This window comes from Ensifer aridi (assembly GCF_002078505.1).
GTDB classification, from domain to species: Bacteria; Pseudomonadota; Alphaproteobacteria; order Rhizobiales; family Rhizobiaceae; genus Sinorhizobium; species Sinorhizobium aridi.
Genome location: NZ_LUAV01000002.1, coordinates 447447 through 504573, shown reverse-complemented (window position 1 = coordinate 504573; position 57127 = coordinate 447447). Strand labels below are relative to the sequence as shown.

Annotated in this window: 49 protein-coding genes, 2 tRNA genes, 2 pseudogenes and 1 riboswitch (1 of these 54 running past the window's edge); of the genes and pseudogenes, 18 read left to right on the top strand and 35 right to left on the bottom strand. The window is 62.6% G+C overall.

Translation table 11 applies throughout. The features are described 5' to 3' along the window. A protein-coding gene (pdeM, locus tag AYK65_RS02715) for a ligase-associated DNA damage response endonuclease PdeM (protein ID WP_046119914.1) crosses the window boundary here: on the top strand, window positions 1-327 show its 3' portion. It extends 399 nt beyond the left edge of the window; the window shows 327 of its 726 coding nt (coding positions 400-726); the start codon falls outside the window, past its left edge; it ends in the stop codon at window positions 325-327. Window positions 328-391: 64 nt separating this feature from the next. Here the strand turns inward: pdeM and AYK65_RS02710 are convergent, their stop codons facing one another. The 4 genes from AYK65_RS02710 to AYK65_RS02695 all read right to left on the bottom strand — a co-directional run bounded on the left by AYK65_RS02710 (window position 392) and on the right by AYK65_RS02695 (window position 6538). After that, window positions 392-628 carry an Lrp/AsnC ligand binding domain-containing protein gene (locus AYK65_RS02710; protein WP_026613318.1) on the bottom strand — a complete coding sequence of 79 codons (237 nt, stop codon included), beginning with the start codon at window positions 626-628 and terminating at the stop codon, window positions 392-394. A gap of 174 nt (window positions 629-802) precedes the next feature. Then, window positions 803-1603 carry a TIGR02186 family protein gene (locus AYK65_RS02705; RefSeq protein WP_046119915.1) on the bottom strand — a complete coding sequence of 267 codons (801 nt, stop codon included), beginning with the start codon at window positions 1601-1603 and terminating at the stop codon, window positions 803-805. After that, window positions 1603-2529, bottom strand: coding sequence for a sulfite exporter TauE/SafE family protein (locus AYK65_RS02700; RefSeq protein WP_026613320.1), 927 nt, complete (start codon window positions 2527-2529; stop codon window positions 1603-1605). The genes AYK65_RS02705 and AYK65_RS02700 overlap by 1 nt, the downstream gene beginning before the upstream one ends. 313 nt (window positions 2530-2842) lie before the next feature. Continuing rightward, entirely contained in the window at window positions 2843-6538 is a 3696-nt protein-coding gene (locus tag AYK65_RS02695) for a peptidoglycan-binding protein (protein WP_046119916.1), read from the bottom strand. Between the two features lie 438 nt (window positions 6539-6976). Here AYK65_RS02695 and AYK65_RS02690 point away from each other — a divergent pair, with 438 nt between their 5' ends. The 4 genes and pseudogenes from AYK65_RS02690 to AYK65_RS02675 all read left to right on the top strand — a co-directional run bounded on the left by AYK65_RS02690 (window position 6977) and on the right by AYK65_RS02675 (window position 12742). Beyond that, a complete protein-coding gene (locus AYK65_RS02690) occupies window positions 6977-8773 on the top strand; it encodes an acyl-CoA dehydrogenase C-terminal domain-containing protein (RefSeq protein WP_046120091.1) in 1797 nt (598 codons plus the stop codon). A 107-nt stretch (window positions 8774-8880) separates the two neighbouring features. Continuing rightward, window positions 8881-10089, top strand: coding sequence for an acetyl-CoA C-acetyltransferase (locus AYK65_RS02685; protein ID WP_046119917.1), 1209 nt, complete (start codon window positions 8881-8883; stop codon window positions 10087-10089). A gap of 21 nt (window positions 10090-10110) precedes the next feature. Beyond that, window positions 10111-12324: an FAD-dependent oxidoreductase gene (locus AYK65_RS02680; RefSeq protein ID WP_046119918.1), complete on the top strand. Its 2214-nt coding sequence runs from the start codon at window positions 10111-10113 to the stop codon at window positions 12322-12324. Between the two features lie 121 nt (window positions 12325-12445). After that, a pseudogene (locus AYK65_RS02675) lies at window positions 12446-12742 on the top strand (DUF6958 family protein). Window positions 12743-12775: 33 nt separating this feature from the next. On the opposite strand, the gene AYK65_RS02670 reads toward AYK65_RS02675, so the two are convergent. Next, window positions 12776-13222 (bottom strand): SRPBCC family protein, encoded by a 447-nt coding sequence (locus tag AYK65_RS02670; protein WP_081157882.1) that lies wholly within the window; start codon window positions 13220-13222, stop codon window positions 12776-12778. A 205-nt stretch (window positions 13223-13427) separates the two neighbouring features. Between AYK65_RS02670 and AYK65_RS02665 the strand changes: the two genes are divergently transcribed. The 5 genes from AYK65_RS02665 (at window position 13428) to AYK65_RS02645 (ending at window position 17052) form a co-directional block, all read left to right on the top strand. Further along, window positions 13428-13943, top strand: a complete 516-nt coding sequence (locus AYK65_RS02665; RefSeq protein WP_046119919.1) for a winged helix-turn-helix transcriptional regulator — start codon at window positions 13428-13430, stop codon at window positions 13941-13943. 173 nt (window positions 13944-14116) lie between these two features. Next, complete coding sequence (locus tag AYK65_RS02660) at window positions 14117-14782, top strand: S24 family peptidase (RefSeq protein WP_046119920.1); 666 nt, start codon at window positions 14117-14119, stop codon at window positions 14780-14782. 12 nt (window positions 14783-14794) lie between these two features. Continuing rightward, entirely contained in the window at window positions 14795-15637 is an 843-nt protein-coding gene (locus AYK65_RS02655) for a thermonuclease family protein (protein ID WP_046119921.1), read from the top strand. Window positions 15638-15685: 48 nt separating this feature from the next. Continuing rightward, window positions 15686-16096 (top strand): tellurite resistance TerB family protein, encoded by a 411-nt coding sequence (locus AYK65_RS02650; RefSeq protein WP_081157881.1) that lies wholly within the window; start codon window positions 15686-15688, stop codon window positions 16094-16096. A 143-nt stretch (window positions 16097-16239) separates the two neighbouring features. Then, window positions 16240-17052, top strand: a complete 813-nt coding sequence (locus AYK65_RS02645) for a sterol desaturase family protein (RefSeq protein WP_046119922.1) — start codon at window positions 16240-16242, stop codon at window positions 17050-17052. A gap of 80 nt (window positions 17053-17132) precedes the next feature. Here the strand turns inward: AYK65_RS02645 and AYK65_RS02640 are convergent, their stop codons facing one another. The 3 genes from AYK65_RS02640 to AYK65_RS02630 form a co-directional block, all read right to left on the bottom strand. Further along, window positions 17133-17984, bottom strand: a complete 852-nt coding sequence (locus AYK65_RS02640) for a transporter substrate-binding domain-containing protein (protein ID WP_046119923.1) — start codon at window positions 17982-17984, stop codon at window positions 17133-17135. Between the two features lie 143 nt (window positions 17985-18127). Further along, a tRNA-Gly gene (locus tag AYK65_RS02635) sits at window positions 18128-18202 on the bottom strand. Between the two features lie 153 nt (window positions 18203-18355). Beyond that, window positions 18356-19453, bottom strand: coding sequence for a 2'-deoxycytidine 5'-triphosphate deaminase (locus AYK65_RS02630; RefSeq protein WP_046119924.1), 1098 nt, complete (start codon window positions 19451-19453; stop codon window positions 18356-18358). Window positions 19454-19528: 75 nt separating this feature from the next. Further along, a riboswitch (SAM riboswitch) is annotated at window positions 19529-19607 on the top strand. Window positions 19608-19649: 42 nt separating this feature from the next. Between AYK65_RS02630 and AYK65_RS02625 the strand changes: the two genes are divergently transcribed. Further along, on the top strand, window positions 19650-20834 hold the full coding sequence (locus AYK65_RS02625) for an O-succinylhomoserine sulfhydrylase (protein WP_046119925.1): 1185 nt from the start codon (window positions 19650-19652) through the stop codon (window positions 20832-20834). Window positions 20835-20888: 54 nt separating this feature from the next. On the opposite strand, the gene AYK65_RS02620 is transcribed toward AYK65_RS02625, so the two are convergent. Then, the gene (locus tag AYK65_RS02620; RefSeq protein WP_046119926.1) at window positions 20889-21503 is read right to left on the bottom strand and encodes a CDP-alcohol phosphatidyltransferase family protein; all 615 of its coding nucleotides are present in this window, start codon (window positions 21501-21503) and stop codon (window positions 20889-20891) included. Between the two features lie 111 nt (window positions 21504-21614). Between AYK65_RS02620 and apaG the strand changes: the two genes are divergently transcribed. Further along, window positions 21615-22007 (top strand): Co2+/Mg2+ efflux protein ApaG, encoded by a 393-nt coding sequence (gene apaG / locus AYK65_RS02615; protein WP_026613335.1) that lies wholly within the window; start codon window positions 21615-21617, stop codon window positions 22005-22007. A gap of 89 nt (window positions 22008-22096) precedes the next feature. Here apaG and AYK65_RS02610 read toward each other — a convergent pair whose 3' ends face one another. The 3 genes from AYK65_RS02610 to AYK65_RS02600 form a co-directional block, all read right to left on the bottom strand. Continuing rightward, window positions 22097-23092: an Hsp33 family molecular chaperone gene (locus AYK65_RS02610; RefSeq protein ID WP_081157880.1), complete on the bottom strand. Its 996-nt coding sequence runs from the start codon at window positions 23090-23092 to the stop codon at window positions 22097-22099. Window positions 23093-23530: 438 nt separating this feature from the next. Continuing rightward, window positions 23531-24442, bottom strand: coding sequence for an ornithine carbamoyltransferase (gene argF, locus AYK65_RS02605; protein ID WP_026613337.1), 912 nt, complete (start codon window positions 24440-24442; stop codon window positions 23531-23533). 72 nt (window positions 24443-24514) lie between these two features. After that, window positions 24515-25714 carry an aspartate aminotransferase family protein gene (locus AYK65_RS02600; RefSeq protein ID WP_026613338.1) on the bottom strand — a complete coding sequence of 400 codons (1200 nt, stop codon included), beginning with the start codon at window positions 25712-25714 and terminating at the stop codon, window positions 24515-24517. A gap of 410 nt (window positions 25715-26124) precedes the next feature. Here AYK65_RS02600 and AYK65_RS02595 point away from each other — a divergent pair, with 410 nt between their 5' ends. Continuing rightward, on the top strand, window positions 26125-26643 hold the full coding sequence (locus tag AYK65_RS02595; RefSeq protein ID WP_026613339.1) for a GcrA family cell cycle regulator: 519 nt from the start codon (window positions 26125-26127) through the stop codon (window positions 26641-26643). 97 nt (window positions 26644-26740) lie between these two features. Here AYK65_RS02595 and phoB read toward each other — a convergent pair whose 3' ends face one another. From phoB to phoR, 7 genes are all read right to left on the bottom strand, one after another. After that, window positions 26741-27424 carry a phosphate regulon transcriptional regulator PhoB gene (gene phoB / locus AYK65_RS02590; protein ID WP_026613340.1) on the bottom strand — a complete coding sequence of 228 codons (684 nt, stop codon included), beginning with the start codon at window positions 27422-27424 and terminating at the stop codon, window positions 26741-26743. 215 nt (window positions 27425-27639) lie between these two features. Next, the gene (gene phoU, locus AYK65_RS02585; RefSeq protein ID WP_026613341.1) at window positions 27640-28353 is read right to left on the bottom strand and encodes a phosphate signaling complex protein PhoU; all 714 of its coding nucleotides are present in this window, start codon (window positions 28351-28353) and stop codon (window positions 27640-27642) included. A gap of 48 nt (window positions 28354-28401) precedes the next feature. Next, window positions 28402-29217, bottom strand: coding sequence for a phosphate ABC transporter ATP-binding protein PstB (pstB, locus tag AYK65_RS02580; protein ID WP_026613342.1), 816 nt, complete (start codon window positions 29215-29217; stop codon window positions 28402-28404). Window positions 29218-29230: 13 nt separating this feature from the next. After that, on the bottom strand, window positions 29231-30553 hold the full coding sequence (gene pstA, locus AYK65_RS02575) for a phosphate ABC transporter permease PstA (protein ID WP_081157879.1): 1323 nt from the start codon (window positions 30551-30553) through the stop codon (window positions 29231-29233). Continuing rightward, a complete protein-coding gene (gene pstC / locus AYK65_RS02570; protein ID WP_046119928.1) occupies window positions 30550-32034 on the bottom strand; it encodes a phosphate ABC transporter permease subunit PstC in 1485 nt (494 codons plus the stop codon). The genes pstA and pstC overlap by 4 nt, the downstream gene beginning before the upstream one ends. 97 nt (window positions 32035-32131) lie before the next feature. Continuing rightward, window positions 32132-33166, bottom strand: a complete 1035-nt coding sequence (locus AYK65_RS02565) for a substrate-binding domain-containing protein (protein WP_026613345.1) — start codon at window positions 33164-33166, stop codon at window positions 32132-32134. Between the two features lie 189 nt (window positions 33167-33355). Next, on the bottom strand, window positions 33356-34618 hold the full coding sequence (gene phoR, locus AYK65_RS02560) for a phosphate regulon sensor histidine kinase PhoR (RefSeq protein ID WP_046119929.1): 1263 nt from the start codon (window positions 34616-34618) through the stop codon (window positions 33356-33358). A 221-nt stretch (window positions 34619-34839) separates the two neighbouring features. On the opposite strand from phoR, the gene ppk2 reads away from it, so the two are divergent. Further along, window positions 34840-35742, top strand: a complete 903-nt coding sequence (gene ppk2 / locus AYK65_RS02555; RefSeq protein ID WP_026613347.1) for a polyphosphate kinase 2 — start codon at window positions 34840-34842, stop codon at window positions 35740-35742. Between the two features lie 15 nt (window positions 35743-35757). On the opposite strand, the gene AYK65_RS02550 is transcribed toward ppk2, so the two are convergent. Beyond that, on the bottom strand, window positions 35758-36918 hold the full coding sequence (locus tag AYK65_RS02550) for a hypothetical protein (protein WP_046120092.1): 1161 nt from the start codon (window positions 36916-36918) through the stop codon (window positions 35758-35760). Between the two features lie 275 nt (window positions 36919-37193). Here AYK65_RS02550 and AYK65_RS02545 point away from each other — a divergent pair, with 275 nt between their 5' ends. From AYK65_RS02545 to AYK65_RS02535, 3 genes are all read left to right on the top strand, one after another. Continuing rightward, on the top strand, window positions 37194-38204 hold the full coding sequence (locus tag AYK65_RS02545) for an NAD(P)H-dependent flavin oxidoreductase (RefSeq protein WP_046119930.1): 1011 nt from the start codon (window positions 37194-37196) through the stop codon (window positions 38202-38204). 76 nt (window positions 38205-38280) lie between these two features. Next, window positions 38281-38356 (top strand) — tRNA-Thr (locus AYK65_RS02540). Between the two features lie 253 nt (window positions 38357-38609). Beyond that, on the top strand, window positions 38610-39143 hold the full coding sequence (locus AYK65_RS02535) for a hypothetical protein (RefSeq protein ID WP_139793111.1): 534 nt from the start codon (window positions 38610-38612) through the stop codon (window positions 39141-39143). A gap of 178 nt (window positions 39144-39321) precedes the next feature. Here AYK65_RS02535 and AYK65_RS02530 read toward each other — a convergent pair whose 3' ends face one another. Genes AYK65_RS02530 through AYK65_RS02525 form a run of 3 tightly spaced genes read right to left on the bottom strand, consistent with a single transcriptional unit; the run spans window position 39322 to window position 41791 of the window. Beyond that, on the bottom strand, window positions 39322-41154 hold the full coding sequence (locus AYK65_RS02530; RefSeq protein WP_046119931.1) for a carbamoyltransferase family protein: 1833 nt from the start codon (window positions 41152-41154) through the stop codon (window positions 39322-39324). A gap of 12 nt (window positions 41155-41166) precedes the next feature. Next, entirely contained in the window at window positions 41167-41316 is a 150-nt protein-coding gene (locus AYK65_RS31425; RefSeq protein WP_080578803.1) for a DUF5989 family protein, read from the bottom strand. Window positions 41317-41359: 43 nt separating this feature from the next. Continuing rightward, window positions 41360-41791, bottom strand: a complete 432-nt coding sequence (locus AYK65_RS02525) for a hypothetical protein (protein ID WP_026613351.1) — start codon at window positions 41789-41791, stop codon at window positions 41360-41362. Window positions 41792-42190: 399 nt separating this feature from the next. Between AYK65_RS02525 and AYK65_RS02520 the strand changes: the two genes are divergently transcribed. Next, window positions 42191-43522 (top strand): SGNH/GDSL hydrolase family protein, encoded by a 1332-nt coding sequence (locus AYK65_RS02520; protein WP_046119932.1) that lies wholly within the window; start codon window positions 42191-42193, stop codon window positions 43520-43522. 189 nt (window positions 43523-43711) lie between these two features. Here AYK65_RS02520 and AYK65_RS02515 read toward each other — a convergent pair whose 3' ends face one another. The 12 genes and pseudogenes from AYK65_RS02515 to AYK65_RS02460 all read right to left on the bottom strand — a co-directional run. Beyond that, window positions 43712-44392, bottom strand: coding sequence for a response regulator (locus AYK65_RS02515; RefSeq protein WP_046119933.1), 681 nt, complete (start codon window positions 44390-44392; stop codon window positions 43712-43714). After that, on the bottom strand, window positions 44353-46176 hold the full coding sequence (locus AYK65_RS02510) for a sensor histidine kinase (RefSeq protein WP_244559945.1): 1824 nt from the start codon (window positions 46174-46176) through the stop codon (window positions 44353-44355). Before AYK65_RS02510 ends, AYK65_RS02515 begins: the two co-directional genes overlap by 40 nt. Window positions 46177-46415: 239 nt before the next feature. Continuing rightward, complete coding sequence (locus AYK65_RS02505; RefSeq protein WP_026613355.1) at window positions 46416-47357, bottom strand: phosphatidate cytidylyltransferase; 942 nt, start codon at window positions 47355-47357, stop codon at window positions 46416-46418. 7 nt (window positions 47358-47364) lie between these two features. Then, window positions 47365-47976: a lysophospholipid acyltransferase family protein gene (locus AYK65_RS02500; protein WP_046119935.1), complete on the bottom strand. Its 612-nt coding sequence runs from the start codon at window positions 47974-47976 to the stop codon at window positions 47365-47367. After that, complete coding sequence (locus tag AYK65_RS02495) at window positions 47973-48638, bottom strand: CDP-alcohol phosphatidyltransferase family protein (protein WP_026613357.1); 666 nt, start codon at window positions 48636-48638, stop codon at window positions 47973-47975. Before AYK65_RS02495 ends, AYK65_RS02500 begins: the two co-directional genes overlap by 4 nt. Before the next feature lie 86 nt (window positions 48639-48724). After that, window positions 48725-49417 (bottom strand): response regulator, encoded by a 693-nt coding sequence (locus tag AYK65_RS02490; protein WP_046119937.1) that lies wholly within the window; start codon window positions 49415-49417, stop codon window positions 48725-48727. After that, complete coding sequence (locus tag AYK65_RS02485) at window positions 49414-52110, bottom strand: sensor histidine kinase (protein WP_046119938.1); 2697 nt, start codon at window positions 52108-52110, stop codon at window positions 49414-49416. Before AYK65_RS02485 ends, AYK65_RS02490 begins: the two co-directional genes overlap by 4 nt. Beyond that, entirely contained in the window at window positions 52111-52698 is a 588-nt protein-coding gene (gene kdpC, locus AYK65_RS02480; RefSeq protein ID WP_046119939.1) for a potassium-transporting ATPase subunit KdpC, read from the bottom strand. A 2-nt stretch (window positions 52699-52700) separates the two neighbouring features. After that, window positions 52701-54743, bottom strand: coding sequence for a potassium-transporting ATPase subunit KdpB (gene kdpB / locus AYK65_RS02475; RefSeq protein WP_081157877.1), 2043 nt, complete (start codon window positions 54741-54743; stop codon window positions 52701-52703). Between the two features lie 11 nt (window positions 54744-54754). After that, window positions 54755-56464 (bottom strand): potassium-transporting ATPase subunit KdpA, encoded by a 1710-nt coding sequence (gene kdpA, locus AYK65_RS02470; protein WP_046119941.1) that lies wholly within the window; start codon window positions 56462-56464, stop codon window positions 54755-54757. Window positions 56465-56550: 86 nt separating this feature from the next. Further along, on the bottom strand, window positions 56551-56637 hold the full coding sequence (kdpF, locus tag AYK65_RS33805; RefSeq protein WP_063769970.1) for a K(+)-transporting ATPase subunit F: 87 nt from the start codon (window positions 56635-56637) through the stop codon (window positions 56551-56553). A gap of 296 nt (window positions 56638-56933) precedes the next feature. Continuing rightward, window positions 56934-57127, bottom strand: a pseudogene (locus AYK65_RS02460) (AI-2E family transporter); the annotation flags it as partial.

The following is a 57127-nucleotide window of genomic DNA, read 5'->3' as shown; positions in this document are numbered from 1 at the left end:
TGTGGACTGCCCGGCGCGTCGATGGACGAGCTTTGCCATGCCGGCCTCATCTTTCGGCATCAGCCCTCCAGCGTCGACGGCGTCGGCGAAATCGCCGGCCATCTGCATCCCTCCGCGACGGTGAGGCGGCGGGAAAGGTCCATCCGGCGCGCCTGCTTTGCGACGGACGGCAAACGTCTGCTGATGCCCGCCTTCGGCGTGACCACCGGCGGGCTCGATCTCAGGCATCGCGCGATGAGCGGCCTCTTCGAGCGCGAGCGGCTCGTCGCTCACATGCTCGGCCGCGACCGGATCTACTCGGTGCGCTTCGCAAATCTCCTCGGCTAGCGCGGGACGAGGAAAAGTGTGCACGGTTTCCCGCCGCATCCCGCACTAATTTAATCAGAGTCGATCAGAAGGCGTTGAAAGTAAGCGTCGTGAGCGAACGGGAAATGCCCGGGACACTGGCAATATTGTCGTTGATGAACTTGCCTATGTCCTGGCCCTCCTCGACATAGATCTTCAGAAGCAGATCATAGTCACCGCTCGTCGAATACATCTCCGAGACGACCTCCTTGCGGTAAATCTCATCGGCCACCTCGTAGGTCTTGCCGGGAGCGCACTGCAGTTGCACGAAAATCGGTTTCATGGGCTTCCTCTGCTTCCGGGAGGCGGCGATCAAGGGCAGCCTCCCAAACATTCCGCATCATTCCCGCGGCCACACACGGGCGATGCTGGTCTTCATGCTTCTCCTTAAACCGCAACCGGTCAAAAGGGAACGCGACGGCGACAACTACAGACGACAGGGCGTTCACAGCTCACCCTATTCCTTGCGGAAGAGCAGGCTTGCGCCCCAGCCGGTGATAACTGCCAGCGTCACGGCGAACAAGCCGTAGATGACGGGCTCTTCGTGGGCCGCGCGGGTGATCGCCTGTTCGAGACCGGTCTTGACGACCCGAAGCGGCAAGGCCTTGGCGGCGACGAAGACGCCATCGCGGAACAGGTAGGCGCGCACCACATGCACGCCGTTCGGCACGTTGGCCGGCAGGCGCACGGAGGCCTTGAACAGGCTCGAACTGATGAATTGCACGCCGCCCGGATCGCGCTGAAAGACGCCGCTCGTCTCGCGGATGCGGCGAAAGGCATTTCGAAACTCGCCGATCGTGCTGCCGTCGCCGAAGAAGCCCAGCGGCACCAGGCGTATATGATCGATGCCGATGCCCATATTGGCGATGTCCCTCGGCGGCGCGATCGTCGCGATATCGCGCGTGCTCGACAACGAATAGGATTCGGGCACCAATTCGAAGGTCATCGAATTCGTGTTGACCCAGATGCCGAAGACGCGCTCCTTCTTGCGCACCGTCGCATTGTCCTTCGGGCCTTCCAGCGCGACGATGATGTTGTACTTGCCCTGCGCCAAAAGGTTGGCGTCGAAGCCGTCGATGGCGCCGAAGATCGTCAGGTCGGCGCCGCGGAAATCGGAGGTGATCGAAATCTCGTCCGTCGAGATGCCGATCTCGAGCTTCTCGGTGAAGTTCGTCACCGGCCGCTCCAGAGACTGCGCCCGAGCCGGCGCGGCAAAGGCGAGAAGCAAAGCGAAGAGAACGAGCGCCAGACGGAGCATCAGAAGCCGACCCCCGTTGAAACGACCGAATAGATGTCCTTCGGCGGTATGATGAGCTCGATTGCGAGCCTTATGCCGACGGCGAGCACGAGCAACGCAAGGAGCGCCCGCAACTGTTCGCCGCGCAGCCGCTGGCCGACCCGTACCCCGTATTGCGCTCCGATTACGCCGGCAATCATCAGGACGAAGGCAAGCACGATATCGACCGTATAGTTGGTCGATGCCTGGACGATGACTGTGTAGGCGGAGACAAAGACGATCTGGAACAGCGATGTGCCGACGACGACGCTAGTCGGGATGCGCAGGAGATAGATCATCGCCGGCACCATGATGAAGCCGCCGCCGACGCCCATCACCGAGGTCAGAATACCGATGCAGAAGCCGAGCGTGGCGACCGGAATGACGCTCAGATAGATCTTCGATTTCTTGAAGCGCATCTTCAGCGGCAGGCCGTGGATCCAGATGTGCTGGCCCGGCCGCCGCAATGCCGTAGGTTGATTTTTTGCCGCCTTGCGCATGGCGCCGATACTCTCCCAGAGCATCAATCCGCCGACGGAGCCGAGCAGCACGACGTAGAGAAGCGAAATCACCAGGTCGAGCTGGCCCATGCTGCGCAGCAATGAAAACAGCCAGACACCCAAGGTCGCTCCAACGAGGCCGCCGCAGAGCAGGACCGTCCCGAGCTTGATATCGATGGTGCCGCGCCGGAAATGCGTGATGGCGCCGGAGATCGATGAGGCGACCACCTGGTTCGCGCCGGTCGCCACCGCCACCACGGGGGGAATATTGTAGAAGATCAGGAGCGGCGTGATCAGGAAGCCGCCGCCGACACCGAACATGCCGGACAGGAAGCCGACGGCCGCACCCATGCCGAGGATGATGAGTATGTTCACCGACAACTCTGCTATGGGCAGATAGATCGTCACGGCCGAACCTCGATGCGCCAGCGGCCCGCAAGGCGGGCGGAAATTGCTCCTCGACAATTCCTAACCCGAATGGATTGAGGAATTGTGCAATGTCCCAAAATTATCCGCGGGCCTTCACGCGTCCGGAGAGGCGCGCGGCGTGATCCTTCAAAGTGGTACGTGATTCACCACGGACAGGGATGTATATGGGACCGCCCAGCTCCGGGGGAGAAAAGGCGACGCTTTTCGTCATGCGCCCCTAGGCGCGGGCTGTCAACCTTTTCAGATACATGGCGCGGCGCCGCCGGGGCGGGCCCGCAATGCCCTTCCTGGGCTAAGAATTACGCTTCAGCAGTTCGCGCACCAGCCCGTCGGTGATTTCCCCGGTCGGCTCCTGACCAACCGATTCCTGGAAGGCCTTGATGGCGGCGACCGTCTTCTTGCCCATCTGGCCATCCGGCTTGCCGGCGTCGAAACCGTTGTTGTTGAGGATCGCCTGGATATTGCGCACTGCCTTGGTCATGTCGACGCTGGCCGTCTTGGTCGGCGGACCGACCCAGGCGTCCGGAACATCGACCGTGTTCGCCTTGGCGTCGAGCGGCTGCGCCTTCCAGGCATCGGCCTTGGCCTTCGCGCTCGAAAGCTGTTCCGGCTTCAAGGCCTTGGCGACCTCATCACGCTTTTCCGCCGCATCCTTGTCGCCGTCGCGGGCAGCGATCGCGAACCACTTGTAGGACTCTTCGAGGCTCTGGGCGACGCCGTTGCCGCGCGCATAGAGAACGGCGAGGTTGAACTGGCTGTCGCGCACGCCCAGATTGGCGGCTTTCTCGAACCATTTGCCTGCCTCGGCGAAGTCCGGAGCGCCGTCGCGGCCGCTTGCGAGCATGACCGCGAGATTGTGGATCGCGCTGGCGTTACCGGCCGCGGCAGCCTTCCGATAAAGCTCCTTGGCCTTGGCCGCGTCGCGCGCGACACCCGCGCCCTTCTCGTACAGATTGGCGAGCCGGTATTCGGCCGGCACCACGCCGGCATCGGCCGCGCGCTGATACCATTTCACGGCTTCCGCCAGGTCCTTCTCGACCCCGCGTCCTTCCGTGAAACGCGCTGCGATCTCGTAGAAAGCCAGAGGATCGCCGCCTTTGGCCGCCGTCACCAGCGCGGGCGGACCGAAACCGTCCGGCAATACGATCTCGCTCGCCTTGGTTGCTTCAAAGGCGTCTCCCTTGCCCTCTCCTTGCGAAGACGGCTGGAACGTCGAGACCGGTCCTGTCTGCGGCTGTTCGGCCGTGGGCTGCAGCATCGGCGCCGGGCCCGCGACGCCCGCCTCGCCCTTATCCGAACCGGCGGCAGGTTGCGCTACGGTTTCAGACATCGCGACCGCAGGTGTTCCGGCCTTCTCAATGGGAGCCTCGGCCTTCGGCTCTTCGGCAGCGGGTGCGGCGGCAGGGGCCGCAGCCGCGAAGCGGTCGTCGACGGCCTTCGGATGAGTAATTTGCGCATCCGCCTTGCGCTCGATCGCCGCAGGCGGCGGAAGGCTCGGCGCCTCCTTGCCTTTCAGAACCGTGCTGACGAGCGGATAGGACATAATGGCGAGCAATACGGCGCCGACTGCAATCAGGATCGGGCGGCGGTGGCGGGCAAGCGCGCCGCGGACGGCCGATGACGCGCCCCTCTCTTTGCCGCGGCTCAGCGTATCGGATTCCTCGACGGCCAACTGCGCCGCCCGGCGTGCCGCCGCGATGAAATCCGGCTTCTCACCCTCGGAAGCCTGCTGACCACCGCGGGCCATCTGGCCGGCCCGGACGCGCTCGAGAATCTTCTTGACGTCCGGCACGCCGGAGCCTGGTTCGAGGAGCTGATTGGCATCCTCCGGTGCAAGCATTTCGGAGGGATCGATCGAGGGAGCGGGCTCCACCATCTGCCGGGCCTGCGCCGGGGCCGCCTCAATGCGCTTGGCCGCGAACCGCCGGGTCAGGCCGGCGAGCAGGCTCGTCTTTGCCGCACGCGCCTCCGCCCTGAGCCCACCACCGCCGACCGTAGTGACATCGACGGAAGCCATCGCTGCCGCCGGAGCCGCAGCTTCTTCGACCGCTACGGCGGCGCCATCTTCCGTCTGCAGCCCGCGCACCTTGCGCTTGAGCTCGCCGTCGCCTTCGTCCGATTCACCATCGTCGAAGGGGCCCGCGAATTCCGGCTCCGCCGCCGTCTGTCTGGCAAGGTTTCGCTGAACCTCACGAAGCGGCACCGGTCCGCGCTCCTCGAGCCGCTCCAGTTTTTCGGCAATATGAACCAGCGTTTCATGCAGCGCCTCGAAGGTCCGGGCGGTTCTTTCGTCGCTCGAGCGGCTGAGCTCCTCCAAGATCCTGAGGTCTTCGGCAAGCGCCGAAATGGCCGCCATGTCGGCGCCTGCCGACATCTGCGCTGCACCGTTTCTCGCATAGGCCTCCATCACCGCTTCGGCGGCCTGGCGGGCGGCCTCGATGATGTATTCGTCGCTGGTCGCAAGATAATCTTCGAGCGCGGTCATGCGGTTTTCGAAGTCCGCCGGCACGTTACCGTCATGCCGCGGCTGACTGATCAGCGTCGAAAGGTTGCTGATCTGCGCTTCGAGGCTGCGCAGCGCCTCGCCGTCGTCGAAGGGCGCCGCGTGTGTCTCCTCCAGCCGCTGCGCGATATCGGCAAGGCGGTCTTCGAGACGGCCGAAGCGCGTATCCGAGGCCGAGGGCTCGACGTGCATGTCGAGCTCGTCGATGCGCCGGACGAGATGGTCGAGCCGCGCCGACAGCGCGTCGTTGATGCTGCCTTCACCGAGGATCTCGATCTTCCTGGAAATATCGGCGAGATGGTCGGCAATATCTGGCTGCGCGTTCCACTGGCTGCGTTCGAGCAATGCGGAAAGCTGATCGAGACGCTCCTCGAGCCGGGCCGCCGCTCTTTCGCCGGCAAGATCCTCCACGCGCGCCGTCAACGCCTCGATGCGTGCCCCGAGGCCGGAATCGCTCGGGCGCGAAAGAGCCTCGACGTGGCGCGACAGATCACCGAGCCTATTCTCCAGGCGGTTGATGAAGGACGTGTCGAGCCCGGCCGCATTGCGGCTGCCGGCGGCGATAGCGCGGCTGATTTCGTCGAGCCGAGCGTCGAGATCGGCGAATTGCGAGGCAAAGCGTCTGTCGTCCGGCTGGATCTGGCGTCCGAGCAGCTCTATAGCCTGCGCGACCGCGACGAGCTTGTTCTCCAAAACCTCGACTGCCGATCCTTTGTTCAAGGCGTTGATCTGCGACTTGATCTCGTCAAGGCGATAGGCGAGCGCGAGCAGTTCGTCATCGCGATTCTGGTCGAAGGCGTTCAACCGGTCCTCGACGCCGTTCCAACGATTTTCCATGCGGCGCATGCTGTCTTCGCGCGCGAGCCCGTCGATCATGGCTCGCAAGTCGTCGAACTCCGTCCTCAGCGCATCGGCCTCGGAGGGCGAGGCCTGCCGCCCAAGCTCCTTGATGCCGGCGGCAAGGCGCTCGATCTCGTCCCGGACATCCTCGGCGAAGCGGCGGTCCTGGGCGGCTTCGACCTTGATGCCGCGGATTTCCGATCGAAGAGCATGCATCTCGCGGGAAAGCCCGTCGCTGATGTCACGCTTCAGGTCCTGCCTCAGACCCACCAGTGCCTCGGCGATGTCGGCCGCGCCCGAAGACCGCGCCGGCGGAGGCGCTGCCGCATAAGCAGATTGGTACGGTGCCTCGTCCGTGGGGCGGCTTGATGCAAGGCGATCGGCCTCTCGCGGCGGGATGCGTTCGCGCAGCGGCCGCTCGCGTGCGGCGTTCAGGGCGCGCTGGCGCTGGAGAATTTCGGAAACGGCGTCGCTTGCCGTCGGACGCTGCCGCTCCGGCTGGTGCGGCTCACGGCTAACGCTGCCCATAAGGCCTTCGATGCGGGCCTCGAGCCCCTCGATGGTGCGGTTCAGGGCATCGAGCGACGGCCTGTCGCCAAAGGACGGGTTGCCCGTGCGCTGAGAGTTGGATCGTGATCCGCTCATTGTCTCTTCGCCCCTATGTCCCTTCGCCCTATGTCTTCTACCATCATCGACGCCGCCGCGAACGACCCCAGCCCTCGTCGCTTCGGCGGCAAAGCCGATGCGGGCAAAGCCACAACAATGCGAGGACCGGACGGGTTGCGGCTTTGACCATCTCAAAGCGCACAATTCATTAAACGTGGTAAACAAGCCGTTAATCACTCTGATTTTTTAACGATTTATCCTCTCTCGCCCGGCCGGGCCTGCTCGCATCGCATTTCCGGCCGCCGGCGATTGCGCTCGTGAAACTTTCGCGATGATGTTTTTGACGTTTACGCAAACGTCAAAATTTTGTAGCGTCGTCTTGGTATTGCGACAGCGGGCGTCGGTGTACGCTCGAAACGGCAGGAATCGGGGATGCCGCGCGGCGCGACCCGAAGGGATATCAAGACGAGGGAAAGAATGCCCATCTACAAGGCTCCGGTTGACGACACCCTGTTCATCCTCAACGACGTGCTCGGCATCGAGCGCTACCACAACCTGCCGGGTTTTGCGGATGCAACGCCGGACATGGTGGCGGCAATCCTCGGCGAGGCCGCCAGGCTCGCCGAGGAAGAGCTCTTCCCGATCAATCTTTCCGGCGATCAGGAAGGCTGCACGCGTCACGACGACGGCTCGGTCATCACGCCGACTGGCTTCAAGAAGGCCTACGATCTCTATCGCGAGGGCGGCTGGCTGGGCCTCGCCGCGCCGGAGGAATTCGGAGGGCAGGGCCTGCCCTACACGCTTCACACCGCCGTCGGCGAATTCTTCTCTGCCGCGAACATGTCGCTGATGATGTATCCGGGCCTGACGCAAGGAGCAATCGCCGCCATCCTCGTGCACGGCTCCGAGGAGCAGAAGCGCGCCTACCTGCCGAAAATGGTGGAAGGCACCTGGACCGGGACCATGAACCTGACCGAGCCCCATTGCGGCACCGATCTCGGCCTGCTTCGCACCAAGGCCGTGCCGAACGGCGACGGGTCCTACAAGATCTCCGGGCAGAAGATCTTCATCTCCGCCGGTGAACACGACATGGCCGAGAACATCATCCATCTGGTGCTCGCCCGTATCGAAGGGGCACCGGAAGGCGTCAAGGGTATCTCGCTCTTCATCGTGCCGAAGTTCAAGCTGACTGACAGCGGCGAACCGGGTGAGCGCAACGGCGTTTCCTGCGGAGCGATTGAACACAAGATGGGCATTCACGGCAACTCAACCTGCGTCATGAACTATGACGAGGCGACCGGCTATCTTATCGGCGCGGAGAACAAGGGTCTCAGCGCCATGTTCGTGATGATGAACGAAGCCCGCCTTGCCGTCGGCATGCAGGGGCTGGCGATTGCCGAGGTCGCCTATCAGAACGCTGCCAACTACGCGCGCGAACGCCTCCAGGGCCGCTCGCTTTCCGGCGCCAAGGCGCCCGACCAGAAGGCGGACCCGATCATCGTCCATCCGGACGTGCGCCGCTCACTAATGACGATCAAGGCCTTCAACGAGGGCGGCCGCGCCTTCACGCTTTGGACGGCCCTCAAATCCGATATCGCCCACCGTTCCGACAACGAAGCGGAGCGCCAGGCCGCTGACGACATCCTCGGCCTGATGACGCCGATCCTCAAGGGGGTCATGACCGACAAGGGCTTCGAACATGCCGTGATGGCGCAGCAGGTCTTCGGCGGCCACGGATATATCGAAGAGCATGGCATGAGCCAGTATGTGCGCGACGCCCGCATCGCCATGATCTACGAGGGCGCCAACGGCATTCAGGCGCTGGATCTCGTCGGCCGCAAGCTTGCGCTGAACGGCGGCCGCGCCGTCATGGCACTGTTCAAGGAGATCGGCGATTTCTGCGAGGAGAACCGCAACGACGAGAGGCTTTCCGGCTATGCCAAGGCGCTGAAGAAGGGGCTGAACGACCTGCAGGCGGCCACGATGTGGTTCATGCAGAACGCTATGGCAAAACCCGACAATGCCGGTGCCGGCTCGACCGACTACATGCACCTCTTCGGACTCGTCGTGCTCGGCTACATGTGGGCGAAGATCGCCAAGACGGCAGAAGAGAAGCTTGCCGCTGGCGAAACCGCACGCGCGGACTATCTCAAGAACAAGCTGATCACAGCAAAGTTCTTCATGGAACGCATCATGCCGGAGACGGCACTGCGCAAGGCCCGCATCGAAACAGGCGCCGACACGCTGATGGCGCTGGACGCCGCGGCCTTCTGATTTCAGACTGGAGCCGGATGGAGAATGTGAGCGGTCTTCCACCTGAATTCCGCTCCATGTGGTAATTGCGCGGCCCAAGGGAGTGCCGCCGAAAGGGAGAGCAAGAGATGACGAAAGTCTTCGTTTACGACCACGTGCGCACGCCGCGCGGCCGTGGCAAGAAGGATGGTGCGCTGCACGAGGTGCCCTCCGTCCGCCTCGCCGCCAAGGTGCTGGAGGCCGTGCGCGACCGTAACGGGCTCGACACATCGACGGTCGACGACATCATCATGGGCTGCGTCGATCCGGTCATGGATGCCGGCGCGGTGATTCCGAAGGCGGCAGCCTTCGAAGCGGGTTATTCCACGCGCGCGCCGGGGATGCAGATTTCCCGCTTTTGCGCATCCGGCCTCGATGCCGTCAATTTCGGCGCCGCCAAGATCGCGCAAGGAGCGGACGACATCGTGATCGCCGGCGGCGTGGAGTCGATGTCGCGCGTCGGCCTCGGCATGTCCGGCGGCGCCTGGTTCATGGATCCTTCCGTCAACCTTCCAGCCTATTTCATGCCGCAGGGCGTCTCCGCCGATCTGATCGCAACGAAATACGGCTTCTCCCGCGATGACGTCGATGCCTACGCGGTCGAAAGTCAGAAGCGCGCAGCCAATGCCTGGGAGAAGGGCTATTTCGAGAAGTCGGTCATGCCGGTCAAGGACCAGAACGGCCTGACGATCCTCGACCGCGACGAGCACATGCGCCCCGGGACCGACATGCAGGCGCTCGCTTCGCTCAATCCCTCCTTCCAGATGCCCGGCGAGATGGGCGGCTTCGAGGCCGTCGCGATCCAGGCGCATCCGGAAATCGAGCGGGTCAACTATGTTCACCATGCCGGCAATTCCTCCGGCATAGTCGACGGCGCCGCTGCGGTGCTGCTCGGCTCCAGGTCCGGCGGCGAAGCCATGGGGCTGAAGCCGCGCGCGCGCATCCGCGCCTTCGCCAATATCGGATCCGATCCGGCGCTGATGTTGACCGGCCCCGTCGACGTCACCGAAAAGCTCCTGAAGCGCGCCGACATGAAGCTTTCGGACATCGACCTTTTCGAGCTCAACGAGGCTTTTGCCGCCGTCGTTCTTCGCTACATGCAGGCGTTCGACATTCCGCACGACCAGATCAACGTCAATGGCGGCGCGATCGCCATGGGCCATCCGCTCGGCGCGACCGGCGCGATGATCCTCGGCACCGTGCTCGACGAGCTCGAGCGTCGCGATTTGAACACCGCTCTGGTGACGCTGTGCATCGGCGCCGGCATGGGCACCGCCACGATCATCGAACGCGTCTGATCGATCCCCGGGAGAGAGAATATGTCTTACACGAACTTCAAGATCGAAACCGACGCCGACGGCATCGCCCTCGTCACCTGGGACATGCCGGACAGGTCGATGAACGTCATCACCCGGGAGGTGATGGAGGAACTCAACGCGATCGTCGATCAGACGGCCGCCGATCCGGCCGTCAAGGGTGTGGTCATCACATCCGGAAAATCGTCCTTCTCTGGCGGCGCCGACCTTTCGATGATCAAATCGATGTTCGCCTTCCAGGCGGAAGAGAAGTCGAAGGATCCGGACAATGCCGCCAAGAAACTCTTCGACCTCGTCGGCCGCCTGAGCGGGCTCTTTCGCAAGCTCGAAACCTGCGGCAAGCCGTGGGTTTCGGCGATCAACGGCACCTGCATGGGCGGTGCCTTCGAACTATCGCTCGCCTGCCATGGCCGCGTCGCCTCCAATGCGAAATCGGTGAAGATCGCGCTCCCCGAGGTCAAGGTCGGCATCTTCCCGGGCGCCGGCGGCACCCAACGCGTGCCGCGACTCACCAATACGCAGGACGCGCTGCAGATGATGACGACCGGTTCATCGCTGACGGCGGCGCGCGCCAAGGCCATGGGCCTCCTGCACGAGGTTGCCGATCCGGACAAGCTGATCGAGGCGGCCAAGGCGATGATCAAGAATGGCCTGAAGCCAGTGCAGCCCTGGGACGAGAAGGGCTTCAAGCTTCCGGGCGGTGGGATCTGGACGCCGGCTTCGGCGCAGCTCTGGCCGGCCGCCTCCGCCATTCTGCGCCGCGAGACCTATGGCAACTATCCGGGCGCCATTGCGATCCTGAAATGCGTGTATGAGGGCCTGCAGGTGCCGTTCGATACGGCGCTCAAGATCGAGCAGCGCTATTTCACCGAGATCCTGCAGACGACCGAAGCCTTCTCGATGATCCGGTCGCTGTTCATCTCGATGCAGGAACTCGGCAAGGGTGCCCGTCGGCCAGCCGGCGTGCCGAAGACGGAGCTCAAAAAGGTCGGCGTCGTCGGCGCCGGTTTTATGGGCGCGTCGATCGCCTATGTGACGGCCGCAGCCGGCATTCCAGTCACCCTCATCGACCGCGATATGGAAGCGGCCGAGAAGGGCAAGGCGCATTCGGAAGGGTTGGTCAAGGATTCGATCGGCAAGGGCCGTCTGACGAAGGAAGAAGGCGAGGCGCTGCTTTCCCGCATCACGCCTTCGGGCGATTACGGTGATCTCAAGGACGCCGGACTCGTCGTCGAGGCGGTTTTCGAGGACCGGCAGGTGAAGAAGGACGTGATCGAGAAGGTGGAAGCGGTGATCGCCGAAGATGCGATCTTCGCCTCGAATACGTCGACGCTGCCGATCACCGGGCTTGCGAAGAACTCGAAACGGCCGGAGCAGTTCATCGGCATCCACTTCTTCTCGCCGGTGGAGAAGATGATGCTGACGGAAGTGATCCTCGGCAAGGAGACGGGCGACCGCGCGCTCGCGACGGCGCTCGACTATGTCGCTGCCATCAAGAAGACGCCGATCGTCGTCAACGACACGCGCGGCTTCTACGTCAACCGCTGCGTCTTCCGCTACATCCACGAAGCCTACGACATGCTGATCGAAGGCGTGCCGCCGGCGATGATCGAGAACGCCGCCAAGATGGCCGGCATGCCGGTCGGGCCGCTGTCGCTCAACGACGAGGTGGCGATCGATCTCAGCCAGAAGATCCTCAAGGCGACCGTCGCCGATCTCGGCGACAAGGCCGTCGATCCGAAGCACATGGCGCTGATCAACAAGATGGTCGACGAACTCGACCGGCGCGGCCGCAAGAACGGCAAGGGCTTCTACGAATATCCGGCAAAGCCGGCCAAGAAATATCTCTGGCCGGGCCTCAAAGAACTCTATCCGCAGAAGGACGCCGACAAGATCGACGTCGAGGTGCTGAAGCGGCGCTTCCTCGCAACGGTCGCGCTGGAAGCCGCCCGCACCATCGAGGAAGGCATCGTCACCGATCCGCGCGAGGCGGACGTCGGCTCGATCCTCGGCTTCGGCTTCGCACCTTACACGGGCGGCACGCTCTCCTATATCGACGGCATGGGCGCCAAAGTCTTCGTCGAGCTCTGCGAGACGCTCGCCAAGGATTATGGCGACCACTTCGAACCGACGCCGCTCCTGAAGGAGATGGCGGAGAAGGGTGAGACCTTCTACGGACGGTTCGACCCCTACGGCGAGGCACAGAAGGCGGCGTAGGACGCTCGCTGCACCCGGGAAAGTTAAGAGGGCCGGCCCGCGAGGTGCCGGCCCTTTTTTTCGCCCTTGTCGGGCCGCGCCTCCGTCGATCGTCCTTAGGACGCAAACCGGAGGAAGAATCATGTCGAAGTCCAGCAAGATTACCGTCGAGAACGTCATCCGTCCGGGCAAGACCTATTCGGTCGATGCAGACAAGTACGCGGCGATGAAGGCCGCCCTGCTCGCGGTCATCCCGTCGGAGGTGCCTGGCTTGACGCTCGCCGAAATCCGCGAGCGGATTTTCGCTCATCTGCCGCAGGAATTGTTTCCAGACGAGGCGGGCGTATCCTGATGGTCGAAGACGGTGCAGCTCGACTTCGAGGCGAAGGGCACGATCGGTCGGGAGAAGACGCGCCCGCTTCGGCTGCACAAGAACTGACGCCGCCTTTTCCTTTGAGATGACGGCCGCTCCTCAGGCCGCGCCGGACTTTCGTTCGGCGGCGAGAGCGCCGATCAACTGCTCCCAGCCGTCGCGGCGATATTCGACCTTGTCGAGGCCGTCCAAAAAGGCCGCCTGTTCGGCGAAGACGACGCGCGTGCCGGCGCCTTCCGGAATGAGGTCGACCGTGGCGATCGAGGCGGAAATCCGCCGGTCGTCCTTCGCCATCGTATAGGCGGAGATAATCCGCCGGTTCTCGACGATGTCGAGATAGACCGTTTCGTTAAAGTAGAAGGTCTTGCCGTCGCGCCCGCCGACGCGGAAGTCGTGGCTGTATTCCGCCACCGGCCAGTTGTCCGCCTTGACGAACCAGCGATCATGCGCGGCAGGATCGGCAAAGGCTTGAAAGACCCGCGCGGGTGATGCCTTGAAGACGCGTTCGATTGTGAAGCTTGCGTGCTCGACGGATGCTTTGGTCATCGTAATCTCATCCTTGGTGATTGATAGAGCGGCCCCATTCGGAACACCCTCCGTCGCGTTTGGCATCCTCGACGGCAACCAAACTGGTTGCATTTCAAAATCAGTTGCACCTTAACCTCACTGATGCAATAATGCAAGCAGTTTTGCAGCGGGACGCAGAAAGCGGGCATGGTGCCCGCATCCCGCTCTCGCTTCAGAGACCGGAATGACTGACGACCACCGCTCGGGTTGCCCCATCAATCTCTCGCTCGAAGTCTTCGGCGACAAATGGAGCCTCCTGATCCTCCGCGACATGATCTTCGGAGGCAAACGGCACTTCCGCGAGCTCCTGCGCTCGCAGGAGGGGATTTCCTCCAACATCCTCGCCGACCGGCTGAAGACGCTGGTGGACATCGGCATGCTGACGAAGCGCGACGATCCGAGCCACAAGCAAAAGGCGATCTATAGCCTGACCGAGATGGCGATCGCGCTCGTGCCGATCATGGCGCATCTCGGCGCCTGGGGCCGGCGCCATCTGCCGGTCAGCGAAGAGCTCAGCATTCGCGCTCAACTGATGGAGGAAGGCGGTCCGCCCCTTTGGGAGCGCTTCATGGACGAACTGCGCACCGAACATCTGGGTGCCGCGCCGGCAGCACCCGAAGGCCCATCCGTGCGCGAGACCCTGCAGGCGGCCTATGAAGAGGTCGTGGCGCGCAAAGCGAAGGAACGGCAAATCGCCTGACCAAAGGCCTGACGGCTCGCGCGATGAACCGCGAGTACACGGCGGAAAAGGACTATTTTCCTCGCGATGCTTTACGCTCGCCTGGCGCTTGGCTAATCTATGTATGATTTGACGAGACGCGGAATGGTCCTCCGCCGCCCGCATATGTCTCCCTTTCCGGGGATGGGGTCGATATGCTTTCACATGACAGCATCTGGCGCGCGATCGATGCGTTGGCCGAGCGTCATCGGCTCTCGCCGTCGGGGCTTGCGCGCCGCGCCGGCCTCGACCCCACCTCCTTCAACAAGTCGAAGCGCCAATCCGCCGATGGCCGCGCCCGCTGGCCGTCGACCGAGTCGATTTCGAAGATATTGGAGGCGACCGGCGCCACGATCGATCAGTTCATGGCGCTGATGCAGCCCGGCGCCGGCGGCAGCAACGGCTTACCGGCAGAGTCCAACCGACCGACGCCGGGCATTCCGCTGATCGGTTTCGCCCAGGCCGGTGCCGGCGGGTTCTTCGACGACGGCGGCTTTCCGGTCGGCCATGGCTGGGACGAGATCGAATTTCCGGTCGCCCCGCAGCGCCAAGCCGGCGTCTACGCCATTGAGGTTCAGGGCGACAGCATGCTGCCGCTTTATCGCGACGGCGACGTCCTGATCGTCGACCCGGGCGCGCAGGTCCGCCGGGGCGATCGCGTTGTCGTCAAGACGCGCGAGGGCGAGGTGATGGCTAAGGTGCTCTCCCGGCAGACGCCCCGCGGCATCGAGCTCCTGTCGCTCAACCCCGACCACCCCAACCGCAATTTCGAGATGAAAGACGTGGAATGGATTGCCCGGATCATCTGGGCCAGCCAGTAGGATAATCCTCCGATGCGGCAGCAGCTCATCACCACCGCGGGCGGGCTCGCCGCCCTTGCCCTGTACGCCGGCATCTTGATGAGCGGCGCCGATGCCATCCGCAACGGCGAGAGCGTAGCGACGCCCGACTTTGTCCTCGAAACGCCGGAGGCGGCAATAATCGAGGAACCGCCGCTGCAGGAGGAGGCTCCCGCCGACACCGTCGGGGGTGGCGACAGCGGCGCCGATAGCGAAGCGGCTTCCCCTGCCCCCGCGCCGGACGCCGAGATCGGCAAGAGCTCGCGCGTCGCGGTGCGGCCGATAGAGCCCGGCCTATTCACCCTGCCCGAGGACGGTGTGGCGAAGCCGCTGGAGCGGGTGGCGCCGCGGCCACCGCTTTCGAAACCGCCGGGAGAGGAAAAGCCCGCTACGACCGTCTACCGGCGGCCCGTCGCGCTGGCCGCAGGACTCGTTCGGTCCGACGACAAGACGTTGCAGATCAAGGATATCGAGCCGCAAAACGCCGAAAAGATGTGCGACGGCAATGGCAAGAGCTGGCCCTGCGGCATGGTCGCACGCACGGCGTTTCGCAATTTTCTGAGAGCGCGGGCGCTTGTCTGCGACGCTCCAGAAGAGTCCGGCGGGACCGTCACGGCCCGCTGCTCCGTCGGGGGCCAGGACATTGCCGCATGGCTGGTCGCCAACGGCTGGGCGATGCCGCTGCCCGGCAGCGCCCTTGAAGCGAAGGCTGAAGCGGCGCGCAAAGCGAGACTCGGCTTTCACGGTGACGATCCGCGCGATTTGAGCCGCGTACACCTCACCGTCGATGATCCCTCCGCTGGCGCAGTCCTGGACGACGCCGCGCCGGACTTGTAAGCCCTTGGCGGATTCCCTAACTGTTCGCCACCATTTTAGAGAGGTCAGATGTCCGCCAGCCTCAGCCAGCACGAAGCTCTTGTCCATGTCATGGTCATGATGTCGGCCGTCGACCGCAACATGACCGACGACGAATTCGCGCGGATCGGCGTGCTCGTCCGGTTTCTGCCGGCCTTCGAGGAGTTCGATGAGGACCATCTGATCCACATCGGGCGTGAATGCGCGGCACAGCTCGCCGCCCCGGAGGGCCTCGACGTCGTCCTCGAAATGGTGCGAGAGGCGTTGCCGCAGCGACTCTACGAAACGGCTTACGCGCTTGCCGTCGAGATCGCCGCCGCCGACCAGCGCATCCGAACCGAGGAAATCCGGCTTTTGCAGTTGCTGCGCGACCGGCTCGGCCTCGACAAGCTGACCTGTGCTGCGATCGAGCGCGGCGCCATCGCACGTTTCCGCAGGTAGGCAAAGGAGAGAGCGTTTGCAGACTCTCGTCCGTACCTTCCGGTGCGAGGAAGACGCCGAAACCCGCCGTCACGGCAACGTGTCTTTGCCCGCCCGCGCCGGACGCCATATGGTCGAACGATAGTCCAGCCGAGGACCGAGGCATGCTGTTTTTCGGGATCGCGGAACCGGTCTGGCGGCTCGCTGCCTTTGCCGCCGCCTTCGCTGCGCTCGCAGTGCTCGAGCTTCTTCATCCGCGGCTCGAGCGGCCCGAACTCGCGCGTGCCTTGAAAGCGCGCCGCTGGGTCACGAACCTGTCGATTCTCGTCCTCTCGTCACTCCTCTTGCGCATCCTCTTCCCGGCCGCCGCCGCAGGCGTTGCGCTGTGGGCCGAGCAACGCGGATACGGCGTGCTCCCCGCCCTCGGCGTGGCACCGGCAATTGCCGGTCTCATCGCCTTCCTCGCGCTCGACTTCGCGGTCTGGCTCGAACATGTGGTGTTGCACAAAGTGCCCATACTGTGGCGCATCCACCGCGTCCATCACGCCGACCCGGGCGTCGACGTGACGACGGCGCTGCGCTTTCACCCGTTCGAAATTCTGCTGTCGATGGTTTGGAAGAGCACCGTCATCATCGTCCTCGGCGCACCTGCTCTCGCCGTGCTCCTGTTCGAAATCTCCCTCAATGCCGGGGCGATGTTCAATCATGCCAATCTGCGGCTGCCGCGGAACGCCGACAGGATAGTGCGGCAGCTGATCGTCACCCCCGACATGCACCGCATCCATCACTCGGTCGAACAGCGCGAGACCGACTCGAATTACGGCTTCAACCTTTCCCTCTGGGATCGGCTCTTCTCCACCTATGTCGCCCACCCGGCAAGCGGTGACGATGCAATCGAAACGGGGCTCAAGGCCTTTGGACGCAGCGAGCCGACGAAGCTCCTGTGGTCGCTGATGCTGCCGTTCCGGCGGGGTTAGCCTTCAAGAACAGTCGTTCTCGCCGCCTGCGGGGAAGGGTGGCGGCAGGGCGGATGAGAGGCAAATGCTGATTGGGCCGCTCAATAGATCCCATTCGGGAAATAGCGCAGATAGATCTCCTCGAGCCTGCCGCTGCGGGAGAGCGCCAGCAGGGCGTGGTCGATCGCCTGAGTCAAGGCGGGCTCGGTGTTGCGGTTCATGATGGTGAGCCCCTCGCCGAGAAAACGGTGCGAGAAATAGGCGCCGTCCACGAGAACGCAGCATCCCGCGGCGACGCCGCCCGAGACCCAGAAGGAAAGCTGCATGCCGTCGGAAAAGGCTGCCGCAATGCTCCCCTCCCGCAAGGCCGACATGAGCGCGTTGCGGTCGGGGAACGGCTTGGCTTCGAGCTTGGGGAAGAAGGCTTTCAGCATGGCCTCGTGGGTCGTGCCGGACACGACGCCGACGGGCTTTTTCTCCAGATCGGCAGGGTTTGCTACGCTGCCCGCGGCCTTGGTGTTGACGACAAAACGGGCGGGCAGTTGCATGAAGGGTCGGGAGAAGGCGAAGCGCTGCCTGAGTTCCGCGGTAACCGCGATGCCCGCGGCGATCGCATCGCCCTGCCCTTCATCGAGCGCCGGCATGAGCTCCGCATAGGTCACCGCCTGAATCTGACATTTGGCTTGGATCTCGAGCTCGCGGCATATCTCGCGGGCGAGGTCGACATGGAAGCCTGAAAGTTTGCCCGACTGGTCGATGAAGTTGAAGGGCGGGAAATCGACCGTGGTCAGGAAGCGCAGCCGGGCGAGCCCCGTCAGGTCGGGCCTGGCAATCCGCTCCCGGGCATCGAACAGTCGGGGCAGTTCTTTCGGCTGAGAGAGAGCCGGTCCCGCGGCGAGCACGGCCGACAGAGCGAGTATCCAGCGAATTCGTCGAGAAAGAGCGCCCGTCATTGCGATCCGTTTTCTTAAAACCGCGGGAAGGAAGACGCGGATTCGATTGGCTTTTCGCGGAGATTAGCGAGATGTCTCGATGCTGGCTACAGGGCCGCTATCAAAACGGGCTGTATCATTCTCGATCGGGAGAAGAGAGAAAGTGGAGCGGGTGATCGGGATCGAACCGACGACATCAAGCTTGGGAAGCTGGCGTTCTACCACTGAACTACACCCGCAACAGAAGCGGAAATTTCCTCAACGGCCGCGATCTGTCAAGCGTCTAGATCATTTCATTGTTTCAATGAAGCAATGAGATGATCCAACTCTTTTGAAACGACGCAATTCCGGACGGAAAACCGCCACACACTTTTCCTGGAATTGCTCTCGGCTCACTCGGCGCGAAAATGCTTTGAGAGCTTCAGGCCCTGGGCCTGATAGTTGGAGCCGAGATCGAGGCCGTAGAGCCCGTCCGGCCGCTCCATCATATGTTCATAGACGAGGCGGCCGACGATCTGGCCATGCTCCAGGATGAACGGCACCTCGTGGCTGCGCACCTCCAGCACGGCACGGCTGCCGCTGCCGCCGGCCGATGCGTGACCGAAACCGGGATCGAAGAAGCCGGCATAGTGGACGCGAAATTCACCGACCAGAGGATCGAAGGGCGTCATTTCTGCGGCATAGAGCGGGGGCACATGCACCGCCTCGCGGGAGACGAGGATGTAGAACTCGTCGGGATCGAGGATCAGATCTTCGCGGCCGCGGCTATAGAGCGGCTCCCAGAAGTCGAAAACCGGATGCTCCGCCTTCTTGTCGACATCGACCACTGACGTGTGATGCTTGCCGCGATAGCCGATGAGCCCATCCGGCCCGGTGCCCTTGAGGTCGATCGAGAGCGCGATGCCGCCGCCGGTGACGTTCGGTCTTTCGCTCGCGACGAGCACGTCGCTTTCGTGCAGCCCCAGCAGTTCCTGCTCGGACAACACCGCGTGGCCGACGCGGAAACGGATCTGAGACAGGCGCGAACCGCGCCGCACCACGATCGGGAACGTCCGCGGGCTGATTTCAAGGTAAAGAGGCCCGCTATAGCCCGCGGGAATCTTGTCGAACTCCTGAGCCCTGTCGGTAATGATGCGCGTGAAAATGTCGAGGCGGCCGGTCGAGCTCTTCGGATTGGCGGAAGCCGACATGTTCTGCGGCAGTGCAAGGCTCTCCATAAGCGGCACGATGTAGACACAGCCGGTTTCGAGCACCGCGCCGTCATGAAGATCGATGACGTGCAGTTTCAGGCGGTCGAGCTTGTCCGCAACGAGGTGAGCGGGGCCAGGCATGAAGCTTGCGCGCACGCGGAACGCCTTGGATCCGAGGCGAAGATCGAGACTCGCCGGCTGGATCTGGTCGTCGTCCAGCGGCCTCTCGCTTTTCAAGCGTCCCGAGGCAAACAGCGCGGCGATCGCGCGGTCGGCCAAAATCCCTGTTTCGCGGCCCATTCCGATCCTCATTCTCAGTTGCCAGACAAAACCAAACTCCGGGAATTGACGCAAGCACGGCTAGGCAGTATTGGAGCTTTATCCCGTGGTGATTTGGCCGGTCGGCTTGCAGCCACGTTAAACAAGTAGCTAAAAAGGCCGGGTGTCAAACCGGTCGTTTCGCGGCCGGTTTTTTTGTTTTGAAAGTGATCGTCGCATGAGCAAGAACTGGCGCCCGGCAACCCAACTCGTCCATGGCGGCACTCTCCGTTCACAATACGGAGAGACCTCCGAAGCGATCTTCCTGACGCAAGGCTTCGTATACGACAGTTCCGAAGCGGCCGAGGCCCGCTTCAAGGGCGAGACCGACGGCTTCATTTATGCGCGTTACGGCAGCCCGACCAACGACATGTTCGAGAAGCGCATGTGCATGCTCGAGGGCGCGGAAGATGCACGCGCCACCGCTTCCGGCATGGCCGCCGTGTCTGCGGCGATCCTGTGCCAGGTGAAGGCCGGCGACCACATCGTTGCCGCCCGCGCGCTCTTCGGCTCCTGCCGCTGGGTCGTCGAAACGCTCGCGCCGAAATACGGCGTCGAATGCACGCTGGTCGACGGCCGCGACCTCGCCAATTGGGAAGAGGCGGTGCGTCCGAACACCAAGGTCTTCTTCCTCGAAAGCCCGACCAACCCGACGCTGGAAGTCATCGACATCGCCGGCGTCGCCAGGCTCGCCGACCAGATCGGCGCCAAGCTGGTGGTCGATAACGTCTTCGCCACCCCCCTCTTCCAAAAGCCGCTCGAGCTCGGCGCTCATGTGGTCGTGTATTCGGCCACGAAGCATATCGACGGCCAGGGCCGTTGCCTCGGCGGCGTGGTGCTTTCCGACAAAGAGTGGATCGACGAGAACCTTCACGACTACTTCCGACACACCGGCCCTGCCATGTCGCCGTTCAACGCCTGGACGCTGCTCAAAGGCATCGAGACGCTGCCGCTGCGCGTCAAGCAGCAGACCGAAAGCGCCCGCCGCGTCGCCGATTTCCTCGCCGAACAGCCGCAGGTCGCCCGCGTCATCTATCCGGGGCGCAAGGACCATCCGCAGGCCGAGATCATAGCGAAACAGATGAGCGGCGGCTCGACGCTCGTCGCCTTCGAGCTCAAGGGCGGCAAGGAAGCGGCCTTCGCCCTGCAGAACGCGCTCGAAATCGTGCGTATCTCCAACAATCTCGGCGATTCCAAGAGCCTCATTACGCATCCGGCGACGACGACGCACAAGAATCTGACCGACGAGGCCCGCGCAGAACTCGGCATTTCCGCTGGAACGGTTCGCTTCTCGGCCGGGATCGAGGACAGCGAAGACCTCGTCGAGGACTTCGCGCGGGCACTGAAGAACGTGAGGGCCTGATCGGCGGCACGCATCAGGACGTCGAACTCGCCCGCTGTTCCGCAGCGGGCGTTCTTATTTTGGATTGCGGAAGGTGAGGCGCGCCAGGACGATCCGCGACAGGGCCGTATAGAGGCAGATGATGGCGAAGATCGAAGCCAGCGCCGGGAACCAGCCGGGAAAGACGCACGAGGCCAGGAAGACGGCGATGGTTTCGGTCGCCTCGGCAAGCCCGGTGGTGAAATAGAGCGACTTCGCACCACGCACATCGGTCGTCATTACACGCTTCTCGGCCATGACGGCATAGGCGAGAAAGCTCGCGCCGTTGACGTAAAAGGCGAAGAGCAGCAGCCCGCCGGCAAGGCCATTGGCCTCCGGATCGGCGACGATGAAGGCGAGTGGAATGGCGCCGTAGAAGGCGAAGTCGAGCACGATGTCGAGAAAGCCGCCGAAGTCCGTCTTGCCGCTCGCGCGCGCAACCGCGCCGTCAAGGCCGTCGCAGAGCCGGCTGACGAGGATCAGAACGACCGCCCAGGAATAGACCCGCTCGGCAATGAGGACGGCGGCCGCAAGGCCGAGGACGAAACCCAGAATCGTGATGGCGTCAGCGCTTGCGCCGCGCTCCGCAAGTGCTGCACCGATCCTGTTCAGTATCGGATCGAGACGCTTGCGCACCGCGCCGTCAAACATGTCACCGGCCCCCAGCCAAAATTGAACGCCACTCGCGTAATCTTGCCGTTATTCTTGACGAAACCATATTGCTGTAGAATACCGGTACAAATTTGGAACAGGGTGTTGCACATGTACCGCGCACTGACACGCGACATCGAAGTGACGGTCGAGCCGTACTACCTGGAAGAACAGTCGGATCCCGACGATAGTCGCTATGTCTGGGGTTACCGCATCGTCATATCGAACCATTCCGAGATGGCGGTTCGGCTGATGACCCGCTATTGGCACATCACCGATGAGAACGGGCAGGTGGACGAGGTGAGCGGCCCGGGCGTAATTGGCGAACAGCCGCTGCTGAATCCCGGCGACACCTACGAATATTCCTCCGGTTGCCCCTTGGATACGCCATCCGGCGTGATGTTCGGCCACTACAGCATGGAGGCCGAGGACGGGGAGACCTTCAACGTGGCCATCCCCGCCTTCTCGCTCGATTCACCGGGCCTTGTCCGCACCCTCAATTAATGCATGTCTGCCCAAAGGCGTGCAGCGGTTTTGGGACAACGACATGCACAAAATAGGCTCATTCCGCGGTAAGGCGCGACCAGCGCGCCTCATTGCGACCGCACCTCGCTTGCCTCGAAGCGATAAGTGGTCGAGCAGAATTCGCAGGTAACCTTGATCAGGCCATCCTCGATGCTGCCCTCGATGTCCTCGTCGCTTAGTCCTTCCAGGACTTTGCGGATCTTCTCGCGTGAGCAACTGCAGCGATCATAGACCGCTTGGGGCTGATAGACGCGCACGCCCCGTTCGTGGAACAGCCGGTACAGCAAGCGTTCGGTTCCGACCATCGGGTCGGTGAGTTCATCGGTGTCGATCGTCTCGACCATCACCTTGGCTTCCGCCCAGAGATCGTCCTCTTCGAAGAGGCCCTCGCTGTCGCCTTCGTCGCCGTCCCCGCCCGGCAGATCCGGCTGCCGCATGCGATGGGGAGCATCGGGCAGGAACTGTGCGACCATGCCGCCGGCGCGCCAGCGATGCCGCGGCTTGCCGTCCTCGTCCCGGTCGAGAAGTTCCGCAACGGCAAGGCGTACCTTCGTCGGAATCTGCTCCGACTGGCGGAAGTAAACACCCGCGATCTCCTCGAGCGTCGCGCCGTCCAGCGCGACGATGCCCTGGTAGCGCTGCGTGTGCGCGCCCTGATCGATTGTGAAGGCGAGAACGCCATTGCCCAACAGCTCATGGGGCTGCGTGCGCCCGCCCTTCTCGGCGGCGGCCAGTGCCTCTTCGTCGTAGCGGGCATAGGCACGGACCCGGTCCGGCGTCGAAAAATCCGCCACCACGAGATCGACCGGGCCGTCCCCCTGGGTTTGGACGATCAGCTTGCCTTCGAATTTCAGCGACGTTCCCAGCAACACAGTCAGCACCACCGTCTCGGCGACGAGCCGTGCCACTGGAAGCGGATAATTGTGGCGTTCGAGGATGGCGTCGAGCATCGGGCCGAGCTGGACCGCACGGCCGCGCACGTCGAGCCCTTCGACCTGGAAGGGCACGACATGGTCGTCACCGGCAAAATCGAACTCGCCAAGGCCCGGCCCAGTCTCTGTCATCGCTTACTCCTTGCCTGGATCATCCTCTCCGGGTTGATCCAATCCTAAATCGTGATCTTACCAATCAGATGATAAACGGCTGCAGGCGGAAAACCGACCTGTCCCGTTCTACTGCATGTTTCTTAAATCGTAGCCGATTTAAGGCAAAAACATGCAGCGATTCAAAGGGCTACAGCGACCTTTGCGCGTCACGCCAGTGCGCCCCCGCTATAACCACCCGCAATTGCATTTGATCCCGCCGCGAACGCATTTGTCCAGCAGCAATGTGCGTTGCTTCGCCTCCAGGCGCCGCAGATGATGGTCGAGGAGCGCGGCAGGAGCGGAAATCGCCCCGGCTGCACAGTTAGGCGACGTGCATCAGCCGTCGCCGCCTAATTTGTGTCGTCCAACGCCGAATTCAAGAGTTCCCTCCGACCGGATCGCTCGCACCGGCGGTCGTCAGACCACGCCGAGGCACCAGGCAAGGATCGATTTCTGCGCGTGCATCCGGTTCTCCGCCGCATCGAAGACGACCGACTGCGGACCGTCGATGACCTCGTCGGTAACCTCCTCGCCGCGGTGCGCCGGCAGGCAATGCATGAACAGCGCGTCGGGCGCGGCATGCTTCATCAGCGCTTCATTGACCTGATAGGGCTGGAAGACGTTGTGTCCGCGGGCGCGGTGCTCCTGATTCATCGACACCCAGGTATCGGTGACGACGCAATGGGCGCCGGCGACGGCCTGTTCCGGCTCATGGCAGAGCAGGATTTCGCCGCCATTGTTGCGTGCCCAGTTCAGAAACTTGTCCTGCGGCTCGGATCCGAGCGGCACGGCCATGTTCATGCGGTAGCCGAAGCGCGCCGAGCCTTCGATCAGAGAGTGCAGCACGTTGTTGCCGTCGCCCGTCCAGGCGATCGTCTTGCCCTTGACCGGTCCGCGATGCTCCTCGAAGGTCATGATGTCGGCCATGATCTGGCAGGGATGCGTGTCGTCGGTGAGGCCGTTGATGACCGGCACCGTCGCGTGCTCGGCCATTTCCAGAAGCCGGCGATGTTTTGTGGTCCGTATCATGATCGCATCGACATAGCGCGACAAAACCTTCGCCGTATCGCCGATCGTCTCGGCCCGCCCGAGCTGCATTTCGGTGCCGGAGAGGAACAGCGTCTCGCCGCCGAGCTGGCGCATGCCGACATCGAAGGAGACGCGGGTGCGGGTGGATGGCTTTTCGAAGATCATCGCGAGCATCTTGCCGGCAAGCGGTTTCTCGGCCGTTCCGGCCTTGGTCGCCGACTTTCGGACGCGCGCATCGTCGATGATCGTCCTAAGGTCGGCGGCCGCCATGGCCGAGAGATCGAGAAAGTGTCTGGTCATCGTGCTGCATTTCCTATCGTAGAAACCGGTAGTCGATCACGCTTGCGCGCCTGGTTCAATCAGAGCCCAATCTCAGGCCGCGGCGTTACCGCTGCCTGCCCGGACCGCTTCCGCCGCACGTTCGAGCCGCGCCAGCCCCTCGCGCGCCTCAGCCGCGGTGGTGATCAATGGCGGCAACAGGCGCAGCACATTCTCGCCGGCGGGGACGGCGAGCAGTTTCTCGGCGCGGATCGCCTTCAGGAAGTCGGCGGAGGGCACCTTCGCCTTGATGCCGAGCATCAGCCCGTCGCCACGGATCTCGTCGATCACGTCCGGGAAACGATCCTTGAGCGAGGCGAGCCCCTGGCGGAAGACGAGCGCCACATCGCGCACGTGCTCAAGGAAGCCCTCGGCGAGGATCACGTCGAGCACAGCGTTGCCGACCGCCATCGCCAACGGGTTACCCCCGTAGGTGGAGCCGTGCGTGCCCGCAATCATGCCGGCGGCGGCAGCATCCGTCGCCAGGCAGGCGCCGAGCGGAAAGCCGCCGCCAATACCCTTGGCGACAGCCATGATGTCCGGCGTGATCCCCGCCCATTCGTGGGAGAAGAGCTTGCCGGTGCGGCCGACCCCGGATTGCACTTCGTCGAGGATCAGAAGCAGGCCGAATTCATCGCAGAGCGCGCGCAGTTCCTGGAGAAACTCCTTCGGCGCTAGGCGAATGCCGCCCTCGCCCTGGATCGGCTCGATCAGGATCGCCGCGGTCTCGTCGTTGATCGCATTCTTGACCGCGGCGACATCGCCGAAGGGAACCTGGTAGAAGCCGGGCGCCTTCGGCCCGAAGCCTTCGATGTATTTCTGCTGGCCGCCGGCGGCGATCGTCGCGATGGTGCGGCCATGGAAAGCGCCTTCGAAGGTGATGATATGGAACCTTTCCGGGTGGCCTTTGGCGAAATGATAGCGCCGTGCCGTCTTGATCGCGCACTCGAGCGCTTCCGCGCCTGAGTTGGTGAAGAACACCCGGTCGGCGAAGGTCACCTGGGTCAACCGCCGTGCAAGGCTCTCCTGTCCGGGAACCTCGTAAAGATTGGAAAGATGCCACACCTTCTCGGCCTGCGCCTTCAGGGCCTCCACGAGATGCGGATGGGCGTGACCCAGCGAATTCACGGCGACGCCGGCGGCGAAGTCGAGATAGCGCGTGCCGTCTTCCGCGATCAGCCAGACGCCCTCACCTCGCTCGAAACGCAACGGCGCACGCAGGTAGGTGTCGTAAAGCGGCGTTGTTGCGGCCATGGTGAACGTCTCCTTCGTCTTCGGGCATCGGCTTTGTCAGGTCCGACAAAAATCAAAAATGCCGCCTTGCGGCGGCGGAGGCACTATTCCTATTTCGCGCCGCAATGTCAACAAAACCAAGGCTTGCAGGGCGCCGTGCGGGCGCGGATTCCGAGGGCGAAAAAATCGCGCTCCGGGGCTTGCAAAAATGCAACGCCCCGACAGCAAGTTGGGGAAAACCGCAAAATCGATTCGGCGCGATTCCGGCGACTCTTGCCACGGAGTCACCCTACCGGTAGGTTAATATTCAATTACTAGACGCATGCGGCGGACCTAGTCACCAACAGTGTTATCGCGTTGTATCTTCGGGATTTTTCCGGAGAGCGGTGATGGATTCTGCCATCCCAACGCCGAGAACGGAGAGTGCAGAGATGAACTGGACTGACGAGCGGGTGGAGAAACTGAAGAAGCTGTGGTCCGAGGGCTTGAGCGCCAGCCAGATCGCGGCGCAGTTGGGCGGCGTCAGTCGCAACGCCGTCATCGGCAAGGTCCACCGGCTGAGCCTGCCCGGGCGCGCCAAGGCCGGAGGAACGACGGCGGCCGCCCGCCCGAAACGGACGACCTCGGCGCCCCGTGCGCCGAATTACGCTGCGCGCGCCGTCACTCGGACCGTTCCCCGCACGTCCGGCGCGACCGCCCTCAAGGAAGACAATGCGCTCGAACTGGCAGTCGAGCAGGATTTTGAGCTCGAGGCGAACATCGTCGTCCCAATGTCGCGTCGCCTGGAACTCACCCAGCTCACGGAACGCACCTGCAAGTGGCCGATCGGCGATCCGCTGAAGGAAGAATTCCACTTTTGCGGAAACGATTCTCCGGAGTCGTCTCCCTATTGCAGCTATCATGCGCGGCTCGCTTACCAGCCCTCGGCGGAGCGCCGTCGCCTGCGCTAAGTCTTTGACAAGGAAAAAAAGGGGCCGTACGGCCCCTTTTTTCGTCGCTGCAACTGAAAATACGCGGGCGGCACAGGAAGGCCGCTCGCACCCGGCCTCAGCCCTCCAGCGAATAGCCGGCGCCGCGCACCGTACGGATGACGTCGGGCATGTTCGAGAAGTTCAAGGCCTTGCGCAGGCGGCCCACATGCACGTCCACGGTCCGCTCGTCGACATAGATGTCGTGCCCCCACACGCCGTCCAACAACTGCGAGCGGGAGAAGACGCGTCCCGGCGAGGACATGAGGAACTCCAGGAGACGGAACTCCGTCGGCCCGAGCCGGACTTCCCGGCTGCGGCGATGGACGCGGTGCGTCTCGCGGTCGAGCTCGATGTCGCCGCAGCGCAGGAGCGTGGACAGGACCTCGGGCTTGGCGCGCCGGAGCATAGCCTTCACGCGCGCCATCAGTTCCGGCGTCGAGAACGGCTTGACGACATAGTCGTCGGCACCGGTCGCAAGACCCCGCACGCGTTCGCTCTCCTCGCCACGCGCCGTCAGCATGATGATCGGCAGACGTTCCGTCTCGGGCCGCTGGCGGAGCCTGCGGCAGAGTTCGATGCCGGAAACCCCGGGCAGCATCCAATCCAGAATGAGAAGATCGGGCAGGCGCTCCTGCAGGCGAATCTCTGCCTCGTCGCCGCGAAGGATCGTATCGACTTCGAAGCCTTCGGCCTCGAGATTGTAACGCAGGAGTACGCTCAGCGCTTCCTCGTCCTCGACTACTGCAATCTTCGGCAACATTCAGTACGACTCCTTCCTACGCGCGACCGCGATCACGCCGCCGCGACACAGCCTACAGCGCCGTGCGTCTTTTCAGACGCACAAGGAGGCTGCAGCACCTCGAGTTGCTGCATGTTTTTGTCCCTAAATCGGCTACGACTTAAGGGAACACGCAGTAGACCGCGAACCAACGCGGCCGGAAAAGATTTGGCGCACCAACGGGACGCCGGGCGACCTCAGTCCGTCACGGAACCCAATGTCGACGTCGTGTCGTCCTTCGGCCGTTCGCCCGCGGGCTGGGCGCCTGTCGCCATGTAGTAGATCGTCTCGGCGATGTTGGTCGCATGATCGCCGATCCGCTCGATGTTCTTGGCGCAGAAGAGGAGATGCGTGCAGGGCGTGATGTTGCGCGGATCTTCCATCATGTAGGTGAGCAACTCGCGAAAGAGCGAGGTGTAGATCGCGTCGATCTCCTCGTCACGCTCGCGGATGCTGTTTGCCTTTTCCGGAGAGCGCGAGGCATAGACGTCGAGCACTTCCTTGAGCTGCACGAGAGCAAGCTCGGCCAGATGCTCGAGGCCGCGCGCGAGCTTGCGGGGGATTCCGGAGCCGGCGACGGCAATCACGCGCTTGGCGGTATTCTTGCCGAGATCGCCGACGCGCTCGAGATCCGCGGCGATACGGATCGATCCCATGATCTCGCGGAGGTCCGAGGCCATAGGCTGGCGCTTGGCGATCGTGACGATCGCCTTTTCCCCGATCTGCCGTTCGGCATCGTCCAGAATGGCATCATCGGAAATCACCTTCTGGGCCAAGGCGAGGTCCGAATTGACCAGTGCCCGGACCGAGTCCGCGACCATCTGCTCGGCAAGTCCTCCCATCTCGGAGATCCGGCGCGTCAGATATTTCAGCTCTTCGTCGAAGGCGGTCATTATGTGGGGGTGAGACATTTTCGGTTCCTCAAGGGCGCGCGCTCTTCACGGGGGATTTTCGGCCGATCAGCCGAAGCGGCCCATGATGTAGTCCTGGGTGCGCTGGTCATCCGGATTGGTGAACATCTTGTCGGTGTCGTTCTCCTCGACGAGGTTGCCGAGGTGGAACATGGCCGTGCGCTGCGACACGCGCGCCGCCTGCTGCATCGAGTGCGTCACGATGACGATCGTGAAATTCGCGCGCAGCTCGTGGATGAGTTCCTCGACCTTGGCGGTCGCGATCGGATCGAGCGCCGAACAGGGCTCGTCCATCAGGATGACTTCGGGGCTGACAGCTACGGCGCGGGCAATGCAGAGGCGCTGCTGCTGGCCGCCGGAAAGGCCGGTGCCCGGCTCATGCAGTCGGTCCTTGACCTCGTTCCAGAGGCCAGCCTTCTGCAGGCTCGTCTCGACCGTCTCGTCGAGTTCGGCCTTCGTGCGCGCCAAGCCATGGATGCGCGGACCGTACGAAACGTTGTCGTAGATCGACTTCGGGAATGGGTTCGGCTTCTGGAACACCATGCCGACCCGGGCGCGTAGTTCAACAACGTCGATCGACGGATCGTAGATGTCGTCCTCATCGAGCGTGATCTTGCCGCTCACACGGCAGTTCTCGATCGTGTCGTTCATCCGGTTGAGCGTGCGCAGGAAGGTCGACTTGCCGCAACCGGAGGGGCCGATCAGCGCCGTCACCGTGTTCTCGCGGATGTTGAGGTTGACGTCGAAGAGCGCGCGCTTCTCGCCGTAATAGACCGACACATCCTTGCCGATCATCTTGTAGGGCACCGTGTTCATTTTCTGGTCCAGAGCCTTTTCGACTGCAGCTTCCGACATGATGTTCATAGTCCTTACCCCACTACCAGCGACGCTCAAAGCGACGCCGCAAGAGAATTGCGCCCAGGTTCATGAAGACGAGGAAGATCAAAAGAATGATAATCGCTCCCGACGTGCGCTCCACGAAAGCGCGTTCCGCTTCGTTCGCCCACATGTAGATTTGCACCGGCAGCGCCGTCGAGGGCTCCAGCGGTGAGCCCGGATAGTCGACCACGAATGCCACCATACCGATCAGGAGCAGCGGCGCCGTTTCGCCGAGAGCATGCGCGAGACCGATGATCGTGCCGGTCAGGATTCCAGGCATGGCGAGCGGCAGCACGTGATGGAAGATGGTCTGCATCTTCGATGCGCCGAGGCCGAGCGCGGCGGCGCGGATCGACGGAGGCACGGCCTTCAACGCCGCGCGCGTCGCGATGATGATCGTCGGCAGTGTCATCAGCGTCAGCACAAGTCCACCAATAAGCGCGGCTGAACGCGGCAGGCCCGCGAAGTTGATAAATACGGCCAGGCCGAGGAGACCGTAGACGATCGAGGGTACTGCCGCGAGATTGTTGATGTTGACTTCGATGAGGTCGGTCAGCCGGTTCTTCGGGGCGAACTCTTCCAGATAGATCGAGGCGGCGACGCCGATCGGCAGCGAAAGGACCAGAACGATCAGCATCATGTAGAGCGAGCCGATGAGCGCGACGCCGACACCCGCCGCTTCCGGACGGCTCGACGCGCCGAAGGTGAAGATGCCGGTGTTGAAGCTCTTCTTGAGCGCGCCGGCATCGGCGAGCTGGTTCATCCAGGCGACCTGCTGGTCCTTCACCTTGCGCTTGGACTCGTCCACCTTCAGGTCGATTTGACCCTTGAAGGCGGAGTCGATGTTCGCTTCGGCCAGCAGCGTTACGGGGATCGTCTTGCCGATGACTGACGGATCGGCGACGACGATATCGCGCAGTTGCGTCCGAGCGCTGGCGGAAACCATGTCGGTCGCCTGCTTGACCAGCGGCCGCTCCTTCGGATCGAGGCCGAGCTGCTTTACCAACGCCTCGCGGACGAGCAGCGGATAGTTGGCCGACATCAGTTGCTTCGGATCGGTCGCCCGCTCGTTCTTCGGATCGATGACCTTTTCGGAGAACTCGATCGGCAGCGTGATCGTCGTCTGCAGGAAGGCGGTATAGCCTTTCGAAACAACGCTCCAGAGCAGGACCGCAAGGAAGAACAGGCCGATGACGATGGCGATGATGCCGTAGAAGCGGAAGCGGCGCTCTGCGGCGTAGCGGCGCTTGATGCCGATATCGCGGCGGCTTTCGGCAGGACGGGTGGAGACCTTTACCGTCGGGGAGGCAATCTCGGTCATTCGTACTGTTCCCGATATTTGCGCACGATGTAGAGCGCGTAGATGTTGAGGCAGAGCGTGATGACGAAGAGCGTGATGCCGAGCGCGAAGGCAACGAGCGTCTGTGGCGACGTGAACTCGAGGTCACCCGTCAACTGATGCACGATCTTGACGGTCACCGTCGTCATCGGCTCGAAGGGATTCAGTTGCATGCGCGCCGCAACGCCGGCGGCAAGCACGACGATCATCGTCTCGCCGACCGCGCGCGACGCGGTCAGCAACAGCGCGCCAACGATGCCGGGCAATGCTGCGGGCAGAATGACCTTCTTAACCGTCTCCGAGCGCGTCGCGCCGAGGCCGAGCGAACCGTCGCGCAGCGCACGCGGCACCTGGGTGATGATATCATCGGACAACGACGACACGAATGGAATGAGCATAATGCCCATGACGATGCCGGCGGTGACGACGCTCTGCGCTTGGATGAAGTTCTGGTAGTTGCCAGTAATAAGGCCGTTCAGTTGCGTCGAGATATCGCGCAGGAATGGACCGACCGTCACGAGTGCGAAGAAGCCGTAGACGATCGTCGGGATGCCCGCGAGCACCTCCAGAAGCGGCTTTGCGGTCGAACGCAGCCGGGGGCTCGCGTATTCAGCCATGTAGATGGCGGCGAAGAGGCCGATGGGCACGGCAAAGAGCATCGCGACGAAGGCGATGTAGATGGTGCCGCCGAGAAGCGGCAACAGCCCGAACTGGCCCGAGGCGCCCTCGTTGCCGGCCGCCGCGAAGCGAGGATCCCAGACCGTGCCGAAGAAGAATTCCGTTGGCGACACCATGCTGAAGAAGCGGCCGGCCTCCGACAGCATCGAGCCGATGATGCCGATCGTCGTCAGGATGGCGATGGACGAGGCGACAATGAGCGAAGCGAGGATGACACGCTCCACCTGATTGCGAGCGCGGAAACGGATGGCGATGTTGCGGATCGCATAGAATCCGCCGGCAACAGAGACGATGAGCACGACGGCGCTCATCAGCCAGCGGCTATAAAGCCGCATCGAATTGAACTGCTGGGCGGCCGCGACCATGTAGTGCTCGCCTTCACCGGCAAGCGCCACGCCCTTGGCGGCTAGCGTCTCGCGCAGATTGGCCGATCCATTCTCGATCGCCGCGATGTCCGCTGCACTCAGCCGGTCGAGGCCAAGGGCAACGGACTTCACCTGGCCGAGCGCGAGCTGAACGGTTGCTGCGCCCTGGCTCTGGACTGAGTCCGGAAGGGCCGAACGAACGGCGGAATCGATGTAGAACGGCGAAGCGATCAGCCATGCGGCGAGCACGAGAACGGCGGGCAGCGTAGCCCAAATGACAACATAGCTGCCGTGGTATCCGGGCAGGGAATGCAAGTTGGCGAGCTTGCCGCCTGATTGGGCGAACGAACGGGCTCGACCGGCAAAAAAAGCAATGAAACCAATCACAACAATGATTAGGAGAAGGAGCGAAGTACTCATCGGCACGTCTCCGCGGCGGGACCATCAAAAGCCGCCGGCAAAATCGAATGAATGCCTGTCCCGGCGCAGCGGAACGCCGCGCCGGGACCTGTCTTGATCAGAGCATGTTACCGGCTTCGAAAGACTTGCGGATTTCTTCACGCTCGGCGTCCGGAGCCGCAACCAGGCCGTAGTCGGCGAGCGGGCTGTCCGGGCCGATCATCTGGTCGTCGATGAAGAATTCGACATATTCCTTGAGACCCGGGATCACGCCGAGGTGAGCCTTCTTCACGTAGAAGAACAGCGGACGGGAAACCGGATATTCACCGGAAGCGATCGTTTCGGTGGAGGGAACGACGCCATTGACGGTCGCGACCTTCAGCTTGTCGGCGTTGTTTTCGTAGAACGAAAGGCCGAAGACGCCGATGCCGGTCTTGTTGGAAGCGATGCGCGCAAGCGTTTCGGTGTAGTCGCCGTCGATATCGACAGCCATGCCGTCCTTGCGAACCGCGACGCACTTGCTGTGCTGCTGCTTCTCGTCGCTGACGGCAGCCTTGATGACGTCCAGAGCGCCGGCGTCCTTGCAGCCTGCGGCGAGGATCTTCTCTTCGAATACTTCACGCGTGCCGTGCTTCTCGCCCGGGATATAGGCGGCGATTTCGGCGTCCGGAAGCGAAGCGTCGACTTCCGACCACTTCTTGTGGGGGTTGGCGACGAGCTTGCCGTCGACGACGACTTCGGCGGCGAGCGCCTTGTAGAGCTGCTCCGGCTTCAGGGCGAGGTCGGCATTGCCGGCGTCCGTTGCGAAGACGATGCCGTCATAACCGATCTTGATTTCCTGGATTTCGGTCACGCCGGCGGCCTTGCAGGCCTCGACTTCGCTGTCCTTGATCTTGCGCGAGGAATTGGCGATGTCGATCGTGTCTTCGCCGACGCCCTTGCAGAATTCCTTGAGGCCAGCCGAAGAGCCACCGGATTCGACGACCGGGGTCTTGAAGTCAGGGAAAGCCTCGCCGAAGCTCTCGGCGACGATCTTTGCGTAAGGAAGAACGGTGGAGGAGCCGGCGACCTGAACCTGGTCGCGAGCCGCTGCGGCACCCGCGAACGCGGCGGATGCGACCAGCGCCGCTACAGTGAGTTTAAGAGCTTTCATAGATGTTCTCCCGGAAAGGGCTTGTGTTGGTGCGCTAGAGGTTCCTGCGCTCGCCGTATGATCGGCTGCCCTAGTTAGCCGCCGATGGCTACAGCTTTTATGTCAGTTTCATGAAACATTTATGACAACCTATGTCATTGAAGATGCTTATAATTTCTACGCGTTCCAATATTTGGCCGCGCTTTTATGTCAGAAGCGCACGGTAAAAATCGTACCTTTGCCGACTTCGGAATGAATGAGCAGCCGCGCGCGATGGCGGGTAAGAATATGCTTTACGATGGCAAGTCCCAGGCCCGTCCCTTTTTTCGAGCGGCTCGCCTCGACGTTAACCCGATAGAAACGCTCAGTAATCCGCGGCACGTGCTCGGCCGGGATACCCGGGCCATGATCCTTGACCGTCACCTCCGCCTGATGGCCCTCGCCGCCGGTCAGCCGCACATCGACCCTCTTGCCTTCCTGGCCATATTTGCAGGCGTTCTCGATCAGATTCTCAAAGACCTCGACCAGTTCGTCACGATCTCCTTGGACGAAGACAGGCGCGTCGGGCACGTCGAGCGCGATCGTCACGTCGAGCTCGCGCGCAAGCGGCGCGAGACTGTCGCGCACATGCCCGAGCAGCGGAACGAGGTCGACGGTGTCGTCCGGGGCGATGTGCGACTTCAATTCGAGCCGCGACAGCGACAGGAGATCATCGACGAGCCGGCTCATGCGGGTGGCCTGCTCGTGCATGATCGCGAAGAATTTCTCCTGCGCCTTCGGGTCGTTCCGGGCCGGCCCCTGCAGCGTCTCGATGAAACCGCGCAGCGATGCCAGCGGCGTGCGCAGCTCATGGCTGGCATTGGCGACGAAGTCGGACCGCATCCGATCGATGCGGCGGGCCTGCGAGATGTCGCGATAGGTGAGCAGGAAGACGCGCTGGGCCGGCCCTTCGTCTCCTGTGTCGGCCGGCGCAACGCGAACGACATAGATCGCATCCGAAGGCAGGCGCTCGGTATGTTCGATCTGATTGATCTTGCCCGTCGCAATGGTCTCGCGCACCATGTCGAGAATGCCGGGCGAGCGCACGCGGGCGGAAAGGTAGGTGTCTTTCGGAATGGTCCCGAAGGCCTTCTCGGCGGCCAGATTCTGGAAGAGGACGGTTTCGTCGGCCGCGACGACGATCACTGGCATGTCGAGTGCGTTCAGCACCGGGATCAGCGGGTCCATCGACTTCTCGACCGTGGCCGGCGCTGCCTCAGGCACCGGCTGCGCCACCGGCGCGCTCCGGTTGAGGACGGCCGCGACGAGAACGATCCAGAAGGGCAGAATGGCCAGCACGTGAATGCCCGCGAAGCCGGCGAGAACCGCAAGCACGACGGACAGGCCGAGAACCCAGCGTTCGGCCTTCAGCCTCGGCAGCAGGGTTCGCCAGAACACCTTCGCGCCATCCAACACAATACCCTCGTCGCTCAATCTGCCGTCTCCCGACCCAATGACGTTGCCGTAATGCTTCCGGACCATCGACGCGACCGGCGGATGGGGGCGGCGAGGAGACCACCTCGCGACCCTGCCTCGCTCCGGCCATGAAGGCAGAGAGATAGCGGTGCTTCATGACATGATTTTCACGACATGCTTGAATCCGCAATGCAATTATGGCCTCCTCCGGAGAAATCCAGCGAGCGGAAGGAAGATGGATGGCACTCGAGGAAGCACCTGCCGCGGCAAAGCCTGAAAGTCGGGCGGTCGAATTGAATATCGGCGGCAAGACCCGCGTCTTCGACGTCGACGACCCAGAATTGCCGAAATGGATCGACGACGCGGCCTTCGACTCGGACGACTACCCTTACGAGAAAAAGCTCAGCGAGGAGGAATACGAGGAGACGCTGACGAGGCTGCAGATCGAATTGGTCAAGGTCCAGTTCTGGCTGCAGGCGACCGGAAAACGGGTGATGGCGGTGTTCGAAGGACGCGACGCGGCCGGCAAGGGCGGCGCCATCCACGCGACCACGGCCTACATGAATCCCCGCTCGGCACGCACTGTCGCGCTTACCAAACCCACGGAGACGGAACGCGGCCAATGGTATTTCCAGCGCTATGTGGCGACCTTTCCGACGGCCGGCGAATTCGTCCTTTTCGACCGCTCCTGGTACAACCGCGCCGGCGTGGAACCGGTCATGGGCTTCTGCACGCCGGAGCAGTACGAGCATTTTCTCAAGCAGGCGCCACGCTTCGAAAAGATGATCGTCGACGACGGCATCCATCTCTTCAAGTTCTGGATAAACATCGGCCGGGAGATGCAATTGAAGCGGTTCCATGACCGTCGCCACGATCCGCTGAAGATCTGGAAGCTGTCGCCCATGGATATCGCGGCATTGAACAAGTGGGACGACTACACCGAGAAGCGCGACCGGATGCTGAAGGAAACACATACGGAACACGCGCCTTGGACCGTCATCCGCGGCAATGACAAGCGCCGCGCCCGGATCAACCTGATCCGCCACATACTCAAGAGCCTCGACTACGACGGCAAGGACAAGGCGGCGATCGGCGAGGTCGACCACAAGATCGTCGGCTCCGGACCGGGCTTCCTCAAGTGATCGGCTGCGCCCGCGTCATTCGCCCGGCAACACACGGATCGCAAAAAGGTCCAGGCTGTTGCCGGTGCCGCTGACGTCGCTGTTGATCACGAGCCTTCCAGGGCTGTTCGGAGCAGGCTTGCGATCGAAACTGACCTTGAACAGCATGTCCAGCCGCTCGTCATGCGCCGTGAAACGGTGACGGCCGCAGTCGCCAAGCGTCGAGAACTCGCACTCGACGGCGAATTCCGTGGTCTTGCCCGGCGTCGCCTGCACCGTCAGGGCGAGCGTCGAGGATTTACCCGAGAGTTGCTCGAGGGCATCGACCGGAATCTCGATCGCCACGTCGCCGTCCTTCGTCGCCACCGCCGACGTCAGCCGCAGGCGCTCGCCGCCGTCCTCGTCGAACGGGTCCGCTTTCGCGCGGGGACCAGGCTTGACCGCCGCGACGTCCGTCGGCATGAAAACCTCCAGCCAATCGCCGGTAAAACCATCCTGCGCCCGAAGCGTCTGCAAGCCTGCGCCGCCGCTGAAATCCTCCGACTCCACCGTCGCCGGCGGATTGGCGACATTTGTGTCGGACAGTGGCTTGAGGAGATCATTGGTCTGGACCCACCAGACGGCGGCCCCCGCCGCCGCCACGAGCGTCGCAACGACCATGGCGTAAGAAAGAAGACGACCGCGTTTGCGCTTGGGCGGTCGTTTGTCCGTGACGCCAAGATCGGGCGCTGAGGCGCCGCTCCTGCCGGGATCATCGGCTCTTCCGCCTTCGGCGGCGGGCCGCGCCGAGCCAAGGGCGCCATCGCGCTCGGCACGCAAGCCTCCAAGCCCCCCCTCCGCCTGCGCCGGAGCGCGCCTGTCGGCCTTGAATTCCGGCTCCCGCCGCTCGGAGACCTGGGCGGCGACTGAGGCGCGCTCGGCGGCTTCGCCCTTTGGCGTTGCATCTCCGAGATTTACGACCGGAGTGGCCGCAGCGCGCGCCTTCAAGGCGGCGCGTTCTTCCGTTTCGATAGCGTGGATGATGGCTTCGAGACGATGCCGTTGCCGCGCGATGACGTCCGGATCCTCGATCTGCTGCTTCTGCAAACCGTTTTCCAGTGCCTGGCGCGCCGACTGATAGATGCGCGCGCGGATCTCCGCATTGCTCCGGTCCGACCGTTCCAGTGCATTCCTGATCGCAGTCTCGAGTCCGCTCACATCAAATCCTTCTGCGCGAAAGCCTTCCGGCTGCGGCAAGGTGCTTTCGAACTTCCCGCGGGTATGGCCCGCCGCCGACCGCCACACGCCGTTGCTTTTGTTAAGGATTGGGTAACTGCTGCTTTCTGAATCTGCAAGTCCGGTGGCGTGATCGGTCGTTGTTCCTCGGGGAAAATATAGGCCTCGCGGCCAATGACGCAGTAGGCAAGCGCCTCCGTTGCTGCTATTTGTTTTGACGTTTACGCAAACGTCAAAGATGCGATGGAGAATTTTCGATGTCGTTGCCGCCAATTCTTTCCGGAAAGACGAGATTGCCGGTTGTCGGCGCGCCGCTTTTCATCGTCTCGCATCCCCCGTTGACGATCGCTCAATGCAAGGCAGGCGTCATCGGCGCCTTCCCGGCACTCAACGCTCGGCCGCAATCACAGCTCGACGAATGGCTGGCGGAGATCACCGAAACGCTCGCCGACCACGACGCCAAGCACCCCGACCGGCCGGCGGCTCCTTTCGCCGTCAATCAGATTGTGCATAAGTCCAACGCGCGGCTCGAGCAGGACCTGATGCTCTGCGTCAAATACAAGGTGCCGATCGTCATCTCCTCGCTCGGCGCCGTACCGGAGGTGAACGCCGCCATCCATTCCTATGGTGGCATTGTCCTACATGACGTAATCAACAACCGCCATGCGAGTTCCGCGATCCGCAAGGGCGCCGACGGGCTGATCGCGGTCGCCGCCGGTGCCGGCGGACATGCCGGAACCCTCTCGCCCTTCGCGCTCGTCCAGGAAATACGCACGTGGTTCGACGGGCCGCTGCTACTCTCGGGCGCGATCGCCACCGGCGGAGCCATCCTCGCCGCCGAGGCCATGGGGGCGGACATGGCCTATATAGGCTCTCCCCTCATCGCCACCGAAGAGGCGCGCGCCAGCGACGCCTACAAGCAGATGATCGTCGAGAGCAATGCGGCCGACATCGTCTATTCCAACTATTTCACCGGCATTCACGGCAACTATCTCAAAGCGTCGATCCGTGCGGCCGGCATGGATCCGGACAATCTGCCGGAGGCGGACCCTTCCAAGATGGACTTCAGCACGGCGACCGATGGCGCCAAAGCATGGAAGGACATCTGGGGCTGCGGCCAGGGAATCGGCGCCGTGCGCGAGATCGGCACCGTCGCCCAACTCGTCGACCGGCTGGAGCGAGAATACAACGCGGCGCGCACCCGCCTCGGCTTCGGCTGCTACGGCGACGTTCGGCCGGAGAAGGAATTTTCAACTTCTCGAAACTGACGGCTTGAAATCTTGCCGCTTTGCGTTTATCAGCGCCTCACATTCGTTCCGCGGGCTGCCGCGGAACCGCCCAAGGGCCGCTTTAGCTCAGTCGGTAGAGCACATCATTCGTAATGATGGGGTCACGTGTTCGAGTCACGTAAGCGGCACCATCTCTGTCCTAAAATCATCGTGACGCCGCTTGACCTCCTGCCGTTTGCGAGCAGTGCCTTCCTCCACGTCTGCCATCAGGCGCAGCCTATATCCATGGGCATATAGTGCTCGGTCCATGAAGGCGCTAACATCCGCCCATTGGAACTATCGATATGGCGCTCAGGTGAATTTTTTATATTGAATTAAACGCGTTCTTGCGCGGCGCCGCGTGCCTACCCAGGCACCGCGGCGCATCTTATGAGGGCGGCGGGCATGCACGCGCGAAGTGTCATTGAGATCGCGGACACCAAAGGCATTGTCCCCGTTCAGTTGATACTGGCAGGGTATTGGGCTAGCCAAGACCGTCTCGTGGCATTCATATTGAACGGCGTGACTCCCCAGTCGATCGACCTGGTCCTGGATCCGATCGTAAGCACGTTGCCGATATTGATCCCTGGCGTGCTCTACATCGACATCCGCGACAAGGCTCGCGTATGCGAGGCCGTGCGGTCCGCCGAGGAGATTTTTGCCGCCAGCAGAACCTTTCGCCGCCTGGCGGTTTGCTATGGCGCTCGGCGGGGCATCGTTCGGCCCGTAACTACGGCTATCGGCGAGTTGGACAGCCGGGCTCTGCGCCAACCGTCCGCGTTGGACACCGACGGGTGCGGCAAAAGCCAAACACAGCCTGGAAATCCGCTGCTCGGCAACCGTCCGCGCGTAGTACATTCGAGGCCCGAAAATGACATGCCAGTTGCGGCACCAGCTCGCTTCGATTGGCGTCCGATCGGCGCAGCGGTCGGTCCTTGACGCGGCAAAAATGACCGGAGCTTCAATTGATCCTGACAATAGATCCCCCGACGCGTGCGTCGTTTTGAATGCGGCCTGTCTGACCAAAACGATTGCGCTCGAAACGCGACGTTAAAAGATCTTTGTTTTTGGTGCATGTCGTTGCCCCAAAACCGCTGCACACTTTGGGCGACCTGCATTAGTCGAGCTCAAAGCTCTCCTTGTAGTCCTGCTTGAGGTTCGCGGGTTGATCCTCTTTCCGCAGAAAGCAGTTGCCGATAACGAGGCACTCGATCTCCGTCCCCATGAAGCAGCGGAAGGCGTCCTCCGGAGTGCAGACAATCGGCTCGCCGCGGACGTTGAAGCTCGTATTGACGAGCACAGGACAGCCGGTCGTCTCCTTGAATGCGGTCAGCAGTTCCCAATAGCGCGGGTTGGTGTCCCGATGCACCGTCTGTACCCTCGCCGAATAATCGACATGCGTAACGGCCGGAATCTCCGAACGCGGAACGTTCAACCTGTCTATGCCGAACAGTATTCCCTCATCAGGGCTTTGATGCAGTCTGCGCCGGTCGAGCACATCCCCGACCAGCAACATATACGGACTATCGGTGTCGATATCGAACCATTCCGCCACATCCTCGCGCCTGACCGAGGGAGCGAAGGGACGGAAGCTTTCACGGTACTTGACCTTGAGATTGAGTGTCTTCTGCATTGTCGGCGAGCGCGGATCGCCCAGTATCGACCGGGCGCCCAAGGCGCGGGGCCCGAATTCCATGCGCCCTTGCATCCACCCGACCGCCTTCTCCTCGACAAGCGCATCCACCGTAGCTGCTATCAGCGCATCGTCGCCCAGCACCGTGTAAATCGCCCCAGCGGCCCTCAAGCGTTTCTCGATATCCGCCTGATCGTAGGCCGGCCCGAGATAGGCGCCCGCCATCGCGTCCCTTTCATTGGGAGCGCGATCGTTGGCGAGGTATCCATGCCAGGCCGCAAGCGCCGCGCCGACCGCACCCCCTGCGTCGCCAGCGGCGGGCTGGATCCAGATATCATCGAAAACGCGTTCCTTCAGCAGCTTGCCGTTTGCCACGCAGTTCAGGGCCACGCCACCGGCAAGGCACAGATGACGCTCGCCCGTTTCGCGCCGGGCGAAGCGGGCAAGCCTCATGACGACCTCTTCCGTTACCGCCTGTATCGAGGCGGCCAGATCCATTTCACGTTGAGTCAAAGGGGATTCCGGCTTTCTCGGTTCAGCACCGAACAACTGATGAAAGGCAGGTGACGTCATCGTCAGGCCCGTGCAGTAGTTGAAGTACCGCTGATCGAGCCTGAACGACCCGTCCTCCCGCAGATCGATCAGGTTGTCGAGAATCTTCTTCACAAAGAGTGGGCGGCCGTAGGGCGCCAGGCCCATCACCTTGTATTCGCCGGAATTGACCTTGAAGCCCGTATAGTACGTGAACGCGGAATAAAGCAGCCCGAGCGAATGCGGGAAGCGTATCTCCTTTAATATATCGAGAGTGTTGCCGCGGCCATGGCCGAGCGACGTCGTGCACCACTCTCCGACGCCATCCATCGTCAAGACCGCGGCGCTTGCATAGGGCGAAGGAAAGAAAGCGCTCGCCGCGTGCGCCAGGTGATGCTCCGTGAACAGGAGGGAGCCGGACCAGTGCTTCGATCCTGCAAGCTTGCCGAGCTGCTGGCGCAACAGCTTTTTCTGAAACAGCTTTTCCTTGATCCAGAGCGGCATTGCCATCCTGAACGAGCGAAAACCCTTGGGAGCTGTCGCAAGGTAGGTTTCCAGCAACCTCTCGAACTTCAAGAACGGCTTGTCATAAAAGACGACATGATCGACTTGCGCCATGTCGCACTCGGCCGCGGCGAGGCAGTAGTCGATGGCATTGGCCGGAAAGCCAGGGTCGTGCTTCTTGCGCGTGAAGCGCTCCTCCTGAGCGGCGGCAACGATGCGCCCATCCTCGATCATCGCTGCCGCGCTGTCGTGGTAAAACGCCGAGATACCGAGAATACGCATGAACGGCTCGGATTAGAACAAGGTGTAGACGAACGGCGCCACTGCCGTGCCCTGAGTCAGGACGACCAACGCGCCAAAAACACCGAGCACGATGAATATTGGCAGGAGCCAGAACTTCTTGCGGACGCCCATATAGGTCCAGAGTTCACGTACCAGTTCCATCTCGTTTCTCCTCCCCGGTCAGATGTCCCCCCATCCGCCGGTATCAGAATTGATTGCGCATGGTCACCGGTTCGGGTTCGTGCGGGGGTCGCGTCTTCCAGTAAGTGCCGGCTGATCGATCAAACGACGCGCCGAGCGGGTCGTAACCGCGCCACCTCAACCAAAGGCCGATCGGCACGAAAGTGGTGACATAGATCGCAAGCATCACCACCGGATTGACGACCCTGAACAGCAGTAGACCGAGTTTGGTCCAGAGCCGATTCGGCAAGGAAAGCCAGTCGGGAAAGGCCAACGCCGCGATGATGAGGACTGCACCAATGACGGCAAGCGTCGTCGTAAGGAGCGAGAGCGAACCCGTAATCAGCCATCTTGCGAGCACGAACGCGAGAAGAATGCCTCCGACCGTATAGCCGAAGCTTTTGTTGGAGGGGCCCTCCGGCGCATGCTCGATAAAGGCTTCGTGCGAACTGTTCATTCTGGCACTTCCTTTGAAAGTCAGTGCTAAATCTCTCAAATATCAGCTTGGCCGCAATGCACTCACGAAATGAGAACTATAGAACCGACGGCAGTCAATCCGGTCAATATACCATTGGATATAGGCGTTTGAGCCCGATCCAACTTTAGCGCAGCGATCAGGAAGCTTAAGCTCCTGCACTCAAATTCTGCGAGACATCATCGCCAAAAATCGGTATCTTTCGGTCCGCAAAATACATTGTAACGCAAATTCTGATCTGCTCTTTAAATAAGTATTTCGGCGCGACGAGCCTCTTTACGGGCTCCCAAAATCGTCAAAGCGAGAAAGGCAACGCCCGAGTTTTCGGCGGTCGAAGACGGCACGACTCGCTGACGGATTTGCGAGAGGAGGACACATGTCATGAAGATGCGGCATCTCGGGCTCCTGTTATGTGGGCTCCTCGGCTTGTACCTGTTGATCAGTCCCATTTACGCTTTGCTGCACTTTAAGCAATTCGCATCTCTGACCCCGCATCTCATGCGTTATGTGGTAGTACCCGGACTGCTGGGATTTGCGTTCGTGGCAGTCGGTCTGCTTGCAAAACCCCGTTTCTCCGCAATGGTGGGCACCTGCGGCTTAAGCGTATTAGCGGGCCTGTTCCTTTTCGAAGCACTGCTCACCGTCAAGAGCGTCTCGGTCCGCCTGGGAATGCTCGGCCAGCTCAACGAAGCGCAAGCCGAAACGCTGGGGCGCATGACGAATGCAGTTCGCGGCTTTACGCTTCGTGGCCTCAACCGTCGGTCCGGTACCGAAGAGCTTTCTAAAGCCTTGCTGTCTGGCTTTCCATCGTCGCAGGTGGTGCTGTGCACATCGGAAAGCGATATCGTCAGCTACACCGCAGACCGCTACGGTTTCAACAATCCGGACCAGGTATATGGCGGCAAGCTGGATTTGGTGCTCCTTGGGGATTCATTTGTCGAAGGCTTCTGCCTGCCTCCGGGCGAGGACCTTGCATCGCAGTTGCGGAACGGCGGCCTTGCCGCTGTAAGCTTAGGCATAAGGGGAAACGGTCCTCTGCTCGAACTCGCGATGCTGGGCCGTTTCGGCGAGGAGCTCCGGCCCCGGCACGTCATGATGGCGTTCTTCGAAGGCAATGACTGGGAGAATCTCGAGAAGGAGCTGACGGTGCCATGGCTCCGCTCCGCGCTCTCATCGGAGGCAAATTACGGATCGCAGTCGACCGCGCAAGAAACCATGCGAGCCGCCCGGATGATAATGGGCGAGCTAAACAAACGGCCGGTAACGATGGCCGACTTGGTTTCAAAAACCGCCATGATCCGCAATTTCGTCGCCCTGCAGCAAACTTTCACGCAGCTTGGGCTGATCTACCCGAAGATTGCTCACACCATACCGGAGTTCAGGGATACGTTGCACCGTGCGAAAACGCTGACCGAGAGCTGGGGCGGCACTTTTACTCTGGTCTATGTGCCGAGGGCCGACCGTTTCATGGGGTCGCTCTCGTCGGATCGTATCATCGATCAACTCAAGACGATGGTGCTCGATGCGGCTAAAGCGGAAGGTATTGCAGTGGTCGATCTCCATAAAGCTTTTCGCAGCCATCCCGAACCTGCGCGTATGTATGCCCCGGACCATCATTTCAGCCGTGAGGGCGCAAGCCTTGCCGCAGATGCGATCTTGCGCCACCTGGGAGCGATTGAACAAAGCCCGAAGAATATCGCCGTAATTAAATGAATTGGCCAACGGCCGGCACAACGTTTCGCGCAGGCCGGGCACATAGTGCATATCATCCAAAAGTGTGCAGCGGTTTTGGGTCGACGACATGCACAAAAACAAAGACCTACTGCATGTTTCCTTAAATCGGCTACGGGTTAGGAAACATCCAGTAGCACCCGCGCGCCAATTGTTGCGAGCGCCACAGCATCAATCATTGCCAAGCTGCAGTTTGCTCGAGAGATTGGCGAGTTCCACACGGGTGGTGATGTCGAGTTTGCTGTAAACGCTATGAAGGTGAAGCTTGACGGTACCCGGCGCGATTCCGAGCCGGGCGGCGATCTCCCGGCTGCGCAGACCGGCGGCCGCGAGGCGGGAGACCTCAATCTCGCGCGGCGTCAGTTTCTTTAGAACCTCTTCACGCGCCGCGTCGCCCTTACGGATCCGATCGAGTGCGGCGTGCAATGTTTGATCGGTGAAACAGGTGCGACCGGCCGCTACCGCCCGGATGCATTCGACCAACGCACTTGGCGCCTGCTCCTTGAGCACGATACCATTGACGCGATGCCGCGTCGCTTCGGCGAGATGCTCGTCGCTGATGTCGGCGGTAAGAACGATGAGCGGCAAATCCGGCCGCTCGCTGCGGAGGCGACGAATGAGCTCGATCCCGTTCATATCCGGCATCCGCAGATCGAGGACCACGAGATCGACCATTTCGGCCATAACGACCTCGATCGCGTGTCGAGCGCTTCTGCATGTCGCGACGACGCGCCAGCCCGACTCGGCTTCGATCAAGCGGCGCAAACCGTCCAAGATGATCAGATGGTCATCGACGACAACGACGCGCAGATTCATCGATGTGTCGGGATCCTGATGATTATCCGCGTCCATTGTTCCACTCGGTCTATTGTGAGTTGTCCGCCATGGGCGGCCACACGTTCGCGCAGGCTACGCGGGCCAAGCTTGCCGCTCTCCAGCTCCGCATGCTCGACCCGCCGGTCGAAGCCGAAGCCTTTTCCGTTATCGTCCACCGTCAAAGCGATGGTCCCAGCATCGAGGCGCAGACTGGCATTGAGCGTTCGCGCCGCGCCATGGCGTACGGCATTGGCAGTCGCTTCCGAGGTCATGCGGCTGAGCTCGTAGATCATCGTTGCCGGCAAATGAAGATCGGGTGGCTCCAGAACAAAGTGAAAATCGATCGACCATTGCTTGCGCAACCGTTCAGCCAGGGCGTTAAATTGAAGGGCGAGCGGCGACTGGCCGGCATGGCGGTCGTCTTGGCCCGGTTCAAGCGCGCGGATGAACGTACGAAGGTCGCGCTGTTCATCGGCAAGCATGGCCTGGATCGCGACCAGACGACGATCGAGCTCCTCCGGAGCACCGCCGGCGGATGCGCGCAGCGCCTGGAGGTGAAGAGCCGTGCCCGCCAGAGATTGGAGAACGCCGTCGTGAAGGTCGCGTCCGATCCTCAGCCGCTCCTCGAGGGCGGCCGCGTCGCTCAGTCTGCGCACCAATATGGCTTGCTCGAACAGCGCCTTCAGCCTGTCGGCGATAATCTCAGCGACCGCCACGTCGTCGAGCGTCGGCGTCGGCGGATCCAGCAAAAAAAGGCGCGCTTCGAGGTCATTCACCTGAAACTGCACGGAAACCGCCGAAACCATGGAAAAGTCGGCGATGAGGGCCGGGGAAATCGGCGGGGCGTCACCGGTCCAACGATCGAACCGCCCGTCGCCCCGGTGGACGAGCAGGCGCGCGCGCTTCGCATCGGTGACGAGGAGACTTGCGCGCTGCAGCCCCGCCGCCGTCCACGGCAGATAGGCGTCCGGCGGCAACCGTTTAACGTGCGAAGCCCCATTCTCCCACACCGCGAGATTGGTCCACGGCTCCTCACCGTCGCTCCAGATCAAGAGTGCGCGCGGTACACGCGTCACATGCGCCGCATAATCCAGCGCCGCGGCAGCCGGCCAGTCACGCCCCTCCGGCTGCGCGGGTGCCCGCTCGACCAATCGCAGCAGCTCGGTGCGCACGGCCTCCTGATGGGAACCGAGCCAGATCAGGACGGTGGCCGCCATCGCCACGAAGAGTATGCGCGACAATTCCAAAGCTGAGTCGACGTGCGGATCGCGCAGGACGGCCGTATCGGAAACCGTCGCGTACAGCAGAACAGCGAAGCACACGGCAGCGGTCCAGAGAGCCCCCCTCCAGCGCCAATGCAGCGTCGCGGAAAGCAGTAGAAAGGGCGTGAAGATGAAGGATGGGCCGGACACCCGTTGAGTGAGAAACACAAGGACGACGAAGGCAGTTACGTCGACCACATGGCGTATCAAGGTTCCGCGAACCCGCGAGATCTCGGCATTCAGAACGCGGAAAGCAGCGACGACGGCGTAGCAGAGGTAGGCGGCAAGAATTGCAAAGACGAGCTCGCTGCCGAATGCCGGGTTCGTCGCCTCCAACTGAACGATGAACAAGCTACCTACCGCCGCCATAACGCGGCCGATGGCAATGACCTTATCCGAGCGGGCACGAAATGTATTGATCCACGTTTTTCGACCGATCGCGGCACCCTGATCGCTTTCGAAACGCCCATGCGCGAGTGTGCGAAACCATAGCCTGATGCTATCGAGCGGACCGCTCAGGAAGGGCCGCCAGTTGGAGAGATCGAATGCACGGCGCATGAAGGCCCGCGAAGCTCTCATCTTAGGGTTAGGACCTCGATATAGATCAATGGCAGCCGCGCGACCTATTTGCCGAAATACTTTGGAGCGGCGCCCCATCCCACAAAATATAACTACCGATATACTCAACCATACAGGCTGCGGAGCCCGGACTCAATGTTGCCTTCACAGTGAAGCGGAGCTGCTTCGTCCAGGCGAGGCAACGACCTCCGCCGGGGTTCGAGCTGGCGCCGCTGATTTCAGGTAAAGAAATACCGAGTGAGGTGGAAGAACACCGGCGCGGCGAAGCTCAAGGAATCCATCCGGTCGAGTACGCCACCGTGCCCGGAGATCATCGTTCCCCAGTCCTTCACTCCCATCGAGCGCTTCACGGCGGAAAGGGCGAGGCCACCGAGAAAGCCCATGGCGACAATGGCGAGTGCCATCGCAGCCGCCTCGAGCGGCGTGAACGGCGTTATCCACCAGAGGGCGGCACCGGCGGCGACGGCGGAAAGCCCGCCGCCGAGGAGACCTTCCACCGTCTTCGACGGGCTGACGACGGGCGCGACCTTCGTCCTACCGAAGAGCTTTCCGAAGACATATTGCATCACGTCGCTGAACTGCGCGACGGTGATGAGGAAGAAGAGCAGCAGGAAGCCCTCGCGCGGACGGCCCGGAACGTCGAGCGTCAGCAATGCAGGTGCATGGCTGATGCAATAGACCGTCAGCATCAGGCCCCATTGGATGCGCGACACCCGCAGCAGAAACTGCTCCGGATCACCCTTCAGCGCTGCGAGGCTCGGCAGCAGAAGGAAGCCATAGACCGGGATGAGGATCGTAAACAGCGCATACCAGTCGATCCAGATCAGCCAATACTGAAGCGGCAGCAGCACGTAGAAGGCGGCGACCAAAGGCAGATGATCGGCCGCGCGGGTCGGCGTCAGCGATACGAACTCGCGCAGCGTGTAGAACGAGGTGAGCGCAAAGAGCACCACGGTGACGCCGCGGCCGAGGCCGAAGCTGACCGCGAAGATCGCGACCATCACCCACCAGGCCCTTATGCGGGCGTTGAGATTATCGACCGTCGCCCGTCCGCTCTCCGATGCCACCCGGCGCGAGAGTGCGAAGCCGATCACCGATGCGACGGCGAGAAGGCCGCAGATGCCGGCGAAGAGAACGAAAAGCTTGTCGTTCAGGGACATGGCGGCCTCATTCAACCGGATCTGACGCGAGCGCCGCGACCGTCGCCCGGGCGCGTTCGAGAAAATTATCCTTTTCCTCGCCCGTTTGCAGAGCGATCGGCGCGCCGAAACGGACCGTGCAACTGATGGGAACGGGCAGGAATGTTCCCTTCGGGAAGGCGCGGGAGGGATTGTCGAGATAGGTCGGGATCAGTTCGACATCCGGGAATTCCTGCGACAGCCAGTAAATCCCGCTCTTGAAGGGTCCGGGGAGGCGCTCGCTGCCGCGCGTGCCCTCGGGGAAGAGAATGAGCGACTCGCCTTCGGCGAGCACGCCACGCAAGGGCGCAAGTGCTGCCCCGGGCGGCCCCTGCGTGGACCGATCGATGAGCACGGCATTCAGCACATTCAGCGCAATATGGCGCCGGACCTTGCCCGCGCCCCAATAGTCGGCCGCCGCGATCGGATGCGTCGATGCGCGCAGCCGCCGCGGCAAGGCCGACCAGATCAGAAGCGCGTCGAGGTGGCTCGCGTGATTGGCGAAATAGATGCGCTGGCGCATCTCCGGCGCCGAGGCGATCCAATGTGCCTGCCCGCCGACGAGAAACCGCGTGAGAGCGATCAGCACGATGTCGATCAAGGCTTCGCCGCTCCCGAAAGGCGCGAGACGATCGCCCTCGTCCGGGTCGCGCAGGTGAGAAGCGCCCCGATCAGGATGATCCAGCCTGCGAGATAGAGCACGAAGCGCTCTGTCGTCAGCATCGCCTCGCCGAGCGCAAGCAAGGACGCAAGGCTCATCAGCGCCATGCGGTGCTGCTTCGCCATAGGGCCGCGAAAGTCCTGCGCCTGACCGAGCGAGCCGCCGAAGACGCGCACATAGGCGGTCAATGCCGCCGCAAGGGCGCCCGCCCAGCCGAGCCAGCCCGCACCGGCGGCGTAGCCGAGCGCCACGATGAGCAGCGTATCGGCGATGCGGTCGGGAAACTCGTTATAGAGCGCGCCGACCGGAGAGCCGCGCCCACCCTCGACCGCCACCATGCCATCGAGAAGATTGCACAGGAGGCGCAACTGGATGCCGGCGATTGCCACGAGATAGAGAAGCGGCCAGCGCGGCGCCCAAAACAGAGCCGCGGCTCCGATCGCGGCGAACACGATGCTGAAAAGGGAAATCTGGTTCGGCGTGACCGGCGTTTTCAGAAGCAGCGCCGTCAGCCGCCGCGCGAAGCCGCTGTCGCGCGCCGCGATGGGGCGCCGGTCTGCGCCCGGCCCTTCAGCCTCTCCGCCCTCGGGAGCGACACTCATCTTCCTGGAAATCAGCCCCTCACAAATTTATGATTGCAATCTGTCTTAAAACAACTCCGCACTCAAGACCATATGCCCGCGTCGCTTCAGTCTTCGTCGCCGATGAAGCGGTAGCCAACGCCCGGTTCGGTGCGGATGATCTTCGGGTCGCCGGGATCGCGCTCGATCTTGCCACGCAATTGGCCGATGAAGACCCGGAGATAATGCAGGTCCTCTCCGTGGGCCGCGCCCCAGACGGAAGTGAGCAGCGTCTTGTGGGTGACCACGCGGCCGGCATGGCGGGCGAGCATTGCGAGCAGGTCGTATTCCTTCGGCGTCAGCCGCAGGGTCTCGCCGTCGCGGGTGACGACGCGCCTGACGAGGTCGATCGACAGGCCCTCGGCCGAGAGCTGCGCCTCTGCCCCCTCCATCTGGATACGGTGGCGAAGTGCGGCGCGGATGCGCGCTGTCAGCTCGCCGATGCCAAAGGGCTTTTCGATATAGTCGTCGGCGCCGAGATCGAGGGCGGCGATCTTCTCGCTCTCGCGGTCGCGCGCCGAAAGGATGATGATCGGCACCTGCGACCAGGCGCGGATATTGGCGAGGACATCCTTGCCGTCCATATCCGGCAGGCCGAGATCGAGGATGATGACGTCCGGTGCCGCCGTCGCCGCCGTCTTCAGCGCCTCCTGACCGGTTGCCGCCTCCACCACCTCATAACCCGCCGCTCCGAGCGCCGGACGAAGGAACCGCTGGATCTGCGGCTCATCGTCCACCACAAGAATACGCTCCACCGTCATCCGCGCTCCTTCTCCGAGAGGTCGGCTTCGGCGGCCGGGAACCGCATGGAAATACGCGTCCCGCGGCGCTTCACCGCCGGGCTTTCCGCCTTGATCTGTCCGCCCATGGCCTCGACGAAGGCTTTGGCTATCGAAAGGCCGAGCCCTGTTCCGAGCGAGCGCCCGTCCGGCTTTCCTTTGCGGAAGAATTTTTCGAACACATGCTCGAGATCGGCCGGTGCTATCCCCCTGCCGAGGTCGGTGACCGAAAGCACCACCTCGTCTCCCTCCTTCCGGGCATAGATGCTCACCGGCTCCTCGCCGCCGAACCGGTTGGCGTTGTCGAGAAGGTTGAACAGCACCTGCCCCAAAAGCACGCTGTCGCCGCGCATCAGCGGCAGGTCGGCGGCGATGCTCGTCTCGAATTCGCGGTCGGGAAAATACTTGCGCGCCCGCTCCAGGGCCGAGCGAATGACGTCCGCGACATCGACCCAGTCGCGCTTGGCATTGATTGCCCCCGCCTCGATCCGCGTCATGTCGAGCAAGTTGGCGACGAAGCGCATCAGCCTGTCGCTTTCCTCCTCGATCGATTTCAGGAGGTCGTCCCTGCTTTCCGCAGTCATCCGCGCGCCGAGCTCGCGCAGACTTGTGACCGCTCCCGTGATGGTCGCCAGTGGCGTTCTCAGATCGTGGGACAGGGACGAAAGCAGGGCGGCGCGGAATTTGTCGCCTTCGAGCTGGGCCGCCTGTTCGAGGCTTTCGCGGGACAGCCGCGCGCGATCGACGGCGATCGCCGTCTGGTCGAGGATGGCTGCAAGCGCTCGCTCCTCGTTTATCTCCAGCGGCTTGGCGTTCTGCACGAAACCGCAAACCCCGACGACGCCGTGCGGGCTCGTCAGCGGCCTGAACTGAAAGGGACTGGTCGGCAGGGTATCGGTGTCGCTACCGGCGGGCTCCTTCTTTTCGAGGCTCCAGCGCGCCGCCGTCATGTCCGAGACGCCAAGCTCCGTATCCGGCGGCCAGGCGGCTTTCAGCACGAGGTCTTCGCCTTCTGGCAGCAGAAGAACCGCATTGCGCCTCAAGGTCGCCTGGATCTGCGTGACTGTCGCCCAGAGCACGTCGTCCACATCGGCCGTCCCGGAGAGCTTGCGCGAGAAATCATAGAGCGCTTGAGTGGCCGTCGCCCGACGACGGGCGGCTTTCGCCTGTTCGCGAATGCGCGACGCAAGGCCGCCGGCAAGAAAAGCCGCCGCAAGGAAAACGAAGAGCGCGAACACCTCGTGCGGCTCGGCGACAGTGAAGGTCCCCACAGGCTCGATGAAGAAGAAATTGTAGGCGAGAACGGAAAACAGCGCAGCCGCAATCGCCGCGACGTAACCTGCGAGGGTTGCCGATGCCAGTACCGCAAGCAGGTACAGAAGCGAAATATTCTGCAGGATGATGAAGCTCTCGATCAAGACCCCAAGCACGGTTGCCGAGATCACGGTGCCTGCCGCGATGGCAAGCGCGCGGCCGAACCCCTTCGGCCAAGCCCGCTTGCGCACGGGCTTCAACGCCGCGGGCGTTTCGCCGCTGTCGGTCACCAGGTGAACGCCGACGCCCGAGGCCCGCTCTGCCAGCGCATCCGGCAGGGATCGGCGCAACAGCCGAAGCGGAAAGCGCTGGCGGCGGGTGCCGATGACGATCTGCGTTGCGTGCTCCCGCCTTGCCAGTTTGAGGATCTCCTCGACGAAATCGCTCCCGACGACGCGGCGCGTCTCCGCGCCCAATTGTTCGGCCAACCGGAAGGTTTCGTCGAGCTGCCGCACTGCCTGACTGTCGGCCGAATCGCGATCCGCGCGCTCGATGGAAACGACGATCCAATCGGCGTTCAGGCCCGAAGCCAGACGGCTTGCGGTCCTCACGACCTTTTCCGATAGGCGATCCGGACCGACGCAAACGAGAAGTCTTTCGCCCGCCGCCCAAGGCCCCTCGATGGCGTTCTGCTTGAGGTAGTCGACCATCTGATCGTCGACCCGGTCGGCCGTGCGCCTGAGCGCCAGTTCCCTAAGCGCCGTCAGGTTGCCTAAACGAAAGAAGCGGTCCACGGCGCGTCTGGCGTTTTCGGGCAGGTAGACTTTGCCTTCCTTCAATCGCTCGATCAGTTCTGTCGGCGGCAGGTCCACCAACAGCACGTCGTCCGCGCGGCTCAGCACCGTGTCCGGGATGCGCTCGCGTACCGGCACGCCGGCGATCTGCGCGACGACATCCGAAAGACTTTCCAGGTGCTGAATGTTGACGGCAGTCAACACATCGATGCCCGCGTCGACCAGCTCCTCGACATCCTGATAGCGCTTGGGGTGACGGCTTTCACCAATGTTGGTGTGGGCAAGCTCGTCGACGACGATGACACGCGGGCGACGGGCCAGGGCCGCATCCAGATCGAATTCCGTGAGCGTGCGACCGCCATGGCTGACCTCCCGGGGCGGCAGCACCTCCAGCCCTTCGAGCAGAGCTGCGGTCTCGCTGCGACCATGCGTCTCCACAAGCCCGATGACGATATCGACGCCTTCCTCCTTAAGGCGCCGCGCGCGCGTCAACATCGCGTAGGTCTTGCCGACTCCGGGTGCGGCGCCGAGGAACACCGTCAGCTTCCCTCTGCTGCCCTTCTCGGCCAGCGCCAACAGGGCATCGGGATCGGGGCGGCGCGTCAGGTCGCGATCATTCTCGGGCATTCAGCGTCTCGAACTCGCTGAGGTTCTTGACCCATCTAGGGCGAGGTTCAGTTCTAGCACATTGACGCGTGGCTCGCCTATCACCCCGAACAGGCGACCCTGCGTCGCCCTTTCGACGATGCCCCTCACATCAGCTTCCGAGAGGCCGCGTGCCTTGGCGACGCGGGCGATCTGGTCCCTCGCGAATTCGGGCGAGATGTGCGGATCGAGGCCCGAACCCGACGCGGTGCCGGCATCGGCGGGAATCTCCCCCGCTAGGCCCGCTGCGCGGAGGCGGTCGATATCGGCAGCCACGCGATCCTTGAGCTTGAAGGAGGTGGTGCCCAGGTTGGAACCGCTGGAGGCACTGGCGTTGTAGGGCTCAGGCCCGGTCGCGGAGGGGCGCGGCCAGAAATATTTCTCGGAGGCGAAGCTCTGGCCGATCAGCGCGGAACCGATCACGACTCCATCCTTCCGGATCAGGCTGCCATTGGCCTCAGCCGGCATCAGAGCCTGCGCCGTGCCGGTGATCACCAGCGGATAGGCGAGACCCGTGATCGCGGTCAGGCCTAGGGTGAGAACAAGTGCGGGACGGAGTTGATTGAACATGGTCACACCAGATTGAATGTCGAGACGACGACGTCGATGAACTTGATCCCGACGAAGGGCAGGAGAATGCCGCCGAGGCCGTAGACCAGCAGATTACGCCGCAACAGGACGACCGCGCCGACCGGACGATACGTGACGCCCTTCAGCGCCAACGGGATGAGCGCGACGATGATCAGCGCGTTGAAGATGACGGCCGAGAGGATCGCCGACTGCGGCGAGGCAAGGCCCATGAGGTTGAGCGCGCCAAGGGCCGGATAGGTCGTCACGAACAGTGCCGGAATGATGGCGAAATATTTCGCCACGTCGTTGGCGATCGAAAAGGTGGTGAGAGAGCCGCGCGTCATCAGCAATTGTTTGCCGATCTCGACGATCTCGATGAGCTTGGTCGGGCTCGAATCGAGATCCACCATATTGGCGGCCTCGCGCGCGGCCTGCGTACCGGTCTGCATGGCAACACCTACATCCGCTTGCGCGAGTGCCGGCGCGTCATTGGTGCCGTCGCCGCACATGGCGATGAGCCGGCCGCCTTTCTGCTCGTTGCGGATATAGGCGAGCTTGTCTTCCGGTGTCGCCTCGGCGAGGAAATCGTCGACGCCCGCCTCGGAGGCGATCGCCGCCGCGGTGATCGGGTTGTCGCCCGTCACCATCACGGTGCGAATGCCCATGGTACGCAGCGCCGCGAAGCGTTCCTTGATGCCGGGCTTGACGATATCCTTCAGGTGAATGACGCCGAGCAGTCTGCCGCCGTCGGCGACCGCGAGCGGCGTACCGCCTGTGCGGGCGATCCTGTCGACCGCCTGCCGGAACTCGGCCGGCACATTGTCCTCGGGGAGACCGGCAAATTTCAGAATCGCGTCGACCGCCCCCTTGCGCAGACGACGGCCGGCATGATCGACGCCGGAGAGCCGGGTCTCGGCGGCGAAAGGAACGATGGCATCCATCTTCGCATCGGGCACATGCCGGCCGAACTCACCGGTCGCAAGCGCGACGATCGAGCGGCCCTCCGGCGTCTCGTCCGCGAGACTGGCAAGCAGCGCGGCATCGGCAAGTTCCGCCTCCGTGACACCCGGGACTGGCAGGAAGTCGCTCGCCATGCGGTTGCCGTAGGTCACCGTGCCGGTCTTGTCGAGCAGCAGCGTATCGACGTCGCCCGCCGCTTCCACGGCGCGGCCGGAGGTGGCGATGACGTTGAAGCGGATCAGCCGATCCATGCCCGCGATGCCGATCGCCGACAGGAGGCCACCGATGGTCGTCGGGATCAACGTCACGAGCAGTGCGGACAGCACCGTGACCGAGAGGATTGTTGCCGAGTAGCCGGCAAGGCCCCAAAGCGTCACGACCGCAATCAGGAAGATCAACGTCAGGCCGGAAAGCAGGATCGACAACGCGATCTCGTTCGGCGTCTTCTGCCGCCGCGCACCCTCTATGAGCGCGATCATGCGGTCGACGAAGGTCGAGCCTGGCGCGGTGGTGATGCGGATCTTGATCCAGTCGGAAAGGACCTGCGTGCCACCGGTGACTGCAGAACGATCGCCGCCCGCCTCACGGATCACCGGTGCCGATTCGCCCGTGATCGCACTCTCGTTGACCGATGCCACGCCTTCGATGACCTCCCCGTCGCCGGGGATCAGCTCTCCGGCCTTTACGAAAACGAGATCACCGACCTTCAGCATGGTTGCCGGCATTTCCTGCGTTTCCCGCCCCTCGGGCGAGAGAAGCTTGTACGCGGTCAGCTCCGACTTGGTGCGGCGCAGGAAGTCGGCCTGCGCCTTGCCGCGCCCTTCGGCAACGGCTTCGGCGAAGGTGGCGAAGAGCACCGTGAACCAAAGCCAAGCGGCGATCTGGCCGGAGAAGAGCGGGCTGCCGCCAACGGAGACGAGGTCGCGGACGAAGAAGAGGGTCACCAACGCCGCCACAACCTCCGTCACGAAGATGACGGGGTTGCGCACGAGCTGGCGCGGGTCGAGCTTGACGAGGGCGGCCTTGATTGCCGGAATGAGGATCGCCGGGTCGAAGAGGCGCGGCGCGGCTGGTTTGTCGAACATGCTGGTTTCCTTCAGAAGGTCTGGCCCGAGAGCATGGCGAGGTGCTCGATGATCGGACCGAGGGCGAGTGCCGGGAAGAACTGCAGCCCGCCAAGAATGAGGATGATACCGATCAGGAGACCGACGAAGAGCGGCGTGTCGGTAGGGAAGGTGCCCTTCGAAGCCGGCACGCGCGTCTTGGCGGCAATCGAGCCGGCGATCGCGAGCACCGGAACGGCATAGGCGAAGCGGCCGAGCAGCATCGCGATGCCGAGGGTCGTGTTGTACCAGGGCGTGTTGCCTGTGAGCCCGCCGAAGGCCGAACCGTTGTTGCCGGCGGCAGAGGTGAAGGCGTAGAGGACTTCCGACAGCCCATGCGGACCGGCGGTGCCGACGCTGGCTACGGCGAAAGGCAGGACCGCGGAGATTGCCGTGAAGCCGAGGATCGCGAGCGGCAGAATGAGCACGGCGAACATGGCGTACTTCATCTCGCGCGATCCGATCTTCTTGCCGAGCAGCTCCGGCGTCCGCCCGACCATCAGACCGGCGACGAAAACGGCAAGTATCGCAAAGACCACCATGCCGTAGAGCCCGGAGCCGACGCCGCCGGGCAGCACTTCGCCGAGCTGGATGAGGAACATCGGGACGAGACCGCCAAGGCCGGTGAACGAGCCATGCATGCCGTTGACGCCGCCGTCGGAGAGGCCGGTCGTGACCGTAGCATAAAGCGCCGTCATCGCCTGGCCGAAGCGGACCTCCTTGCCCTCCATGTTGCCTAACGCCGGATCGAGGCCGAGCGCGGTGAGGATCGGATTGCCCGCGGCCTCCGCCCAGTAGACGACCCCGGCGCTTGCGATCAGAAAGGCGAAGGTGACGGCAATGAAGGCCCAACCCTGCCGGCGATTGCCGACGAACTGCCCGAAGGTGTAGAGCAGCGCCGCCGAGACGGACAGCATGGCGAAGATGTTGAGGTAGTTCGAAAGCGCCGTCGGGTTTTCGAAGGGGTGCGCCGCATTGACGTTGAAGAAGCCGCCGCCATTGGTTCCGAGCTGTTTGATAGCCTCCTGGCTGGCGACAGGCCCGAGGGCGATGCTCTGTTGCGCCCCTTCAAGGGTTGTCGCCGTGACCGAGGCGTGAAACGTCTGTGGCAGGCCCATCGCCACGAAGGCGAGCGCCACGACAATGGCAAGCGGCAAGAGCACGTAGAGGGTCGCGCGAGTGAGATCGACCCAGAAGTTGCCGACCGTCGACACGGCCGAACGGGCGAAGGCCCGCGTCAAGGCAAGTGCCATGGCGATACCGCTTGCGGCGGAAACGAAGTTCTGGACGGTCAGCCCCAGCATCTGGCTGAGATGACTCATCGTCGTCTCGCCTGCGTAGTTCTGCCAGTTGGTGTTGGTAACGAAGCTGACGGCGGTGTTGAAGGCGAGATCCGGGGGGACGCTGCCGAATCCTTGCGGGTTCAGCGGTAGCCAGGCCTGAAGCCTCAGGATCGCGTAGAGAGTCGCGAAACCCGCCAAGCTGAAAGCGAGCATCGACAAGGTATAGGCGAGCCAGCCCTGTTCCTTGGCCGGATCGACGCCGGCGGCGGCGTAGAGGCCGCGCTCCACCGGTCCGAAAATGGGCGAGAAAACGTTGCGGCCGCCGGAAAAGACCTGCGCCATGTAAAGCCCCAGCGGTTTGACGACGGCTAGGACGGCGAGGAAGAGGAGGCTGATCTGCAGCCACCCGATGACGGTCATGGGGAATCTCCGAATCTGACAGGCTATGGAGAGGGATGCCGACGGAAAACCGCGCGCCGTTTTCGGCGCTCGAAGACAGCGGAAGGTCAGAACCGTTCCGGCCGGACGAGCGTCACGACGAGGTAGACCGCGAGGGCGATGGCAACGATCAGCCCAATGAGAGCTTCAATCATCGAATCCTCCTAAAGCCGGTTCAGCGCGCGTGCGTAGAGCGCAAACAGGAAGAAGCCGCCGATGCCGGGGGCAAGAAAAAGGACGTCGGGCATTGTATGCTCCAGGTCTCTGCGAGCCGCGCCTCGATTTGGCGGCCATGCAACGAGTCCGGATAATGCACCCGCACCGGATCAATTATCGATTGGGATGCTTTGAGAGCCGCATAAAGAAAAGATAAAGGCGAGCTGCCGCGGGCTTCTGGATAGGAACGGAACGGCAAGCGGGCTTTTCGGCTCCGAATGGACGCACGGAGGCGTCACTTCACCGAGATGTCCACCCTCGAGATCGGATTGACCGTTGGCTCCGGCTGGGTCGTGACCTCGTGCAGCCATTCGCGCCAGATGGCGACGAGCAGCGCCATGAGAACGGGACCGACGAAGAGGCCGAGAAAGCCCATGGTCTTGACGCCGCCGACGAGGCCGAAAAAAGTCGGCAGGAAGGGCAGCTTGA

Bases quoted from the DNA above. Each gene is read 5' to 3' on its own strand.
- AYK65_RS02530 (WP_046119931.1), bottom strand. From the start codon at position 41,154: ATGCGTATTCTCGGTATCTCGGCGTTTTACCACGACAGCGCGGCAGCG.
- kdpF (WP_063769970.1), bottom strand. From the start codon at position 56,637: ATGATTGAAGCTCTCATTGGGCTGATCGTTGCCATCGCCCTCGCGGTC.
- phoB (WP_026613340.1), bottom strand. From the start codon at position 27,424: ATGTTGCCGAAGATTGCAGTAGTCGAGGACGAGGAAGCGCTGAGCGTA.
- AYK65_RS02680 (WP_046119918.1), top strand. From the start codon at position 10,111: ATGTCTTACACGAACTTCAAGATCGAAACCGACGCCGACGGCATCGCC.
- AYK65_RS02630 (WP_046119924.1), bottom strand. From the start codon at position 19,453: ATGGGCCGCGAAACAGGGATTTTGGCCGACCGCGCGATCGCCGCGCTG.
- apaG (WP_026613335.1), top strand. From the start codon at position 21,615: ATGTACCGCGCACTGACACGCGACATCGAAGTGACGGTCGAGCCGTAC.
- AYK65_RS02565 (WP_026613345.1), bottom strand. From the start codon at position 33,166: ATGAAAGCTCTTAAACTCACTGTAGCGGCGCTGGTCGCATCCGCCGCG.
- pstC (WP_046119928.1), bottom strand. From the start codon at position 32,034: ATGAGTACTTCGCTCCTTCTCCTAATCATTGTTGTGATTGGTTTCATT.
- AYK65_RS02650 (WP_081157881.1), top strand. From the start codon at position 15,686: ATGTCCGCCAGCCTCAGCCAGCACGAAGCTCTTGTCCATGTCATGGTC.
- AYK65_RS02545 (WP_046119930.1), top strand. From the start codon at position 37,194: ATGTCGTTGCCGCCAATTCTTTCCGGAAAGACGAGATTGCCGGTTGTC.
- kdpA (WP_046119941.1), bottom strand. From the start codon at position 56,464: ATGACCGTCATCGGGTGGCTGCAGATCAGCCTCCTCTTCCTCGCCGTC.
- phoU (WP_026613341.1), bottom strand. From the start codon at position 28,353: ATGTCTCACCCCCACATAATGACCGCCTTCGACGAAGAGCTGAAATAT.
- AYK65_RS02610 (WP_081157880.1), bottom strand. From the start codon at position 23,092: ATGACAGAGACTGGGCCGGGCCTTGGCGAGTTCGATTTTGCCGGTGAC.
- AYK65_RS02485 (WP_046119938.1), bottom strand. From the start codon at position 52,110: ATGCCCGAGAATGATCGCGACCTGACGCGCCGCCCCGATCCCGATGCC.
- AYK65_RS02520 (WP_046119932.1), top strand. From the start codon at position 42,191: ATGAAGATGCGGCATCTCGGGCTCCTGTTATGTGGGCTCCTCGGCTTG.
- AYK65_RS02695 (WP_046119916.1), bottom strand. From the start codon at position 6,538: ATGAGCGGATCACGATCCAACTCTCAGCGCACGGGCAACCCGTCCTTT.
- kdpC (WP_046119939.1), bottom strand. From the start codon at position 52,698: ATGTTCAATCAACTCCGTCCCGCACTTGTTCTCACCCTAGGCCTGACC.
- AYK65_RS02690 (WP_046120091.1), top strand. From the start codon at position 6,977: ATGCCCATCTACAAGGCTCCGGTTGACGACACCCTGTTCATCCTCAAC.
- AYK65_RS02620 (WP_046119926.1), bottom strand. From the start codon at position 21,503: ATGTTTGACGGCGCGGTGCGCAAGCGTCTCGATCCGATACTGAACAGG.
- AYK65_RS02655 (WP_046119921.1), top strand. From the start codon at position 14,795: ATGCGGCAGCAGCTCATCACCACCGCGGGCGGGCTCGCCGCCCTTGCC.
- kdpB (WP_081157877.1), bottom strand. From the start codon at position 54,743: ATGTTCGACAAACCAGCCGCGCCGCGCCTCTTCGACCCGGCGATCCTC.
- AYK65_RS02495 (WP_026613357.1), bottom strand. From the start codon at position 48,638: ATGAGTGTCGCTCCCGAGGGCGGAGAGGCTGAAGGGCCGGGCGCAGAC.
- AYK65_RS02505 (WP_026613355.1), bottom strand. From the start codon at position 47,357: ATGTCCCTGAACGACAAGCTTTTCGTTCTCTTCGCCGGCATCTGCGGC.
- AYK65_RS02600 (WP_026613338.1), bottom strand. From the start codon at position 25,714: ATGGCCGCAACAACGCCGCTTTACGACACCTACCTGCGTGCGCCGTTG.
- pstB (WP_026613342.1), bottom strand. From the start codon at position 29,217: ATGAACATCATGTCGGAAGCTGCAGTCGAAAAGGCTCTGGACCAGAAA.
- AYK65_RS02665 (WP_046119919.1), top strand. From the start codon at position 13,428: ATGACTGACGACCACCGCTCGGGTTGCCCCATCAATCTCTCGCTCGAA.
- AYK65_RS02515 (WP_046119933.1), bottom strand. From the start codon at position 44,392: ATGGACGCGGATAATCATCAGGATCCCGACACATCGATGAATCTGCGC.
- ppk2 (WP_026613347.1), top strand. From the start codon at position 34,840: ATGGCACTCGAGGAAGCACCTGCCGCGGCAAAGCCTGAAAGTCGGGCG.
- AYK65_RS02535 (WP_139793111.1), top strand. From the start codon at position 38,610: ATGCACGCGCGAAGTGTCATTGAGATCGCGGACACCAAAGGCATTGTC.
- argF (WP_026613337.1), bottom strand. From the start codon at position 24,442: ATGACCAGACACTTTCTCGATCTCTCGGCCATGGCGGCCGCCGACCTT.
- AYK65_RS02525 (WP_026613351.1), bottom strand. From the start codon at position 41,791: ATGAACAGTTCGCACGAAGCCTTTATCGAGCATGCGCCGGAGGGCCCC.
- AYK65_RS02490 (WP_046119937.1), bottom strand. From the start codon at position 49,417: ATGACGGTGGAGCGTATTCTTGTGGTGGACGATGAGCCGCAGATCCAG.
- AYK65_RS02705 (WP_046119915.1), bottom strand. From the start codon at position 1,603: ATGCTCCGTCTGGCGCTCGTTCTCTTCGCTTTGCTTCTCGCCTTTGCC.
- AYK65_RS02625 (WP_046119925.1), top strand. From the start codon at position 19,650: ATGAGCAAGAACTGGCGCCCGGCAACCCAACTCGTCCATGGCGGCACT.
- AYK65_RS02710 (WP_026613318.1), bottom strand. From the start codon at position 628: ATGAAACCGATTTTCGTGCAACTGCAGTGCGCTCCCGGCAAGACCTAC.
- AYK65_RS31425 (WP_080578803.1), bottom strand. From the start codon at position 41,316: ATGGAACTGGTACGTGAACTCTGGACCTATATGGGCGTCCGCAAGAAG.
- AYK65_RS02670 (WP_081157882.1), bottom strand. From the start codon at position 13,222: ATGACCAAAGCATCCGTCGAGCACGCAAGCTTCACAATCGAACGCGTC.
- AYK65_RS02640 (WP_046119923.1), bottom strand. From the start codon at position 17,984: ATGACGGGCGCTCTTTCTCGACGAATTCGCTGGATACTCGCTCTGTCG.
- AYK65_RS02660 (WP_046119920.1), top strand. From the start codon at position 14,117: ATGCTTTCACATGACAGCATCTGGCGCGCGATCGATGCGTTGGCCGAG.
- AYK65_RS02595 (WP_026613339.1), top strand. From the start codon at position 26,125: ATGAACTGGACTGACGAGCGGGTGGAGAAACTGAAGAAGCTGTGGTCC.
- pstA (WP_081157879.1), bottom strand. From the start codon at position 30,553: ATGACCGAGATTGCCTCCCCGACGGTAAAGGTCTCCACCCGTCCTGCC.
- AYK65_RS02685 (WP_046119917.1), top strand. From the start codon at position 8,881: ATGACGAAAGTCTTCGTTTACGACCACGTGCGCACGCCGCGCGGCCGT.
- AYK65_RS02645 (WP_046119922.1), top strand. From the start codon at position 16,240: ATGCTGTTTTTCGGGATCGCGGAACCGGTCTGGCGGCTCGCTGCCTTT.
- AYK65_RS02510 (WP_244559945.1), bottom strand. From the start codon at position 46,176: ATGCGCCGTGCATTCGATCTCTCCAACTGGCGGCCCTTCCTGAGCGGT.